The sequence below is a fragment of the Paenibacillus sp. Root444D2 genome (assembly GCF_001426375.1).
Classification (GTDB): domain Bacteria; phylum Bacillota; class Bacilli; order Paenibacillales; family NBRC-103111; genus Paenibacillus_E.
Map to the genome: position 1 here is coordinate 1 of NZ_LMEO01000017.1, position 57,671 is coordinate 57,671.

The 57,671-nt window shown below is 47.1% G+C and carries 53 protein-coding genes (1 of these 53 running past the window's edge); 45 read left to right on the forward strand and 8 right to left on the reverse strand.

Annotated features, from left to right (window positions below; all coding sequences use genetic code 11):
• Window positions 1-131: 131 nt before the first annotated feature.
• Entirely contained in the window at window positions 132-1,178 is a 1,047-nt protein-coding gene (gene cax / locus ASD40_RS11990) for a calcium/proton exchanger (protein ID WP_057303519.1), read from the reverse strand.
• A 231-nt stretch (window positions 1,179-1,409) separates the two neighbouring features.
• Between cax and ASD40_RS11995 the strand changes: the two genes are divergently transcribed.
• Window positions 1,410-1,790, forward strand: coding sequence for an Asp23/Gls24 family envelope stress response protein (locus ASD40_RS11995; RefSeq protein WP_029195598.1), 381 nt, complete (start codon window positions 1,410-1,412; stop codon window positions 1,788-1,790).
• Between the two features lie 19 nt (window positions 1,791-1,809).
• On the opposite strand, the gene ftsW is transcribed toward ASD40_RS11995, so the two are convergent.
• Both ftsW and ASD40_RS12005 read right to left on the reverse strand, forming a co-directional pair.
• Window positions 1,810-2,979: a putative lipid II flippase FtsW gene (ftsW, locus tag ASD40_RS12000; RefSeq protein ID WP_057303520.1), complete on the reverse strand. Its 1,170-nt coding sequence runs from the start codon at window positions 2,977-2,979 to the stop codon at window positions 1,810-1,812.
• A 13-nt stretch (window positions 2,980-2,992) separates the two neighbouring features.
• The gene (locus ASD40_RS12005) at window positions 2,993-3,340 is read right to left on the reverse strand and encodes a YugN family protein (protein ID WP_057303521.1); all 348 of its coding nucleotides are present in this window, start codon (window positions 3,338-3,340) and stop codon (window positions 2,993-2,995) included.
• Between the two features lie 204 nt (window positions 3,341-3,544).
• On the opposite strand from ASD40_RS12005, the gene ASD40_RS12010 reads away from it, so the two are divergent.
• The 5 genes from ASD40_RS12010 to ASD40_RS12030 all read left to right on the forward strand — a co-directional run bounded on the left by ASD40_RS12010 (window position 3,545) and on the right by ASD40_RS12030 (window position 9,925).
• Window positions 3,545-4,714, forward strand: a complete 1,170-nt coding sequence (locus tag ASD40_RS12010; RefSeq protein WP_057303522.1) for a M20 family metallopeptidase — start codon at window positions 3,545-3,547, stop codon at window positions 4,712-4,714.
• Window positions 4,715-4,777: 63 nt separating this feature from the next.
• Window positions 4,778-5,218 carry a CBS domain-containing protein gene (locus ASD40_RS12015; RefSeq protein WP_057303523.1) on the forward strand — a complete coding sequence of 147 codons (441 nt, stop codon included), beginning with the start codon at window positions 4,778-4,780 and terminating at the stop codon, window positions 5,216-5,218.
• 148 nt (window positions 5,219-5,366) lie between these two features.
• Window positions 5,367-7,472, forward strand: coding sequence for a PAS domain-containing sensor histidine kinase (locus tag ASD40_RS12020; protein ID WP_057303524.1), 2,106 nt, complete (start codon window positions 5,367-5,369; stop codon window positions 7,470-7,472).
• 172 nt (window positions 7,473-7,644) lie between these two features.
• Entirely contained in the window at window positions 7,645-8,793 is a 1,149-nt protein-coding gene (locus ASD40_RS12025; protein ID WP_057303525.1) for a Gfo/Idh/MocA family protein, read from the forward strand.
• A gap of 58 nt (window positions 8,794-8,851) precedes the next feature.
• Window positions 8,852-9,925 carry a Gfo/Idh/MocA family protein gene (locus ASD40_RS12030; RefSeq protein ID WP_057303526.1) on the forward strand — a complete coding sequence of 358 codons (1,074 nt, stop codon included), beginning with the start codon at window positions 8,852-8,854 and terminating at the stop codon, window positions 9,923-9,925.
• Here the strand turns inward: ASD40_RS12030 and ASD40_RS12035 are convergent.
• Together ASD40_RS12035 and ASD40_RS12040 are read right to left on the reverse strand one after the other, a co-directional pair.
• The gene (locus ASD40_RS12035; protein ID WP_057303527.1) at window positions 9,870-10,796 is read right to left on the reverse strand and encodes a LysR family transcriptional regulator; all 927 of its coding nucleotides are present in this window, start codon (window positions 10,794-10,796) and stop codon (window positions 9,870-9,872) included. The two genes, ASD40_RS12030 and ASD40_RS12035, sit on opposite strands and share 56 nt — an antisense overlap.
• 280 nt (window positions 10,797-11,076) lie before the next feature.
• The gene (locus ASD40_RS12040) at window positions 11,077-11,589 is read right to left on the reverse strand and encodes a thermonuclease family protein (RefSeq protein ID WP_057303528.1); all 513 of its coding nucleotides are present in this window, start codon (window positions 11,587-11,589) and stop codon (window positions 11,077-11,079) included.
• 124 nt (window positions 11,590-11,713) lie between these two features.
• On the opposite strand from ASD40_RS12040, the gene ASD40_RS12045 reads away from it, so the two are divergent.
• The 3 genes from ASD40_RS12045 to ASD40_RS12055 all read left to right on the forward strand — a co-directional run bounded on the left by ASD40_RS12045 (window position 11,714) and on the right by ASD40_RS12055 (window position 16,027).
• Window positions 11,714-13,396: a DNA repair helicase XPB gene (locus ASD40_RS12045; protein ID WP_057303529.1), complete on the forward strand. Its 1,683-nt coding sequence runs from the start codon at window positions 11,714-11,716 to the stop codon at window positions 13,394-13,396.
• A gap of 16 nt (window positions 13,397-13,412) precedes the next feature.
• Window positions 13,413-15,449 (forward strand): helicase-associated domain-containing protein, encoded by a 2,037-nt coding sequence (locus ASD40_RS12050; protein WP_057303530.1) that lies wholly within the window; start codon window positions 13,413-13,415, stop codon window positions 15,447-15,449.
• Window positions 15,450-15,577: 128 nt separating this feature from the next.
• The gene (locus tag ASD40_RS12055; RefSeq protein WP_057303531.1) at window positions 15,578-16,027 is read left to right on the forward strand and encodes a YlbF family regulator; all 450 of its coding nucleotides are present in this window, start codon (window positions 15,578-15,580) and stop codon (window positions 16,025-16,027) included.
• A gap of 3 nt (window positions 16,028-16,030) precedes the next feature.
• On the opposite strand, the gene ASD40_RS12060 is transcribed toward ASD40_RS12055, so the two are convergent.
• Window positions 16,031-17,035 carry an asparaginase gene (locus ASD40_RS12060; protein WP_057303532.1) on the reverse strand — a complete coding sequence of 335 codons (1,005 nt, stop codon included), beginning with the start codon at window positions 17,033-17,035 and terminating at the stop codon, window positions 16,031-16,033.
• 47 nt (window positions 17,036-17,082) lie between these two features.
• On the opposite strand from ASD40_RS12060, the gene ASD40_RS12065 reads away from it, so the two are divergent.
• The 5 genes from ASD40_RS12065 to galU all read left to right on the forward strand — a co-directional run bounded on the left by ASD40_RS12065 (window position 17,083) and on the right by galU (window position 20,829).
• The gene (locus tag ASD40_RS12065) at window positions 17,083-17,346 is read left to right on the forward strand and encodes a YlbG family protein (RefSeq protein WP_057303533.1); all 264 of its coding nucleotides are present in this window, start codon (window positions 17,083-17,085) and stop codon (window positions 17,344-17,346) included.
• 211 nt (window positions 17,347-17,557) lie between these two features.
• Window positions 17,558-17,995, forward strand: a complete 438-nt coding sequence (locus tag ASD40_RS12070) for a hypothetical protein (protein WP_029195611.1) — start codon at window positions 17,558-17,560, stop codon at window positions 17,993-17,995.
• A gap of 112 nt (window positions 17,996-18,107) precedes the next feature.
• The gene (locus ASD40_RS12075; RefSeq protein WP_057303534.1) at window positions 18,108-19,019 is read left to right on the forward strand and encodes a selenium metabolism-associated LysR family transcriptional regulator; all 912 of its coding nucleotides are present in this window, start codon (window positions 18,108-18,110) and stop codon (window positions 19,017-19,019) included.
• A 74-nt stretch (window positions 19,020-19,093) separates the two neighbouring features.
• The gene (locus tag ASD40_RS12080) at window positions 19,094-19,951 is read left to right on the forward strand and encodes a PHP domain-containing protein (RefSeq protein WP_057303535.1); all 858 of its coding nucleotides are present in this window, start codon (window positions 19,094-19,096) and stop codon (window positions 19,949-19,951) included.
• The gene (gene galU / locus ASD40_RS12085) at window positions 19,948-20,829 is read left to right on the forward strand and encodes a UTP--glucose-1-phosphate uridylyltransferase GalU (protein WP_057303536.1); all 882 of its coding nucleotides are present in this window, start codon (window positions 19,948-19,950) and stop codon (window positions 20,827-20,829) included. The genes ASD40_RS12080 and galU overlap by 4 nt, the downstream gene beginning before the upstream one ends.
• Before the next feature lie 112 nt (window positions 20,830-20,941).
• Here galU and ASD40_RS12090 read toward each other — a convergent pair whose 3' ends face one another.
• Entirely contained in the window at window positions 20,942-22,702 is a 1,761-nt protein-coding gene (locus tag ASD40_RS12090; RefSeq protein WP_057303537.1) for an Rqc2 family fibronectin-binding protein, read from the reverse strand.
• A gap of 225 nt (window positions 22,703-22,927) precedes the next feature.
• On the opposite strand from ASD40_RS12090, the gene ASD40_RS12095 reads away from it, so the two are divergent.
• The 22 genes from ASD40_RS12095 (at window position 22,928) to spoVM (ending at window position 48,407) form a co-directional block, all read left to right on the forward strand.
• Window positions 22,928-25,720: a calcium-translocating P-type ATPase, SERCA-type gene (locus ASD40_RS12095; RefSeq protein ID WP_057303538.1), complete on the forward strand. Its 2,793-nt coding sequence runs from the start codon at window positions 22,928-22,930 to the stop codon at window positions 25,718-25,720.
• A gap of 210 nt (window positions 25,721-25,930) precedes the next feature.
• On the forward strand, window positions 25,931-27,535 hold the full coding sequence (locus tag ASD40_RS12100; RefSeq protein WP_057303539.1) for a spore germination protein: 1,605 nt from the start codon (window positions 25,931-25,933) through the stop codon (window positions 27,533-27,535).
• Window positions 27,531-28,742, forward strand: coding sequence for a Ger(x)C family spore germination protein (locus tag ASD40_RS12105; RefSeq protein WP_063870771.1), 1,212 nt, complete (start codon window positions 27,531-27,533; stop codon window positions 28,740-28,742). The genes ASD40_RS12100 and ASD40_RS12105 overlap by 5 nt, the downstream gene beginning before the upstream one ends.
• Window positions 28,743-28,996: 254 nt before the next feature.
• Window positions 28,997-30,094, forward strand: a complete 1,098-nt coding sequence (locus ASD40_RS12115) for a GerAB/ArcD/ProY family transporter (protein WP_057303542.1) — start codon at window positions 28,997-28,999, stop codon at window positions 30,092-30,094.
• A gap of 107 nt (window positions 30,095-30,201) precedes the next feature.
• On the forward strand, window positions 30,202-31,032 hold the full coding sequence (dapF, locus tag ASD40_RS12120; protein ID WP_057303543.1) for a diaminopimelate epimerase: 831 nt from the start codon (window positions 30,202-30,204) through the stop codon (window positions 31,030-31,032).
• 34 nt (window positions 31,033-31,066) lie between these two features.
• On the forward strand, window positions 31,067-32,941 hold the full coding sequence (locus ASD40_RS12125) for a bifunctional homocysteine S-methyltransferase/methylenetetrahydrofolate reductase (RefSeq protein ID WP_057303544.1): 1,875 nt from the start codon (window positions 31,067-31,069) through the stop codon (window positions 32,939-32,941).
• Between the two features lie 14 nt (window positions 32,942-32,955).
• Entirely contained in the window at window positions 32,956-33,855 is a 900-nt protein-coding gene (locus ASD40_RS12130; protein ID WP_321166549.1) for a YicC/YloC family endoribonuclease, read from the forward strand.
• Window positions 33,856-33,888: 33 nt separating this feature from the next.
• Window positions 33,889-34,149, forward strand: a complete 261-nt coding sequence (remA, locus tag ASD40_RS12135) for an extracellular matrix/biofilm regulator RemA (protein ID WP_009672664.1) — start codon at window positions 33,889-33,891, stop codon at window positions 34,147-34,149.
• The gene (gmk, locus tag ASD40_RS12140; protein WP_057303546.1) at window positions 34,139-34,777 is read left to right on the forward strand and encodes a guanylate kinase; all 639 of its coding nucleotides are present in this window, start codon (window positions 34,139-34,141) and stop codon (window positions 34,775-34,777) included. Before remA ends, gmk begins: the two co-directional genes overlap by 11 nt.
• The gene (gene rpoZ, locus ASD40_RS12145; RefSeq protein ID WP_056833077.1) at window positions 34,778-35,005 is read left to right on the forward strand and encodes a DNA-directed RNA polymerase subunit omega; all 228 of its coding nucleotides are present in this window, start codon (window positions 34,778-34,780) and stop codon (window positions 35,003-35,005) included. It begins immediately after the preceding gene.
• A 68-nt stretch (window positions 35,006-35,073) separates the two neighbouring features.
• Entirely contained in the window at window positions 35,074-36,294 is a 1,221-nt protein-coding gene (coaBC, locus tag ASD40_RS12150) for a bifunctional phosphopantothenoylcysteine decarboxylase/phosphopantothenate--cysteine ligase CoaBC (RefSeq protein ID WP_057303547.1), read from the forward strand.
• Entirely contained in the window at window positions 36,294-38,807 is a 2,514-nt protein-coding gene (gene priA / locus ASD40_RS12155; RefSeq protein ID WP_057303548.1) for a primosomal protein N', read from the forward strand. The genes coaBC and priA overlap by 1 nt, the downstream gene beginning before the upstream one ends.
• 41 nt (window positions 38,808-38,848) lie before the next feature.
• Window positions 38,849-39,331: a peptide deformylase gene (gene def / locus ASD40_RS12160; RefSeq protein WP_057303549.1), complete on the forward strand. Its 483-nt coding sequence runs from the start codon at window positions 38,849-38,851 to the stop codon at window positions 39,329-39,331.
• Window positions 39,328-40,305 (forward strand): methionyl-tRNA formyltransferase, encoded by a 978-nt coding sequence (gene fmt, locus ASD40_RS12165; protein WP_057303550.1) that lies wholly within the window; start codon window positions 39,328-39,330, stop codon window positions 40,303-40,305. Before def ends, fmt begins: the two co-directional genes overlap by 4 nt.
• Before the next feature lie 119 nt (window positions 40,306-40,424).
• Window positions 40,425-41,882: a 16S rRNA (cytosine(967)-C(5))-methyltransferase RsmB gene (gene rsmB / locus ASD40_RS12170; protein ID WP_082562194.1), complete on the forward strand. Its 1,458-nt coding sequence runs from the start codon at window positions 40,425-40,427 to the stop codon at window positions 41,880-41,882.
• Between the two features lie 297 nt (window positions 41,883-42,179).
• Entirely contained in the window at window positions 42,180-43,247 is a 1,068-nt protein-coding gene (gene rlmN, locus ASD40_RS12175) for a 23S rRNA (adenine(2503)-C(2))-methyltransferase RlmN (RefSeq protein WP_029197747.1), read from the forward strand.
• A 15-nt stretch (window positions 43,248-43,262) separates the two neighbouring features.
• The gene (locus ASD40_RS12180) at window positions 43,263-44,027 is read left to right on the forward strand and encodes a Stp1/IreP family PP2C-type Ser/Thr phosphatase (protein ID WP_057303551.1); all 765 of its coding nucleotides are present in this window, start codon (window positions 43,263-43,265) and stop codon (window positions 44,025-44,027) included.
• A complete protein-coding gene (gene pknB / locus ASD40_RS12185) occupies window positions 44,024-46,132 on the forward strand; it encodes a Stk1 family PASTA domain-containing Ser/Thr kinase (RefSeq protein WP_057303552.1) in 2,109 nt (702 codons plus the stop codon). Before ASD40_RS12180 ends, pknB begins: the two co-directional genes overlap by 4 nt.
• Window positions 46,132-47,061, forward strand: a complete 930-nt coding sequence (gene rsgA, locus ASD40_RS12190) for a ribosome small subunit-dependent GTPase A (RefSeq protein ID WP_057303553.1) — start codon at window positions 46,132-46,134, stop codon at window positions 47,059-47,061. Before pknB ends, rsgA begins: the two co-directional genes overlap by 1 nt.
• A gap of 5 nt (window positions 47,062-47,066) precedes the next feature.
• Complete coding sequence (gene rpe / locus ASD40_RS12195) at window positions 47,067-47,717, forward strand: ribulose-phosphate 3-epimerase (protein WP_057303554.1); 651 nt, start codon at window positions 47,067-47,069, stop codon at window positions 47,715-47,717.
• Between the two features lie 17 nt (window positions 47,718-47,734).
• Window positions 47,735-47,980 (forward strand): hypothetical protein, encoded by a 246-nt coding sequence (locus ASD40_RS12200; protein WP_057303555.1) that lies wholly within the window; start codon window positions 47,735-47,737, stop codon window positions 47,978-47,980.
• A 346-nt stretch (window positions 47,981-48,326) separates the two neighbouring features.
• Window positions 48,327-48,407, forward strand: coding sequence for a stage V sporulation protein SpoVM (gene spoVM / locus ASD40_RS12205; protein ID WP_036634233.1), 81 nt, complete (start codon window positions 48,327-48,329; stop codon window positions 48,405-48,407).
• A gap of 94 nt (window positions 48,408-48,501) precedes the next feature.
• On the opposite strand, the gene rpmB is transcribed toward spoVM, so the two are convergent.
• Window positions 48,502-48,690, reverse strand: a complete 189-nt coding sequence (gene rpmB / locus ASD40_RS12210; protein ID WP_029197753.1) for a 50S ribosomal protein L28 — start codon at window positions 48,688-48,690, stop codon at window positions 48,502-48,504.
• A gap of 344 nt (window positions 48,691-49,034) precedes the next feature.
• Between rpmB and ASD40_RS12215 the strand changes: the two genes are divergently transcribed.
• From ASD40_RS12215 to ASD40_RS12255, 9 genes are all read left to right on the forward strand, one after another.
• Complete coding sequence (locus ASD40_RS12215) at window positions 49,035-49,394, forward strand: Asp23/Gls24 family envelope stress response protein (RefSeq protein ID WP_057303556.1); 360 nt, start codon at window positions 49,035-49,037, stop codon at window positions 49,392-49,394.
• A 29-nt stretch (window positions 49,395-49,423) separates the two neighbouring features.
• Window positions 49,424-51,157: a DAK2 domain-containing protein gene (locus tag ASD40_RS12220; RefSeq protein ID WP_057303557.1), complete on the forward strand. Its 1,734-nt coding sequence runs from the start codon at window positions 49,424-49,426 to the stop codon at window positions 51,155-51,157.
• Window positions 51,158-51,192: 35 nt separating this feature from the next.
• Entirely contained in the window at window positions 51,193-52,050 is an 858-nt protein-coding gene (locus ASD40_RS12225; protein ID WP_057303558.1) for a DegV family protein, read from the forward strand.
• Window positions 52,051-52,053: 3 nt separating this feature from the next.
• Window positions 52,054-54,099 (forward strand): ATP-dependent DNA helicase RecG, encoded by a 2,046-nt coding sequence (recG, locus tag ASD40_RS12230; protein WP_057303559.1) that lies wholly within the window; start codon window positions 52,054-52,056, stop codon window positions 54,097-54,099.
• A gap of 384 nt (window positions 54,100-54,483) precedes the next feature.
• Window positions 54,484-55,803, forward strand: a complete 1,320-nt coding sequence (locus ASD40_RS12235; protein WP_156389983.1) for an alpha-L-fucosidase — start codon at window positions 54,484-54,486, stop codon at window positions 55,801-55,803.
• A 71-nt stretch (window positions 55,804-55,874) separates the two neighbouring features.
• Window positions 55,875-56,165, forward strand: a complete 291-nt coding sequence (locus ASD40_RS12240; RefSeq protein ID WP_327205285.1) for a DUF1294 domain-containing protein — start codon at window positions 55,875-55,877, stop codon at window positions 56,163-56,165.
• 128 nt (window positions 56,166-56,293) lie between these two features.
• The gene (locus ASD40_RS12245) at window positions 56,294-56,581 is read left to right on the forward strand and encodes a stage VI sporulation protein F (RefSeq protein WP_057303561.1); all 288 of its coding nucleotides are present in this window, start codon (window positions 56,294-56,296) and stop codon (window positions 56,579-56,581) included.
• A gap of 209 nt (window positions 56,582-56,790) precedes the next feature.
• Window positions 56,791-57,168 (forward strand): hypothetical protein, encoded by a 378-nt coding sequence (locus ASD40_RS12250; RefSeq protein WP_057303562.1) that lies wholly within the window; start codon window positions 56,791-56,793, stop codon window positions 57,166-57,168.
• A 30-nt stretch (window positions 57,169-57,198) separates the two neighbouring features.
• On the forward strand, window positions 57,199-57,671 hold the start of the coding sequence (locus ASD40_RS12255; RefSeq protein WP_057303563.1) for a DNA polymerase IV. The gene runs 784 nt beyond the window's last position; 473 of the gene's 1,257 nt are visible here — the first part of the coding sequence; the start codon lies at window positions 57,199-57,201; its stop codon lies beyond the right edge, outside the window.

Sequence of the window (57,671 nt, forward strand, 5' to 3'; positions counted from 1 at the left end):
CTCTGATGAGGAACGAACTGCTTTTTTTCTTTATCTCATGCTTTTTCCATTTGGCAGATCCACTTCGTTCAAAAGTAAGGCTTTTGCAGTGCTCTCCACAATGGGTTACTTTTTTTGTCTTTATAAAGTATTTAGACGAGGAAGAATACGACGCCTAGAATGATGTAGACCACGAGCAGCAGGAGACCTTCATACCAGTTGGTCGAGCCATCTTGGGTTATCGACTTCGTAATAAAGACGGCGACTCCGATTGCAGCAATTTCATATGTGGAAAAGACAATGTTCATAGGTGTTCCACTTACGAAGAAACTGACAAGTATAAGCACAGGAGCTACGAATAGGGCAATCTGCAATGAGCTGCCGATTGCTATTTCAACGGCTGCGCCCATTTTATTCTTCATAGCCATCATCACGGCTGCGCTATGCTCCGCGGCATTTCCAATGATGGCAATGAGGAATGCCCCTACAAACAGCTCTGATAATCCAAATCTATGGGTAACTTCCTCTAATGTACCAACTAACCATTCACTCGTGAAAGCCACCATGACTGTAGCTAGGATTAGAAATAAAATGGAAGTTCCTTTGGACCACGCTGCCTCACCATGTTCAATGGCTTCATCAGAAAGTACACTTTTGTGTGTAACCATGGAGAATAGTAGCCAGAGCAAGTAGGCAACGATCAGTAATATGGCTACGATCATGCTCATTGTTGACGTTTCTTTGGTTGTCAATCCACCTGCGAAGATGGCTGGTATGAATAACGCAACAACCCCAAGAATCATTAAGGAAGAATTGTGTGAAGCAAGTTTCACGTTAAATGACTGTTCCTTAAACTTTAATCCACCTGAAAATATACTCAGTCCCAGTACAAGCAGCAAATTGCCGATTATAGCTCCGGTGAGACTGGCTTTGACGACATCGAACAATCCATCTCTAACTAAGAAGAACGCAATAATTAACTCAGCTGCATTACCGAACGTTGCATTGAGGAATCCGCCTACGCGCTCACCTGCATAGTGGGCAACACTCTCTGTCGCTTTACCTAGAAATCCAGCTACAAAAATGATCGCTATACAAGCAATAACGAATTGAAGCGTTGAATTCAGATGCATGTAATGAGCGATGCCTGTTGTAACGAAAGAAATGATTAACCCGATGTAGAACAATTTTCCCTTCAAAGTAAACCCTCCGACTCATTCTTTATTGGTACTTTTTGACTTCTTTTAATATACCTACTTTGGAACCCAATGTAAATTCGATTTGTCCGTTGTTGCTGGTTCTTGCTTTCATCTAGCGAACTTATTACAATAGATTTATACCTGTGTGGGGGGGACTTTGAGCTTCACTCAACAATGAGAGACTTTAAGTAAGCTTAAAGGTCATATATTATATATGAGGAGATGATCTGTATGTCCGAAGACAATCAAACCGGATTAATTCGTATTTCTGATGATGTAGTATCAACAATTGCAGGACTTGCAGCTCTGGAGACAGCAGGCATAGCGGGCATGTCAGGTGGTATCTCGGAAGGCTTAGCTAAACGACTCAGTGGTAAGAATGTTCAGCGTGGTGTTTCTGTGGAGGTTGGGCAAGTAGAAGCAGCCATCGATCTACGTGTTATCGTCAATTACGGTTCTCGTATTCAGGATGTATGCAGGGATCTCCAAGAAAACGTGAGAGAAGCTGTTGAAAATATGACAGGACTAACCGTGGTTGAGGTCAATGTCAAGGTGGAAGGTGTCGCGTTCAAGGAAGAAGAGACAGCAGACGATCCACATCGTGTAAAATAGAAAAAAGACTCAATCGATTTCATTGAAATCGATTGGGTCTTTTTTTGGGTTTTGCATCTTCTTTGTGTGTTTGTTCCCGAGATATACTGAGCAGGATCCCCATACTGATGAGAGAGACCATCATGGAGGAACCTCCTGCTGAAATAAAGGGCAAGGTTACACCGGTCAGTGGAATGGATCCTGTAACGCCACCGATATTGATGACGGCCTGGAAGGCAAAAATGCTCATAATGCCAACTCCGGCTACCATACCGAATAAATCGGGACTGCGAACAGCGACGAGGATGCCACGCCATATAAAGAGCAGGAAAATAAGGATGAATATCGAACTCCCAATAAAACCAAACTCTTCTCCAATGATTGCAAAAATGAAGTCATTATGAGCTTCAGGTAAATAATGCAGCTTTTGAATACCTTGACCGAATCCTGCACCCGTCAGTCCGCCATGTCCGAATGCGAATAAGGATTGGACGACCTGGTACCCAGTATCCGAAGTATCGGCCCATGGATCAAGAAAAGAGGTTAGGCGGTTCAGACGGTAACTGCTTGACGTATCTGCTGTGTTATTTTTTAGTAAGTAAATGGTAACAACCATAGTGCCGATTGCAGCAAGGCCTGTCCCTAAAAGGAAAATATGCTTAAGGTTGGAGCCACCCACAATGATGACAATGGCAGAGCAGACTAGCAGGATCATACAGGAGCCCAAATCAGGCTGCAGCATGATGAGCATGCTGACAAATCCAACGATCACCAAGGCAGGGAGCAGGCCTTTCTTGAAATTACGGAACTTCTCTTCTTTATTACTAATGAGAGATGCCAAGTAAAGAATAACAATTAGTTTGGCAAATTCCGTTGGCTGAATGCCAAATTTACCTACATTAAACCAGCTGGCTGCACCATTTGCTTTTGAAGTGAAAATAACAAGAACGAGCAGCATAACAACAACAAAGAAAGCAGGAATAACTAACTTCTTTAGCTTGGTGTAGTGGAGGTTCATGCAGAAAAGCATGCCAACGCTTCCTAAGCCAACAGCTATCAATTGCTTCTTCGTAAAATACCAAGGGTCGCCCCATCGATAAGCACTCGTCATTGAGCTTGCACTGAAAACCATAGCAAGTCCGAAGCAAACGAGTACAAAGGTTAAAAATAGCAGCAGAAAATCCGGCGTTCCTCTTCGAGGGGGATTCATGCTGTTTCCCCGCCTAGTCTGCTAATAATTGCTGCAGTTGAGCTAATTTTTGGTTGGAAATTTTGAGAACCGACTCAGGGATAGGAGAATTGTAATCCAAGCCATGCGGGAACGTTTCTTTACCTATGTACGCATCTTCTAAGAATAGGATTGCATAAGGAGATTCTAGTTTGCCGGATTCTACACGAGCATTTACACGTAAGAAATACACGGATTTGCTTGCTTTATCTTCCATTTTAAAATCATAAGTAGCACGCGTGTATTCCCACTGCCAACGCACAAAACCAAGTTTTGTCGTTACTTCATCCAGGTGAGCCAAATCACTTTTTAAGCCTTTTAGGCCAGTTGCTTCAATAATCAATTTTAACGCCTCCATATTGTACGTATGCATTCTTTATTCATGATAGTATGTTTCCAAAGGTTCTGCAAGTCGATAGCAACGTCAATTTTCTAATATTTGATGGCACTTTACAGATGAAACATGTTCATTTATTTGGTAGAATAGGTTCAATGACACGGCAAGCGTGAAAAGTTAAGAAACAAGGATGGGCGGAGGATTTTCCATATGAACGATTTTCAAGCAAGCTTACAAGCCAATTATGAAGAAATGGTTGCCTGGAGACGCTACTTACATCAAAACCCAGAACTCTCTTTTCATGAATATCGCACAGCTGAATTTGTGGCGAGCCATCTACAGAGTTGGGATATTGAAGTTCGCAAAAATGTAGGAGGCAATGGTATTGTCGGACTGCTCCGCGGCAGCAGCGAAGGTCCTACGGTTGCGCTTCGAGCAGACATGGATGCATTGCCTATACAAGATGAGAAGAACTGTACGTATTCTTCGCTCACAAAAGGCGTTATGCACGCTTGTGGACACGACGCACACACTTCAACACTGCTTGGCATTGCCAAGGTGGCTAGTCAGCATCGCGCTCAACTGAAAGGGAATCTGGTTTTCCTGTTCCAGCATGCTGAAGAAATTACGCCTGGTGGCGCTGATTCCATGATCCAAGACGGAGCTCTTGAAGGTGTTGATGCCGTGTTCGGCGTTCATCTCTGGACGCCATTTCCTATAGGCCATTTTTATTCCAAAGCGGGTCCCTTAATGGCGGCACCCGACGAATTTACTATCCATATTCAAGGAAAAGGTGGACATGGGGGGTTGCCTCATCAAACCATTGACAGTATTTATGTAGCTTCTCAATTAGTTGTTAATCTCCAATCGATCGTGAGTCGACAAATAGATCCGATTGAACCATGTGTGGTTAGCGTTGGATCCTTCCACGGAGGCTCAAGCTTCAATGTTATAGCTGAAACGAGTGTGCTGAATGGCACTGTGCGCACTTTCAATGCGGAACTTAGACAAGATGTGAAGCAGCGCCTTGAACGGATCGTACATACCACTTGTGAGATGAATCAGGCTTCCTATAAGATAAACTATAAATTAGGTTATCCAACAGTTGTTAATGACGGGAAAGAAGCAGAGCGTTTCTTCAAAGTTGGCACCGAATTGTTTGGGGCAGAAGCCGTACACGAGTCCCCACTTATTATGGCCGGAGAGGACTTTTCCTATTATTTGAATCACCGACCAGGTTGTTTTATGTTCGTTGGTGCAGGTAATGTTGAGGCTGGTATCATACATCCGCACCATCATCCGAAGTTCGATATTGACGAGAAATCCATGCTAAATGCAGCAAATTTGTTATTAGGAATGGCTTTGGATTATATGGCATGAATGCCGTCCTTCCTTTGGAGAATGCTATAGAGGTAAGTTAACTCTGAGGAGGGATTATGGGACATGGCAGGTAAAACAGTGAGGGACATCATGAGTAAAGATTGCGTGACGGTTACTCTGCAGGATAATATTTACGAGATCGCTTTAAAAATGAAGAATCACGATATCGGATTCGTTGCCGTTGTAGAGGGCAAGAAGCTCATTGGTGTTGTAACAGACCGTGACCTTGTTGTTCGCGGGTACGCGGAAAAGCATTCTGGTTCTACAGCTGTCGAGAATGTAATTACGAAGGATATAGAGACAATAAGCCCAGATACTACTGTTGAAGAGGCCGCCAAAATGATGGCTAAAGATCAAATTCGACGGTTACCAGTAGTGGAGAACGGTGAGCTTGTCGGAATAGTAGCCATCGGTGACCTAGCGGTGCGCGGCACCTTTGAGGATGAAGCTGGAGAAGCGCTTAGCAAGATTTCATCAGACAAAACACTCGTCGGCAGTAAATAATTAGGATCCACGTATAACAGCAAGCAACCTGTTTTCCATTCTATGGAGAAGGGTTGCTTTTTTTGTCAGGAAAAAATGTTATCTTTACTACCGATAAGTGATGAGAGATAATGATAGCGAAAAGGGTAGGGGAGGTCACCATCTTAGAATGAATAAGGTCAAAGACAGCGCATTTATTGGTGTAATTATTCTAGACGCAGGTTGGCATTATACATATATCAACGAATATGCAGCAAAAATTTTAAATCGTACGCCTAATGAATTATTGGGTAAAGTCGCTTGGGCCGAATTTCCTGCTGCGATACGGTACGCTTGTTACGATCAATTCCATAAAGCCCTTAAAAATAAGGAAGAAGTTCATTTTGAAGAGTACATAAAATCGTCCAATCAGTGGATAAAGGTAAGTGCATATCCATTTGGCGGGAATTTGCATATTGCATTCCGCAAACCGGATTTTGCTGAAATTAGTTCATTGCTAGAAAGTGAGTATTATCTAAAATATACAGAGAATTTTCAAGATTTAATCACATTGACTTCCGTAGATGGTAAATTTCGATATCTATCCCCTGCTACTCATCCATTGCTCGGTTATGAAGTTGATGAAATGGTCGGTACTCGTATATTGACGTATTGTCATTCAGAAGACATAGAGATTTTGAAGAACATTTTTACGGACGAAAACTACTCGACTGTTGCGGACCAAGGGATGATCACCTGTCGTTTCTTGCATAAAAAAGGTTGGTACGTGTGGTTTGAGAAAAATTTCAAATGGATGTTAGATGAAGATGGTAAGAGAAGTCAGCTATTGGGTATTTGGCGCGATATTACAGAGCGTAAGCTGGTCGAGGAGCGTTTTGTGCAAGCGCAAAAACTGGGACAGTTTGGCAGCTTTGAGCGATATCTGACAGATGAGTATTGCATGTGGTCCGAGGAGATGTACCGAATACATGGTCTTGATCCCGTAGATTCTATGGATTTAAGCGAAGCTATTATGCTAATTGTGTCGGATGATCGCGATAAAGTAGCCCTTGCTTTTGAGACAGCGATTCAGGTTGGAATATCTGAAGTCGAGTACAGGGTTGTTCGCAAAGATGGAGAGGTGCGACATCTCAAATCACAAATCGAGCGCGTCCTCCGCGATAACGGTCGTACGGCTGTACGGGGGCTCATTCACGATATTACAACACATAAACAAATTGAAGCAGAGCTTAAAAGAAGCAAAGCCAATTTGGAAATTGCACAAGAAATCGCGGGATTGGGTCACTATGACTGGGATGTGATCAGGAATGATTTGTATTGGTCAGACGAGCTGTTTGTGCTGTTTCATTTGCGCCGTGAAGGTTTTGGGAATACAATAGAAGCCTTTTTTAATGCGGTTCATCCGGATGATACAGTTAAAGTGAAAGAGGCAATTCGTGATGCTCTGCATGGCGGTCTTCTAGATTTGGTGTATCGAATTATTGTGAATGAGAATGAGGTCCGCGTGATTCATACCATGGCCAAAACGACCTATGACGAATGGGGAAGGCCGCTGCGTCTATTTGGTACGGTGCAGGATATCACCATACAGAAACAGACAGAAGAGCTTCTTCGCAAAACGGAAAAATTGAATGTCGCTGGACAATTGGCAGCAGGTATCGCACATGAGATCCGTAATCCGCTTACGGCGCTCAAAGGATTTGCTAAACTGATGTGTCAAGCAAACGAAGAAAGCAAGCTTAGGTATTTTCAGATCATGCAGGAAGAATTTAATCGTATCGAATTGATCTTAGGAGAGCTTCTGATTCTTGCTAAGCCACAGGCTGTTGCCTTTCATCCTCATGATACCACAGCTATTCTTAGCGAAGTCATTGAACTGTTGAATACAGAAGCAATCATGAGCAATGTGATCATCGAACTAGATTGTGAACCGAATCTTCCTCTGGTTAAATGTGAGCAAAATCAATTAAAGCAGGTTTTCGTGAATATGATTAAAAATGCAATTGAGGCAATGCCAATCGGAGGCGGCCTGCATATATCTGTGAAAAAGGTTGCGGGCGGTGTAGTTCTTTATTTCGCAGATCAGGGAATGGGTATATCGGAGGAGCGGCTGCCGCGCATAGGGGAACCCTTTTATACGACCAAAGAGAAGGGAACTGGGCTCGGCGTAATGGTTAGCTTCGCGATTATTGATGAACACCAAGGACATATTGAATATCAAAGTAAGCTTGGCGTTGGCACCACTGTCCTTATCCAACTGCCAGCTTTTTCGTGAAAAAGGGAGGGACCGGACCAGGAAACTGGTCTTTTCTCATTTTGTCTATATCTTGTAACTGTCAAAGTTCGCAATAAGGTGGTCAATCTGCGACAAGATGCGGTCTTCTAAATATGCTACATTGATAACGTGTTCAATAATTGTGAAACTAACAAGAAAAGGTGATAACCATATGGAGAAAGTAAGGATTGGTATTATTGGTCTGGGCAATATGGGAACCGGACATGCCAAATACTTGGTGAATAATGAAGTGAAGGGTGCTCAGCTAACCGCTATTTGTGAGTTCAGAGCGGACCGCTTGGAATGGGCGAAAGAAAACCTAGGTGAAGGCGTCCAATTATTCGACAATCTCGATACATTCCTTACTTCGGGGACAATTGACGGTGTATTGATTGCGACTCCGCACTATGATCACCCAGATGTGGCTGCCCGTGCATTTAAAGCCGGACTCCATGTGTTGTGTGAGAAACCAGCAGGTGTTTATACCAAACAAGTTAGACAAATGAACGAAGCTGCGCGAGCTTCAGGCAAAGTGTTCAGTATGATGTACAATCAACGTACAAATCCATTATATAAAAAGTTGAAGGATCTGGTTTCTTCCGGAGAGCTTGGCGAAATTCGCAGAACGAACTGGATTATTACGAATTGGTACAGATCCCAAAGCTATTACGATTCAGGCGGCTGGCGTGCAACGTGGGCAGGCGAAGGCGGCGGTGTACTCATTAACCAGGACCCGCATCAGCTTGACTTGTGGCAGTGGACGATCGATATGATGCCTAAACGAGTTCGTGCATTTTGTTATTTCGGAAAGCATCGCAATATCGAAGTTGAGGACGATGTAACCGCATTCGTAGAGTATGAGAATGGGGCTACGGGCTTATTCGTTACAACAACGGGCGAAGCACCGGGTACGAACCGTTTCGAGTTGTCCGGTGACCGCGGTAAAATTGTGATCGAAGATGGGAAGCTAACTTTCTGGCGTTTACGCGTATCCGAGAGAGAATTTAATGAAACCTACAAGGGTGGATTCGGCCAACCGGAGTGCTGGAAGTGCGAGATTCCAATTGAAGGGCAAGAAACAGGCCACAAAGGCATCACGCAAAACTGGGTGGATGCCATTCTACATGGCACGCCATTGGTCGCTCCAGGAGAAGAAGGAATCAAAGGTCTGATGCTATCCAACGCCATGTTGTTGTCGACGTGGACAGACAATTGGGTAGACCTGCCGATTGACGAAGAATTATTCGAGCAGCATTTGCAAGATAAAATAAAAAATTCCACTGTCAATAAAGAGGCCGGTTTTAAAACACTTGTAGTATAAAAATATGAACACCCCGCGCTAATGCGTAACATGGGTAGGATAGTGGAGGAATTCGGACATGCAGAAAAGCGATGGAATGAATTACGCACCAAAAGGGAAGCCGAACATTGTCGTTCAAAAAGGGGAGTTCGTTTTCGCAGCGATTGCCTTGGATCACGGTCATATCTATGGGATGTGCAATGGCTTGCAAGAAGCAGGAGCAGAGCTCAAATGGGTTTATGACCAGGACGCTGCTAAGGTAAAGGCTTTCGTGGAGAAGTATCCTCATGTGAAGGTAGCTGCGTCTGAGCAAGAAATATTTGACGATGCCGAAGTCAAGCTAGTCGCTTCAGCTGCTGTACCTTCGGAACGCGGAGCCTTAGGTGTCCGTGCGATGGAGAATGGCAAAGATTATTTCACAGATAAAGCTCCTTTCACAACGTTAGATCAATTGGCTGCAGCCAAGGCAACTGTTGAAGCAACGGGTCGCAAATTTGCTGTATATTACAGTGAGCGTCTCCATGTGGAAAGTGCCGTTTTCGCGGGTCAGCTCATTGAAGAAGGTGCAATTGGCCGAATCGTGCAGGTCATTGGTTTAGGGCCGCACAGATTGGGTCATTCGAATCGCCCTGATTGGTTTTTCAAGAAACAAAATTATGGCGGCATTCTCTGTGATATCGGCAGTCATCAAATTGAACAGTTTCTGTACTATGCAGGGTGCAAGGATGCTACTGTTGTAAGCAGTAAAGTGGCGAATTACCATGCGAAGGATTATCCAGAGCTGGAGGATTTCGGTGACGCAACACTGATCGGGGACAACGGGGCGACAAATTATTTCCGTGTAGATTGGCTTACACCGAGTGGTTTGGGTACTTGGGGAGATGGACGGACGGTTATTCTAGGAACAGAAGGATATATTGAACTGCGTAAATATATTGACATCGCTCGCGATCCGCAGGGAGATCAGTTATACCTGGTCAACCAGCAAGGAGAAAAGCACTACAGCCTCCATGGACAAGTAGGCTTTCCTTTCTTCGGCCAGTTGATCTTGGACTGTCTGAATCGTACAGAGCATGCCATGACACAGGCGCATACGTTCAAAGCAGCAGAGCTGTGCTTGATTGCTCAGGCGAATGCAATCCGTGTGGAGTAGGCCTACACATTAACTGGACAAAAGCCTTCATGGGCATCGATAATTGCCTTTTGGCATGATAACACAGCTGTACGTTTAGCTTGAAATTCGGGTAGTCTAGCGGTAATATCGCTAGCTGCCCGTTTTGCGTTTCAGCGGTAACGGTCGTTTTGGGAAGCAAGGAAAGACCTAGTCCATGCATCGCGCATTTTTTGACTGTTTCATAATTATTGATTTCATAAGCTAGCGTATATTGGATTTGGTGTTTGCGCAGCATCTTTTCGAATAGATTGCGACAGCGGCTTCCTATTGTCGACATCAGAATTTCGCTGCCGTTTAAATCTTGTGGAACAATGGATGATTTGGCTGCTAACGGGTGATCCGGCGAGGCAATAATGACGAATTCCTCTTCTTGAATATTTTCAAATACCAAATCAGGGTCAGTTATGTCACGTTCAACAATGAACCCCATATCGCATTCGCCTGCTTTAAGAGCCCGATAAATATCATTCTCGACGACTTCGTTGATGGTGATCGTAATTTGCGGGTAGCGCCTCTTGAAAGCTCCTAAATACGGTGGCAGCATATAAGAGCACATGGTTGTCTCATGTGTGCCAATGATAAAGCTCCCCGTTGTTTGACCCGCAACCGTAATCTTCGATTCCTCTACTAATTTGACAAGCTTGGAGGCATATCGGAGTAAAATGTCGCCGGCTGGTGTCGGTCGCATCTTTTTGCGGATACGTTCAAATATTTCGATCCCATATTCCATTTCCAGCTTTTGAATTTGGGATGTCACACTAGACTGAGCATAGCCGAGACTTTCACCCGCCTTCGTATAGTTTTGCCATTTGGCGACTTCAAGCAGTGTTTTATACAAGGTGAGATCCATTCTAGTCGCCCTCCAATCATCACTTTTTCCGATGGTTACGATCATTTATTATAGATAACTCTGGGAGTTCCTGCCATGGTAAAATCGTTCTCAACCAAAGGATAGGGGGAGTTACCATGTGGAATCTATACGAAATAGAGAAAAGATTTGAGCAGCATATAAGAGAAATAGAAAAGCGTTCAAGAAGGGCCCATTGGTACGAAAAGAAGGAGAGAAGGGGGGGTCCTTTCCTACCGATTGCTGGCGTGCTATCTGTACTACTTGCTTTGGTAGTTATCGGTTATTTCTTGGTATCAAATGCTTTATCGTAATCCTTCCATAAGCCTTTCTTCTGATTACGGGCTGTTTCTTGATCCTTCTTAAAGGCATCCACGTACTTGATGTTCGGAGGATATGTAGCCATCCGCGCATACCCCTCTTGAACAAGGGTACGGTTAAACAGTTCTTCCCCGATCCATACGTAAACGAGCCAGCGATCATATTGATCCTTTTTATCTACATCAAATTCAAGCTCGACGGTTTCCTTCTCCAATCGTTTCTTCGTATAAGCACTTGCTTCTTTTCCATAAAACATAACCGGTGTATTAGGTTTCTTCGTCTCCGGTGTGTCCACACCAATTAATCGAACCTTCTCTTTCTTCCCTTTCATTGTGACCTCAAGCGTGTCACCGTCCACGATACGTTCCACTTTTACACGCTCTCTGCCAGCTATAGCTGCGGGTTTACTCCCACAAGCAGTCATCAAGATAACTAAATTAAGCAGCAAAGCAAGAGAGATTTTCCATTTGCGCATGAAGGACCTCCTAAGTAATTCGTAACTTCGTAAGCATTTCTTTGAGTATGTTTTAGACGTTAGCATGGTGGGGATGTTTAAATCAAGTGCTTTCCTTTCATACTAGAAAAAAAGGAGGCAGCACATGATTGCCATGGATCCTACCCGTCCTCTGATTGTACAGAGCGATTTATCGATATTAGTGGAAACGAATCACCCAGAATTTGAAGCTGTAAGGGGGACGATATCCCGTTTTGCGGATTTGATCAAAAGCCCAGAGCATCTCCATACGTATCGGATTACGCCATTATCGCTATGGAATGCGTCAGCTGCTGGGATGCCAATAGAAGAAATGTCGGACTTTTTGCAGCGGAATGCCAAATTTGGTGTCCCTACCGCGGTACTGAGCAGCATTCGGAAATATGTGAAACGGTATGGCATATTGCGTATGAAGAATGTCGGAAATGAGCTCTATTTAGTTAGCGATGATACGGTTGTGTTGAAAGAAATTTGCGCGTACGATTCGTTGAAGAGGTATTTAGAGGATACCCGCGGAGAGCGCGCTATTGCTATTTCTCCGATTTCACGAGGTATCTTGAAGCAAGAACTTATCAAGTTGGGTTATCCTGTAGAAGATTTGGCCGCTTATCGCAGCGGTGAATTTCTTCCGATTCAGCTTCGGAATGAAGATACGATGGAAGTGCCGTTCCAGCTGCGGGATTACCAAAAACATGCTGTAGATGCTTTTAACCGTGTCGGAGAAGGCGGTAGCGGTGTGTTGGTACTTCCCTGTGGAGCAGGGAAGACGGTGGTCGGCATTGCCGCGATGGCCAGGTGTAACTGTGCTACGTTGATTCTGACAACCAATGTTACTTCGGTGAAGCAGTGGAAACGTGAAATTTTGAGCAAAACAGGCTTGGCGGAAGACCAGGTAGGGGAATATAACGGCGCTACGAAGGAAGTAAGGCCTATTACGATTGCGACATATCAGATTTTGACGCATCGTGGGAAGAAAGAAGACGAATTCTCGCATATGCGGCTGTTCAGTCAGAGAGACTGGGGGTTGATTATTTATGATGAGGTTCATCTTTTGCCAGCCCCCGTTTTTCGGGCTACAGCCGAGATACAAGCAACTCGCAGACTCGGATTAACGGCTACGTTAATTAGGGAAGACGGTCGAGAAGAAGACGTTTTCTCGCTTGTGGGACCGAAGAAATATGATATGGCTTGGAAAGAGCTTGAGTCAAAGGGTTGGATAGCCAAGGTAGCCTGCAAGGAAGTACGAGTGCCTCTATCGGCTCATGATCGGGATCGTTATGGAGCCTCGGGAGCTAGGCAGCAGTTCAGGATCGCTGGAGAAAACGCCGCTAAGCTAGACGTTATTGACCACTTATTGGGGCTTCATGCTAATGAACAGACGTTAATCATCGGCCAATATATTAGTCAATTAGAGCTCATCGCTGCCCATACCGGCGCGCCCATGATCAGCGGCGGAGTAGCGCATGATATCCGAGAAGACCTATATGAACAATTCAAGAAGGGTCGGCTGCCTCTCCTTATTGTATCCAAGGTTGCCAATTTTGCTGTGGATCTGCCCGACGCCGTCGTAGCCATTCAGGTGTCGGGTAGCTATGGTTCGAGGCAAGAAGAGGCGCAGCGGCTAGGTCGCATCCTTCGCCCTAAGAGCAGCGGTACTAACGCTGCTGTCTTCTATTCTCTGATTAGCGAGGATACGAAGGAGCAGGATTTTGCTATGAAAAGGCAGTTGTTTCTAGTTGAACAAGGCTATCAATATAGCATAACGAGTTGGAATCAAGAGGCGAAATGACGAGAAGGAGCACAGAATGAAATTTGAACATATGGATAGCAAAATGCCCTGTGAACTGAGACAGCTCATTATGGAACAAAAATGGTGCTCATCTTTCCTCAAACAAGGCGTGGCATTACCTGATTTGATGACGGATCGGAAGTACCTTGCAGAGTTGAACCGGCATTTGTCATTGGATGAAAAGCATACTCTGCGTCTCATCGTATCCGCATTCGGCTGTGAACCGTTTACAAGAGACGCGTTGGAAAAGCAAGGAGCTCTTCGTATGGCGGGCGCGCAAGTCGCGCTAGGCCTTGTAGGGCTTAGAAGAGCTGGCATTATTGGTGCCTTTCGCAAAGCATGGGGGGAGCAGCTTTTTATCCTGCCTGAGGATGCTTTTGCAGCGTGGCAAATGTTATTATTTCCGTCAGATCAGCTTCAAACAACTAAGGAGGATATGGGAATTGAGCAGTTGGAAGCCGGGGACTTAGAGCAATTAAACGCATCAGTTACAGCAGTACCGTTTAACCCTAGAGGCTTGGCTCAGCAGCTGTTTCATTTTCAGGTGGCTTGTAATCAACAATCATCTCTGCCTCTCACGAACAAAGGGACTTTACATAAAAAACTGCTGCAGAAGCTAACGGAACATCTCGCCTTGCCTAATGATATTTTACGCTCTGCTGGGCTTAATTACGCATTTAGAGACGTTTATGACGAACCTGCCGCGCTAATGATTGAAATGGCTATTCGCATGGGTTTCCTTTCTATTCATAGCCAAGGTGACCGTTACCTCTTCAATCAGACGGCCTTTCTAGGATGGCTTCAGGACTCTTACGACAGCCAGCAAGGGCAATTATACCAGATATGGCGTCAATTGTTGGTTCCTGCACCTGTCTGGCTTGAACATGGCATATCATTGATGGAGAGAGGAGAGTTCGGGCAATGGTATGATGTGGACGTTATCGTAAAAGGAATCCGTTCTTGCTGTTCCCTTGGGGGGCAGGTGACGGATGAATCATCACTTCGAAAGGCTATCATGACCACTTGGATAGCTCCTTTGTCTGTTTTCCGTTTCATAGAGTTGGGTACCGACAAGGAAAATCATATATGGTTTCGATGGTTAATAACGCCGATACAAGAGGTCTTACACTATAAGGATAAGGACTTCAGATCGTTAGAAACGTATGTGGAGGTGAGTCCTTCGCTTTATGTGCAGCCGGATTTCGAAATATTGCTCCCCCCTGATGTATTTCTTCGCACAGAATGGGATATTGCGGCTTTCGCTGATCTCCAAACGACAGATCTTGTTCGTACCTATCGGGTTACCAAAGAAAGCTTCTACCGTGCTTGGGAAAAGGGGATGAGCAGTGAAGAAATGATTCGCATCCTGCACGAGAATGCTCTTTACGAAGTACCTGCACATATAACGATTACTTTACAGCAATGGGGAGAGCAGGCCGGTAAGCTGTATATCGAAGAAGTAACGCTGCTTCGCTGCCGTTCCGAAGATATAGCCGAGGCCTTGCTTCGAAACGAGAAATGCTTGCCACTTCTTGGGGAGCGCGTTGGCAGCTCAGACTTTATTATATTGCGTGAACATCTTACAAAGCTCACGAAGTGTCTTGAGAATATGGGGTTCCATCCAAAAAGCAGCCGAAAAGACGAGATGCCAGCGAGTTCCAATGCCTTGATTTCGTCCGAAAATCAGACAGGCGGCCTTTGTTATTCAAGAGATACCATACAGCTCTATGAAATGGATACCCACTTGCCGGAGCAGGACGAATTGTATCCGGATATGCAGGATATTCCTGTAAGCTGGATTAAGGAATTTCGTGAATATCACGGCTCTACTCGCAAAGAGATGATCCGCAAAGCTATCGAATGGAAAAGCGTTTTGCAGCTTCGAAAAGAAGGACGAAATCGCTTCATCATCCCCCGAATTCTGCGCGAAGAACGATCGGGCTGGATATTGGAAGGACTGGAGGAATATCAGGAGATTTCTTTGGTTAGCGAGGATTGGGAGGAGATGAAGCTTATTTTGCCTGGTATTAATGATGAAGGTGTTTATACGTAGGTTAGCATTAGCCATTGAGCAAATGGACGAGAATTTTGCTGCAAAGAGAAAAGGAAGAAACTCTTGGGGAACTGTGGTATAGTAGAGATGTTATATATTTTTTGAGAGGAAGGATGTTGATCTTAGTTATGTTACAAACATTGGAAGCAGAAACAATAGATATGTCGGCCGTTCTTATGCAGGCCTATGACATGGGTGATATGATTAATTCCTCTGCTGAAGTGGCAGATTATTTATATTGGAAGAACGCTGTGGAGAACAGCGCGGAAGTGCGGGATCTTAAAGCGGTTTTCGCCAGAAAAAAAGATGCTTTCGAGGAATGTGAACGCTTCGGGCATTACCACCCAAGCTATCACGAAGCATTAGCCGCGGTGAATGAGATTCAGGAGAAACTGCATGCTGTTGAAGCGGTGCGTAGGTTCAAAGAAGCTGAGGACCGCTTGGACGATTTGCTGTTTACAGTTTCCACAACGATCGCGCATGCGGTCTCCGATACGATTAAAGTTCCAAGCAATAATCCGCTTCCAACTGGCAAAGGCTGCAGTTCCGGTGGAAGCTGCAGCGGGAATTGCGGGTAATTACTAAAGCTGGAAATCGGGGCGGATGATTCCGACCTCGGTTCCCTGCCAGTTATGAATGGTAGGGGTATGATAGGATGCAAGTTCGCTTATTTCGGATTCCGAAAGCAAACTTAGCTGCTTCAAAGCTTCGACGACAGCTGGATACAAGGCCCGAACATTACCGTCTTCGATCTTTAAGACGAAGCCTAGTCCCTGTTCTGGAATCGTGATGGCGAAGATGCCTTCGGCTCCCATCTTGCCGATGATACGGCCCTTGGTTACCTCGATTAATCGCGTATCGAAGCGGTCGCTTCCCGCGAGGAATTGAGGATATTTTCGCACCGCGGCGACAATTCTTTGGCAAGCGTTTGCACGTGCTTGCGGCAATTCGTCAGGTCGGCCTAATCTGGCGAAGGCAAGTGCCAGTTGGTCGATTCTCATGCCGAATACGGGCACACCACAACCGTCAATTCCGAGCTGCATTAACGGCTTCGGCACGCCGGTCATGGCGCATACTGCCTCGAGCATAAGCTGTTGAACAGGATGCTGGATGCTCATGTAGGTATCCGGCGATGCACCAAGGTGTGCGCTAAGCGCTAGCATACCCGAATGTTTACCCGAGCAATTGTTGTGCAAGGTGCTCGGGGATTCTCCTCGCTCGCGCATCGCCTGTGCGGTCGGCGCGTGGTAAGGTTCATGAGCACCGCACTGCAGGTGCTCATGATGGTAACCGAGCTTGCCCAGGATACCCTGGGCAGTGCTCACGTGCTCAGCTTCCCCGTTGTGGGAAGCGCAGCATAGGGCGATTTCGGCATCGGTGAGGCCGAAATGATCAGCCGCGCCGGATTCAATCACCGGCAAGGCTTGAATGAGCTTCGCCGTCGAACGGGCGAAGGTGATCAGCTGCGGGTCGCCTGCTTGATACAGCAGCGTCCCCCCAGCGTTAACGACCGCGAGGTGGACGCGGTGAATACTTTCTGTTATGCTTCCACGGAATATGCGGACAATGGTGTCAGAAGGCTTCATGTAGTGGGTTCACTCCATACTAGGATTATTGAAAAGAGGTTGCAATCATGATGATCGAGCGTAGCGGATTAATCATTTGGGTAAACGATATCAAAGCCGCGAGAAACTTGGAACGGTTCGGTTCCCTTCATTACATATCCAAGAAAATGAATTATGCCGTTCTTTATATACATGCCAGCAAAGTAGAAGAGACAACACGGAACCTTTTGAAGCTCCCGTACGTCAAGAAGGTAGAGAAGTCTTACCGTAACGAAATTAAAACCGAATACAGTAGTGATGTGCCGGACAAAACTAGATTTTACACCCTTTGAGGCTGCAGTGCAAAACGAAAGCTTCGCAAGAAGCTTTTTTTATTTTTTGAATTTTTAGAAAATAAGCATTTTTTCATGATTTCACAAATATTTATTAATAATTTTATATATTCTTTCATGGGAAAAAAAGTTATAATCAAGTAAAATATAACTTACAGTCAGATAGGGAATAGGTACACGGTCTCATTTTAGTAGGATAGGGGTTGTGATCATGAAAGACAAGGTGATGGGGAGATGGAGTACTTATGAACCATTCTTCGTACAGCTGGGTGACAAGAAAGTGGCGGACGTCGTGATCACGAATCATGCGAAGCTGAGATGGAGTGATCGTGTTTCTAGCGAAAACAATTCACTCGAGGAAATTTGCGCTTTTCTGTGGGAAAAGCTTAAAAATGATAGCATCGTCCCTTATTATCGCAATGAAGAAGACGTTTATCTCATTGATGATGACCTTGTTGTTGTTGCCGAATTTTCCCATCTGGAGCATGAAACCGATCTTGTAGGTAATCCGCTTCACAAAATGATTATTGTTACGTTCCTTGGGAAAATGTCGGAAACGATGGAGCTTCGTGATTTGAAGTCTTATTATTCTTGGCTTAGACACTCACGTCGTATGACATTGATCAAGAACAGTCGTAAGCGTCGATAACCGAATAGGTTCCTTAACTGGAGTGTGTCGATGACGGCATGCTCTTTTTTGTGTCTTAATGGACTGTGTGCGTGCGATTTCATATAATGGAAACAAAGAGAGGCGGGTTTACATGGCACTTAATTTTCATCAACTGCATATTTTCTTTACCGTGGCGGAGAAAGGCAGCTTCTCTCATGCGGCGGGAGCCCTACATATGACACAGCCTGCGGTGACCATGCAGGTTCAATCACTGGAAGATTATTTCGGTGTCAAGTTATTTCACCGCAGCACCAAAAAGATCGAGCTGTCGGAAGCGGGACGAGCTCTGCTGCCTTTTGCTAAAAACAGCATTGAACTTATCCGTGAGACTGATGTTGCTATGTCCAAATTTACCAAAATGATTGAAGGGCGGCTGCAGTTGGGCGCCAGCTTGACGATGGGGGAATACATTTTACCTCGCCTGCTTGGACCCTTTAGCAAAGACTATCCTAACATCTCCGTATCGATGAAAGTGATGAATACGACTCAGATTTTGGACGAGGTTCTTGGCCATCAGCTCAATTTCGGACTTGTCGAAGCGCCCATTCATCATCCGGATGTCCATACTGAAGCGATTCTAAGTGATGAGCTTAAGCTCATCGTACCTGCGGACCATCCGCTAGCCGATATGGAGGTTGTAACCCTGGAGGAGCTGCTGAAATATCCGTTTGTTCTTCGAGAGCAAGGTTCCGGGACGAGAAGAGTGATGGAAGAGGAGTTCGCGCGCTGCAACATGGATTGCTCTTCCATGAGGATTGTGATGGAGTTAGGCAGCACAGGCGCTATTAAATCTGCTGTTGAAGCGGGCTTGGGTATCTCTATTCTTTCCCAGTCGTCCGTCAAGCATGAAGTGACGCTAGGCCTCTTTAAAGTGAAGCAGATCGAGAACATTGCCTTCGAACGCAGCTTCTATGCCATTTATTTGAACTCTACATTGCTGCCTATATCAGCAGTAAGCTTCATGACCTTCTTGCGGCAAGAGGATTTAAGCCGCTTTCTTTAAAATTTTACATAATCTACAGTTCGATTAATGATGAGCTCATAAATGTCATTTACGATGAAGGAAGGGAATAGAAAATGTCTGCAAGAATAGAAGCGGATTTACATACACATACGACAGCTTCAGATGGAACCCAGCGCCCTGCGGCTAACGTTCAAATGGCTTTCGATGCAGGATTAGGCGCCATAGCTATCACTGACCATGATACGGTCTCAGGTGTCGCGGAGGCGCTCTTAGCGGGGCGTGAGCTCGGCATAGAGGTCGTGCCAGGAGTAGAAATCTCCACGGTTGCGGGTGGGCAGGATATCCACGTGCTAGGTTATTATATTGACATTCATAATGAGCAATTTCTTCAGAGACTGGCGTCTTTGCGAGAAACGAGAGATACCCGCAATAACATGATTATTGAACGACTACAGCAGCTCGGACTAGACATTACAATGGCGGAAGTGCTGCGTGAAGTTGAGAATATTAAGAGTAAAGGCGACACCGTTGGAAGACCTCATATCGCTGCAGTACTGCTGAATAAAGGCTATGTGAGCTCAATTAGCGAGGCTTTTGACCGGTATTTAGGGACTGGTGCTGCCGCCTATGCCAATCCGCCAAGGATCGAGCCGGCAACGGCGATTAGGTGGATCCAAGAAGCGGGAGGAAAGGCCGTCCTCGCACACCCAGGTATTTACCATGATGATGCCCTTGTAGAAGCTATTATTCATCAAGGCTTGGATGGTATTGAAGTTTATCACTCAGATCATACCCCGGAAGAAGAGGCGAAATATCTCACCCTTGCACAGCGCTCCGGGCTTCTTATTACCGCTGGTTCCGATTTCCATGGTGAACGAGGCGGTGTCGTATTCCACGCACCTATTGGTTCGAGGCGAATAGGAATCGATGTTTTGCAAAGCCTTAAGCCAGAGAAGGAGCAGCATACATGAAGAAAATTCGCAAAGCTATTATCCCTGCAGCAGGTCTGGGAACTCGGTTCCTGCCAGCTACAAAGGCGCAGCCCAAAGAGATGCTGCCTATCGTTGATAAACCTGCCATTCAATATATCGTCGAAGAAGCGATTGAATCTGGCATTGAAGATATTATTATTGTCACTGGACGTAATAAACGCGCAATTGAAGATCATTTCGACAAATCGGTTGAACTTGAGATGATGCTGGAGGAAAAAGGCAGTACGCAGCTTCTCGAAATCGTGCAATCCGTTTCGAATTTGGCCGATGTGCACTACATTCGCCAAAAACAGCCTCTTGGACTTGGTCACGCGATTCTGTGCGCCCGCAAATTTATTGGGGATGAGCCATTCGCGGTTCTGCTTGGGGATGATATTCTCCAATCCTCGCCGCCAGGACTTAAGCAAATGATGGACATATATGAACAAGCCGAAACGTCCGTCATTGCTGTGCAAGAAGTGCCTTGGGAAGATGTAAGTAAGTATGGTATCGTCTCCCCCTCAAGCAGCCTGGACAAGTACCAGTTGATCGAGGATCTGGTTGAGAAGCCGGACCGTGATCAGGCACCTTCGAATTTAGCCGTTATTGGGCGGTATATCATCATGCCGGAAATTTTCGGCATCTTGGAGAGACAAGAGCCTGGCCGCGGCGGTGAAATTCAATTGACCGACGCTTTGCGTGTACTCAACAGGCAGCAGCAAATGGCTGCCTATCTGATGCAGGCTAAGCGCTATGACGTTGGGGATAAGATGGGATATATTGAAGCGACCATCGAGCTTGCCTTGCAGCGTCCGGATTTACAGGACCAAGTAAAAGCCTATCTATTATCTCTGATTCATCAGTTGGAATTGAAATAGAGAAATGCGATGAAACTTGGGAAGTTGGATGGACATGGTTATTTCATAAAAAAATAACACAAAAGAACCTAGCGGGTTTCTCGCTAGGTTTTTTTATTCGCCAAATGAAATTTTATTTTATCGTGACGTTCATCTGCTTAATCATGTTCTCATCCGGTGTCACGAATAGCGTTTTCTGATTCACATAGATGACAAATCCGGGCTTTGATCCATTTGGCTTGTGGACATGTTTAATTGCTGTATAGTCAACAGGGACTTGGCTGGAATGTTTGGCTTGGCTGAAATAAGCGGCCAATTGAGCTGCCTCCAACAGGGTAGTCTCTGAAAAGCTATCGCTGCGAATCACAACATGGGAGCCGGGTATATCCTTCGTATGCAGCCATGTATCCATCGAAGAGGACAGTCGGTTCGTTAAATATTCGTTCTGCGTATTATTTTTACCAACATAGATAGAGACACCTTCACTGGAAAGGTAGCAGGCCAAAGCCGGCTTATCTTTCTTTTTCTTTTTACGCTGTTTTTTATTGCGGTCACGTACATAACCTTGCTCCATAAGCTCATCACGGATCTCTTCGATATCGGTTAAAGAAGCGACACTAAGCTGCTGGAGTAAGGAGTTTAAGTACGTAATCTCTTGATGAGTTTGTGCAATTTGTTCTTCGACAATCGCCGTGCTGTTTTTCATTTTTGTGTACTTTTTAAAATACCGCTGTGCATTTTCAGAGGGGTTCAATAGAGGATCCAGCTTTATTTTTATCAAAGCCTGGTCCTCATCATAGTAGTTGATGGTCTCGACCTCGCGATCCCCTCTTTTTATAAGGTGAAGTGAGGCTGTCAACAGCTCGCCGAGAATCCGATATTTGTCGGCATCTTTGGAGTCATCAACGGTTTCTTGAAGTTTTTCCAACTTTTTAACATTTTTATTCGCTTCATTATGCAAAAAACGGAGCAAATCAGCCACACGTTGTTTGACTGTATCTCTTTCCGCTTTGTCGCCGTAAAAGTGCTCCAAACAATCACTCGGTGTCGCATAGGACGTGGAAATGCCGGTAATGTGTGTTAAAGGTGTCATAGCGAAGAACAATTTACCGGTACCTTCTTGCTCTACAATAACGGGGACGTAGCGATGCTGACGTACAGCCGTCATGACACCGTCGAAAGCTGTCCACAAGGCCGCTGGGTCATCTTCTTGTTCGTTGTTCCCGCCTTGACGGCTGCGGAATACGATTTCTTTGGCGATCAAAGGACTTAGCCCGCTGAATGCAGCGACTAATTTTTGTTCTGGTTTATCCTTGGACTCTTCTTCACCGGAATCTTGCTGAATAGCATGCAAGAACGAAGAGGCATCGGCCTCTAGTGGATTTTGCTTATCCTGCTCAGGCGGCGTGACATACTTGCTTCCCGGCATGACAATCCGATAAGAACTGATGGCAGGCGTTACATGATGGATGCCGTCTAGAATCGTTTCTGTTGCCGGGTCTAGAAGAATAATATTGCTGTGTCGGCCCATGATTTCCACAATAATCTGTTTGGTACTCATATCTCCTAATTCATCGCGATGACGAATTTGCAAACGGATGACACGCTCCATACCTATTTGTTCCACGGCTTCAATTACGCCGCTCTCACAGTGCTTGCGAAGCAGCATACAGAACATTGGAGCATCCATTGGGTTTAACGAGGATTGCTCGGTGATTTGAACCCTTGGATAAGTAGGGTTTGCTGAAAGAAGAAGTTTCACATTTTGCCCTTGTGCTCGGATGTGCATAATAATGTCATTTTCGGTGGGCTGATGAATTTTATTGATTCGGCCTCCTACACACATTTGCAGTTCGTGAATAATTGCATGAAGGACTAGTCCGTCTAAAGCCATGATGCATACAACTCCATTCTAGGGAGCTAATTGCAATGTGCGTTGAAATCGCAATTAGCTCCTCGGTTAAAAACTTTACTAACCTCTATGATGCCATACTTTTCACAAAAACTTAAGCGTTAGTCGGCAAGAAAGATGATTTCAGGGATATTTTCCTGCTTGTCTGAATACATTTACGTATGAGTGAGAGGCAAGTACATGGGAAAGTGGGAGGGAGAAGGGCGGATGAGTCAGAATAAGTGGTACCAGTTGACGTCGGAGGAAGTCCTGCAGTCACAGCAGGTGAGCATGCAGCAAGGATTGCCCTGGGAGGAAGCTTGGAAGCGACAGGCGGAAGTTGGTCGAAACGAGCTTTCTGAAGGGAAGCGTGTTTCTCCGATTACACTGCTTTTGAATCAATTCAAAGATTTCATGGTGCTGGTCTTATTGGGGGCGACCTTGATTTCCGGCTTGTTGGGTGAATATTTAGATGCCATTACCATTATCGTTATTATTGTGATGAATGGCATTCTTGGTTTTACACAGGAATTTCGGGCAGAACGTTCATTACGTGCTCTTAAAGAATTGTCAGCCCCTAACGCTAATGTTTGGAGAGAGGGCGCAGTTCATCAAATACCAGCTCGTGATTTGGTTCCAGGCGATATTATTTTGCTCGAAAGCGGCGACCGGGTGCCGGCAGATGTGCGTTTTCTGGAAACGAATGGCCTATATATCGAGGAGTCAGCCCTAACAGGGGAGTCGGTAGCCGTCAGTAAAATAACATCGGCTATATCTAATGATGAGGTGCCTCTTGGGGATCAGCGTAATCTGGGGTTCATGGGGACGATGGTAGCGCGTGGAACAGCCAAAGCCATTGTGGTTCGTGTCGGGATGAGCACGGAGATGGGGAAAATCGCTGATCTGATTCAAAATACAGAATCTATGGAGACGCCGCTTCAGCATCGCTTGGAACAGCTTGGGAAGATTCTGATCATCGTCGCGCTTGCATTAACTGTTCTCGTTGTTATCGCAGGTATTATGCATGGACAACCACCTTATGCGATGTTCTTAGCCGGTGTCAGCTTAGCTGTTGCCGCTATTCCCGAAGGACTCCCTGCTATAGTTACCATTGCGCTTGCACTCGGCGTACAGCGAATGATTAAGCGTAAAGCCATTGTCAGGAAGTTGCCTTCTGTAGAGACGCTAGGTTGTGCCTCGGTCATCTGTTCCGATAAAACGGGAACACTGACTCAGAATAAAATGACGGTTACCCACTTATGGGTCGGCGGAGACGTGCTGGAAGTGACGGGTGACGGTTATACGCCGGTTGGGGATATCCAAATAAGTGGACAAAACACCGATGCGCTTAGGAACCCATCACTCAGTAAGCTGCTTCATGTTTCCGTGCTTTGTAATAATGCATCTTTGTTTGAGGAAAAGCAGGAGTTGAAACGGAAGAAGGGCAAGGATGGTAAAGACGGCGTTATCTCTGTTTGGAACATTAAAGGGGATCCAACCGAAGGTGCATTAGTGGTCCTTAGTGCGAAGAGCGGCATTACCCAGGAGTCGCTAAGCGAGAAATATAAGCGTATCGCCGAATTTCCTTTTGACTCGGAGCGTAAACGGATGTCAGTGCTTGTGACTTCTGAGCATGGCCGGATGGCTTGCACGAAGGGAGCTCCTGATGTTCTAATCGGGCACTGCAGCTACATTCTTTGGGATGGGAAGGTAATTCCGTTCACGTCCACACTTAAACAGAAAGTGATTTCTGCCAATGAAGGCATGGCCAAATCCGCTCTTCGGGTATTGGGGATTGCTTACAAAGAACTTAAGAGCAGTGACCGCTATGAGGATCACGAAGATGTGGAAAACAACTTGATTTTTGTCGGATTAACCGGCATGATCGATCCACCGCGCAAAGAAGTGCGTGAATCGATCTCGAAGTGCCGTAAAGCAGGCATCAAAACGGTCATGATCACAGGGGACCATCAGACAACCGCTGAGGCAATAGCTAAGCAGCTTGGTATGCTTCCTACGAATGGGGTCAGTATGAGTGGCCAGCAGATTGCGGGTCTCTCGGACGATGAACTGGATGCAAAAGTGAATGATACCTACGTGTATGCGAGGGTTTCCCCTGAGCATAAACTGCGTATCGTCAAAGCTTTGCAGCGCAAAGGACATGTCGTCGCCATGACGGGGGATGGCGTGAACGATGCGCCAGCGATCAAAGCTGCAGATATCGGCATCGCGATGGGGATTACAGGGACGGATGTATCCAAGGAAGCTTCTTCTTTAATTCTTAGCGATGATAACTTCTCCACAATCGTTGCGGCGATTGAAGAAGGACGCGGTATTTATGAAAATATTCGTAAATTCATCCGGTATCTGCTTGCCTCAAACGTGGGCGAAATTATGACGATGTTCATTGCGATGATGGCCGGTCTACCTTTGCCGCTTGTACCGATTCAAATTCTATGGGTGAATCTTGTCACCGATGGCCTTCCTGCTATGGCGCTGGGAGTGGATCAAGCGGAGAAGGATTTGATGCAGCACAAGCCGCGCTCGTCGAAAGAAAATATTTTCGCTAGACGATTGGGTTGGAAAATTATTTCCAGAGGAATTCTTATCGGCGTTTGCACCTTGGGTGCTTTCTGGCTCGTATTACGAGTCAATCCATCCGATCCCGGAACCTTACTGAAAGCGCAAAGCGTCGCATTTGCCACTTTGGTAATGGCTCAACTCATCCATGTGTTCGATTGCCGCAGTTCACGCTCTATTTTCCATCGTAATCCTTTTCAAAATCGTTACCTTGTTCTTGCTGTGCTCTCCTCGCTTATCTTGATGCTGGCCGTTATGTATGTAGAAGCTCTTCAACCTATCTTCAAAACTGTTCCACTTGGCTGGAAGGATTGGATTCTGGTTCTGATCGCCGCTGGCATTCCGACCTTCTTAATGGGGCTGGGCAGTGTGCTGTCGCCAAAACGCAACAAGAATTCACGTTCTGTTTCGTATAATTCTTCCAAGCCGAGCTTCAGATGAATAGATGTATATAATTATAAACCGCCCTTGGGCGGTTTTTTTCGTTGATAAGAAAGTATAAGGTTTATGCGATTGCTTCGCATAAACCTTGACAAACCCTATCGTACTTGTAGGACGTTTGCAGGGCGGGATGTGAAGTGCTCTGTAAGTGCATGAAATAATTACCTATTGGTGAAATTATGTACAAGCATGGAGGGAGTGTATCACATCATGGGAATTATTAAATTTTTATCTACAAAGTTCAGAATAAGTGTGCCAACCCATCACAAACAAAAACAAAGTGATGATGATTCACTGCGTTTAAAAAAGAATCTTAAGGAAAACATTCAAAGGATCAAACAAACTTTCGGAAACAGCGAGGATATCGTGGTTAGAGAATGGCGTACCGAAGGTTCTAATGCTATCGAAGTAGCCGTCATCTATGCCGATGGACTAGCCGATGTTAAATTAATTAATCAATTTATTATTGAACCCCTGATGTCCTTAGATCGGTACCCACATTTCTCGGGTTTACAATCACCAGCAGGTAATTATTTAGATGAATTTAAACAGCTGCTGCTGCCCGTCGGCAGTATTCAAGAAGGGTTAAACCTAGATATGCTGCTGTCAGGCATTTTGAGTGGTGAAACCGTTCTCCTATGCCAGGGCTTTGATCAGGGTTTACTAATTGCTTCAAAAGGCTGGGAAGACCGCCCTATCCAGGAGCCGACCTCCCAAACGGTGATACGCGGTCCCAAGGATGGATTCACTGAAAATATAATAACCAATATCGCTTTAGTTCGGCGAAAGATTAAGGATCCTAACCTTTGGATACAGGGATTTAATGTCGGTCGTATCACCAAAACAAGCGTTTCTATCGTCTATGTGAATGGCATTGCAAAGGACCACGTCGTGCAGGAGGTTCGTGACAGAATTGGACGTATTCAAATTGATGGTATCTTGGAAAGCGGCTATATCGAAGAGCTGATTCAGGATAGGAGATTTACACTTTTCCCCACGATCTATAACACTGAAAGACCGGATGTGATTGCGGCCGGACTTTTGGAGGGGCGTATTGCCATTCTTGTGGACGGCACACCGTTTGTTCTCTTGGTTCCAGCTATATTTCCACAATTTTTTCAGTCGGCGGAAGATTATTATCAGCGTTCCGATATTTCTACTCTATTACGTCTTTTGCGGTATTCAGCATTACTGATTGCCTTGCTGGGACCACCCTTATACATTGCGATTACAACGTTTCATCATGACATGCTGCCTCCTCGATTATTGATTAGTCTTTCAGCTCAGCGGGAAGGAATTCCATTTCCTGCTTTTTTTGAAGCTTTAATTATGGAATTAACCTTCGAACTTTTGCGTGAGGCTGGAGTCCGGTTACCTAGAGCAGTTGGACAGTCGATCTCCATTGTTGGCGCGCTGGTCATTGGTCAAGCAGCCGTACAAGCCGGAATCGTATCGGCGGCCATGGTGATCGTTGTCTCCATCACGGCGATTGCGAGTTTTACAATTCCTGCCTACAACATGGCTATTGCCATTCGAATTTTACGATTCGGGATCATGGGTCTGGCGGCTTCCTTCGGTTTGTTCGGAATCATTGCAGGGATCATTGCGATCGTCCAACATCTCTGTCATTTAAATTCCTTTGGAGTTCCCTACATGTCTCCATACGCTCCTGTTGTTACTGAAGATTTAAAAGATGGGGGATTGCGTGTTCCTTGGTGGAAAATGAACTCTCGCCCTTCGACTGCGAGTAAATTAAACCAAATTCGTCAGAGTCACTCATCTACAACGGACCCTGACCCCGAAGGGAGAGATTAATACGAAAAGAAGGTTTTATGGAACGTTTGTTACTCTCATTTGCTTGGTACTTATATCCGGGTGTTGGAATCGTCGCGAGCTGAATGATCTCGCAGTTTCCGTTGCAATTGGCGTGGATAAGAGTGGGAAGCAAATTATGCTTTCCAACCAGATTCTGAACACGGGAGCCATTTCGGGTAAAGAAGGAGGATCTTCTTCCCTCGCTCCGGTCACTTTGTTTCGAGAAAAGGGTGACGGATTTCAGGAGGCGGCAAGAAGAATGACAACACGAAGCACAAGGAAAATATATGTTGGACAGTTGCAGATCCTTATTTTCGGAGAAAAATTTGCAAAGGAGGGCGTGGGTAGAGCGCTGGATCACATCTCAAGAGATCATGAATATCGCAAAGACTTTTATGTCGTCATTGCTCGGGGAGTTGAGGCGCAAGATATTCTTAAAGTGTTGACCCCGTTGGAAAAAACGCCGGCTACGAAAATGAATGCTTCTCTTGAAGTCTCATCGAAAGCATGGGGAGCTACGGCAGATGTAAAAATTGATGAATTTACTTCCAATATCATCAGTAAAGGAAAGGAAGCCGTGTTGAGCGGAATTACGTTAATGGGTGATCCTCAAACAGGCAATGATAGAGGAAATGTAGAAAAAATTTTTTCGCCTGCCCGACTCAAATACATGGGGATAGCTGTTTTCAAAAAAGATAAACTCTTAGGTTGGTTAAACGAGGAGGAAAGCATGGGATATAATTATACCCAGGGGAAGGTGAAAAGTACTGCGGTACTTTTGACTTGTCCTAATGAAGAGAGCCACATGTCGGTGGAGGTACTACGTACCAAGAATGATACGAAAGTTATCATGAAAAACGGTAAGCCCTCCATAAAGTTGAAAATAAAAGCGGAAGGCGTTGTAACCGACGTTCAATGTCCTATAGACTTAACGAAGCCGTCATCCATTTTACAAATTGAACAGTTAACCCAAAATAAAATTAAGGCTTCTATTTTATCTGTGATAAAAACGGTACAAACCCAATATAAGTCTGATATCTTCGGCTTTGGAGAAGAAGTTGAACGCAGCTACCCCAAATATTGGGAAGGGGCGAAGAATAATTGGGAAGATATCATGTCTACGATGAAAGTAGATGTTCAAATCGAAATGAAAATCAAGCAAATGTTTAAAACATCGAAATCGTTTTACGAAAGAATGGGGGAGTAATATCCATTGTGGCGTGTAGCTGCGTTTTTGGCGATTAGTATCATGATGATAGTCATTGAAGTGCCTTCACTTATAAAAAGAAAAAAACGGAAGGAGCTATGGACTTTTTCTATCTTGCTTTTTGTTGGGATTGTACTAGGTATAACAGTGAGTTTGGGCGTAGAAGTCCGGTCGCCTTTAGAGTTGATTAAGATCATTTACGGACCCATCAGCAAAGGCGAATAGGATACGATGAAAGCGAGATTGTGAACCCAATGTTGGAAAACGAAACCATTCAAGCGAATCAATTTAAAAAAATGGTGTCCATTTTCATAATCGGTACCTCTATCATATTACTTCCGACGATTCTTGCTTCAGAAGCTAAACAAGATGCATGGATTTCCGCTCTTGTCGGAATGATAGCCGGACTTTTACTGGTATGGATCTACAACGCGTTAGGCCGACTTTATCCCGGCAGGAGCTTGGTGGAAATGAGTCGAGAAATTCTTGGGTCTTGGCTAGGTACAAGTGTTTCTTTGTTGATGTTTTTTTTCGCTTTCATTTTAACGTCTCTCGCCTTGCGAAATCTCGGTGATTTTCTAACCTCTTCCATGATGCCTGAAACACCGATTCAAGCGATACATATCGTGTACCTGTGTATTGTAGTTACCGGTGTTCGTTATGGCGTTTCCAACATCGCCCGTACCGCGGACCTCTTTTATCCATGGATTCTTATTCTTTTTGTTATCTTCGTCATTTTGCTCATCCCAGATTTTGAATTCAAACATCTACAACCCGTTTTGGGAAAAGGCATACAGCCTGTCTTTAAGGCTGCTTATCCATACATCGCTTTTCCTTTTTTGGAACTTGTTCTATTTCTGATGCTTTTTCCGCTTGTGAAGCAACCCAAGGAAGCAGGAAGAGCATTTTTAAAGGGAACGATCATCGGGGGTATCATTTTGTTTGTGATTACTTTGCTCTGTATGTTAGTTTTGGGAGCGGAGAACACAGCCAGCAATCTTTATGCAAGCTTTGAATTAGCTAAAAAAATAAAAATAACTGAAATCATTCAAAGAGTTGAGGTTATCATTGCCGCAATTTGGTTTATAACTATCTTTCTAAAGCTAATTATTTGTTTTTATGTCTTAGTTTCCAGTCTTTCACAGACTTTGAAACTCTCGGAGTATCGATCGCTGGCACTGCCTATGGGAATGATACTCTATTCCGTATCCATCATCATTTCACCCAATATTAGTTACCTTATCTCATTCGATTCAAAGTTCTGGCCGTTGTTTGCCTTTACATTTGGACTTGTCTTACCGTTATTACTTCTAAGTATTGCAGTAATCAAAAGGAGAATGCAGGTATCATGAGTGCTGCAAACCCGATTCTATTGAGCTTTTGTGTCAAAAAGACTATGCATCTTTGAGCTTTTACGCTATGATAATGGCTAAACCGCATACTGGGAGTGCTATTAACAATGAATTTTACAAAAATGCATGGTCTAGGCAACGATTTTATCGTAATAGCTGGTGAGAAAGAACTTCCTGCTGATGCAGATCAGCGTGCGATCCAGCTGTGCAATCGTTTCTTTAGTATTGGAGCCGATGGCATCGTCTATATTCTTCCTTCTGACAATGCTGATTTCAAAATGCGCATTATGAACTCCGACGGATCTGAAGCCGAGCAATGCGGGAATGCCATCCGCTGCGTTTCTAAATATGTTTACGATCATAAGCTAATTGATAAAACGGAGATTACCGTTGAAACACTTGGCGCAGGCGTACAAAAGGTGCAATTAAATGTACAAGATGGCAAAGTTCGGACTGTTCGCGTAGATATGGGTCAACCAATCCTGAACGGCCTTCAAGTCCCAACAACGGTCGATGAAGCTAAAGTTATCAATTACCCGATTGAAGTTGACGGGAAAGAGTTTCGTTTTACAGCTGTTTCAATGGGGAACCCCCACTGTGTCATTTATGTGGAGGATGCTGTGAATTTCGATCTTGCTACATGGGGGCCGAAGCTAGAAGTGCATCCGATGTTCCCTCGTAAAATAAATGTCGAATTCGCTACAGTGATAAATCGTGCTTACACGGATATGCGCGTTTGGGAACGAGGAGCAGGTCCTACACTTGCTTGCGGAACTGGCGCTTGTGCAACGCTTGTATCCTCCGTGTTAAACGGTTTAACGGACCGCGAAGCGACTGTTTCTCTCAAAGGCGGAGAGTTGTTTATCGAATGGAATGAAGCGGACAACCACGTTTATATGACCGGACCTGCGGAAGAAGTGTTTACGGGCACGGTTTAAGTTAATTACATTTTTAGTAGGTGGGGAATTTATCATGAAATTGGATCTTCGTACGGCGCTGCAGCGAGACATTTTGGTCGGTGACGGCGCTATGGGGACTTATTTATATCAGATGGGATTTCCTGTCGGCATTTCTTATGAAGAATTGAATTTGCTTAGGCCGGAAACGGTTGCTGACGTGCACCGCCGTTATTTTGAGGCAGGTGCGCGTCTTATTGAAACGAATACATTCTCGGCTAATCGCGAAAAATTATCCAAGTACGGACTAGAAGGCGATGTTGAAGCCATTAACCGCGCAGGTGTTGAGTTAGCCAGAAAAGCGGTTGGTGACGAAGCGTATGTCGTTGGAGCTATTGGATCTATTCGTGCAGGCAAGCGCAAAAACGTTCGTACGACAGATGTTGAGGAATCACTCCGCGAGCAGATTGGCATTTTACTGGATTCGCCAGTGGACGGGCTATTGCTTGAGACCTTCTATGACTTGGAAGAACTGCAGCTCGCGCTGCGTATCATTCGCAGCATGAGTGATCTGCCTGTCATTTGTCAGTTCGCTAACGAAGGCACTGGCAGCACACAGGACGGCATTCCGCTGCAAGAAGCGTTCCAGCGGTTGCGCGACGACGGGGCTGACGTCATCGGCTTCAACTGCCGCGTCGGCCCGAATGGGATTCTCCGTTCGATGGAGAAGCTAACTCCCATCGCCGGCATCCCGTTCTCCGCGTTCCCGAACGCGGGGCTGCCTGACTACGTCGACGGTCACTACACCTATGCGGCGACGCCTCAGTACTTCGCCGAGAGCGCGCTGCGCTTCGCTGACCTCGGCGCTCGCATCATTGGCGGCTGCTGCGGCACCACGCCGGAGCATATCGCCGCCGTCGCAAAGGCGCTGCATGGCTACGTCCCGGCAGCGCCTGGTACGATGCCCTCCGCGCGAGCTGTGCGCGTGAGCGAGCCCGCCCCGGCGAAGCCTGCGCCGCCGGCAGGCAAACCATCGCTGCTCGAAATCGTGAAGCAGCGCAAAACCGTCATCGTCGAGTTAGATCCCCCTCGGGATCTCGACATCGAGAAATTTATGCAGGGGTCCAAAGCCCTGCAGGATGCGCATGTCGACGCCATTACGATGGCCGACAATTCACTGGCCGTGACGCGCATGAGCAATCTGGCTCTCGGTTACCTCGTGCAGGAACGCTTAAGCGCGCGTCCGCTGATCCACATCGCGTGCCGCGACCGCAACATGATTGGGACGCAGTCCCATCTGATGGGTCTTCACGCGCTGGGCATTGACCACGTGCTGGCCGTGACCGGCGATCCCGCCAAATTCGGCGACCTCCCTGGGTCCAGCTCCGTTTACGATCTGACCTCATTCGAGATCATTCGGATGATTAAGCAGCTTAACGAAGGTATTGCCTTCTCAGGGAAACCGCTAAAGCAGAAGGCCAACTTCGTTGTAGGGGCTGCTTTTAATCCGAATGTGAAGCATCTGGATAAAGCGGTTCAGCGCTTGGAACGCAAAATTGAGGCAGGCGCCGACTACATCATGACGCAGCCCGTCTACGACGCCAAGCTGATTGAACAAATTTATGAAGCGACTAAGCATTTAAATATACCGATTTTTATAGGTATTGCTCCGCTAGCTAGCGGAGGGAACGCTGAATATCTGCACAATGAAGTTCCAGGTATTCGGTTGTCTGATGAAGTGAGGGAACGCATGAGTGGACTCAAGGGTCCAGAAGGGCGCGCAATGGGTGTTGAGATTGCCAAAGAGCTGCTGGATGCAGCAATGCCTTTCTTTAATGGCATCTATCTGATGACCCCTTTTCTAGCCTATGAGATGTGCGTAGACCTTACGAAGTATGTATGGGAAAAGTCGAATCGGCATGATTTCCACTTGTACCCACTTTCAAAATGAATTAAAATAGGGTAATGGATGTGATTAGAATGATTTGCAGTATGACCGGATTCGGACAAGCGAATCGTTCTTTTGCGGGATACAACGTGTTTATCGATGTGAAATCGGTCAATCATAGGTATAGTGAAGTGTCGATTCGATTGCCGAAGGAATGGGCGGCTTTTGAAGACGCTTTGAAGAAAACGGTGCTGCAAGCGGTGAAGAGAGGACGGGTAGACGTCTTCATCACGGCGGAACGTGAAACGGCTTCCCCGAAGAGCGTAACGGTTAACTTTGCTTTGGCAGATGCTTATTTGCAGGCTGCTGAGCTGTTGAAGGAGCGCTATGGGTATACCGAGCAGGTCGAGCTCAAAGATTTATTGAAACTTCCGGATCTCATTCAGATGAAGGAGTCGCGTAAGGAACCTGATGAAGAGATTGAACAGGAACTATGCGCCTGCTTGCAGGAGGCCGTTGCCAGATTATCCGACATGCGGCTGCGGGAAGGAGCGTTTCTGGAGCAAGATATTCGCGAGCGCTTGGCGGAACTGAAGCGAATCCATGTCGAATTGGTAGCTTTAGCACCTCAGGTGGTTCAAGACTATGCGGCTAAGATGACGAATAGAATTCAGTCACTTCTTCAGGAACAAACGCCTGTGGATGAGCAGCGCCTAGCGACAGAAATTGCGATATTCGCAGACCGTTCGAATGTGGATGAGGAATTAACTCGACTGAAAAGTCATTTTGAGCAATGTGATCAATTGCTTACAGAGAAAGAGCCTGTTGGACGAAAGTTGGATTTCTTGATTCAAGAAATGAATCGAGAAGTGAACACGATCGGATCCAAGTCCAATCACTCGGAGCCTACGGCTAGAGTGATCACGATGAAAGCAGAGCTTGAGAAGATGCGCGAACAAATACAGAATATCGAGTGAAGCGGCATGGAGCTTCGCGAGGAGGAAGTCGTAATGGCTATCAAATTAATTAATATCGGGTTCGGCAACATCGTATCGGCGAACCGCATTATCTCGATCGTAAGTCCGGAATCGGCTCCGATCAAGAGGATCATTCAAGAAGCGCGTGATCGTCACATGCTGATTGACGCTACATATGGTAGAAGAACCCGTGCCGTTATTATCACTGACAGCGACCATGTGATTTTATCGGCAGTACAACCAGAGACGGTAGCGCATAGACTTTCCAACAAGGACGATGATCATGACGAGTAATACGAATACCCTTGAGCGTGAGAGAGGCATTCTGATTGTTTTATCCGGTCCTTCCGGTGTCGGCAAGGGAACCGTTTGCGCCGCGCTGCGCAAGTGTTCACCGGATATCGTGTACTCGGTATCGGCCACAACCCGTTCTCCTAGACAAGGGGAAGTGGATGGTGTGAACTATTTCTTCAAAACTCGGGAGCAATTTCAACAGATGATCGAAACGGATGAAGTGTTGGAATGGGCCGAATACGTAGGTAATTTCTACGGCACCCCGAGACGTTTTGTTGAGGAAACGCTGCGCTCCGGTCAAGATGTCATCTTGGAAATCGAAGTGCAGGGTGCTCTGCAAGTTAAACAAAAGTTTTCCGAAGGTGTTTTCATTTTCTTGCTGCCGCCTTCCCTAGATGAGCTTGAGAATCGCATTGTAACGCGTGGTACGGAAACGGATGAAGTTATTCGCAGCCGCATGTCAGTGGCTATGGACGAAATTCGCTTGATGGAGCACTATGACTATGCGATTGTGAATGACCATGTAGAAACGGCTTGTTCCAAAATACAAGCGATTCTCTTAGCAGAACATTGCAAAAAAGATCGGATGTATCCAAAAATCGTACAATGGATGGATGAGGTGAATTGAATGCTATACCCTTCAATTGATAAACTGCTTGATATCGTGGATAGCAAGTATTCACTAGTTGTAGCTGCTTCCAAAAGAGCAAGATCTTTGCGTGATGGCGCTAAATCAAATTTGAAAGGCCAAAAGGCCCACAAACATGTTGGTGTTGCGTTAGAAGAACTTTACGGCAACTATATCGGTTATGAGAAACTTGAGACGACAGAGACAGAGAAATATCAGAAGAAATAAATTGGTTTACCCAACAACCCTAGTGGTTGTTATTTTTTTCTCAAATTGTGCGTAGAAAGGGGATACCTATGAGTGTACTTCATGGCAAAACGATTGTGCTCGGCGTATGCGGAGGCATTGCCGCTTATAAGGCTGCTGCGTTAACGAGTAAACTGACACAAGCTGGTGCAATTGTGCGTGTTATCATGACCAAATCAGCTGTTCAATTTGTAGCGCCGTTAACGTTTCAAACGTTGTCTCGTCATCATGTTTTTGTGGATACCTTTGATGAGAAAGACCCTTCGGTTGTATCGCATATCAACTTAGCGGATAGTGCTGATCTCGTGCTTGTTGCGCCTGCAACGGCGAATATGATTGGCAAGATAGCGCTCGGACTTGGCGATGATATGCTCAGTACGACACTGCTTGCAACCATGGCACCGATATGGGTAGCGCCTGCGATGAACGTGCATATGTATGCGAATCCAGCAGTACAGCATAATATGCAGACACTATTGAGCCGTGGCGTGCGTTTTATCGAGCCGGGAGAAGGGCAATTGGCTTGCGGTTACGTTGGAAAAGGAAGGCTTGCTGAACCTGAGGAGATTCTTGCTGCGATTAAGCAGCATTTTAAGGGGGAGCCTAGGCGCTTAGAAGGACAACGTGTCCTTGTGACTGCCGGAGGCACCGTTGAACGCATTGATCCGGTACGGTACATTACGAATGACTCTTCCGGCAAAATGGGCTACGCTATCGCTGAAGAAGCGGTGCGTATGGGAGCCAAGGTGACGTTGATATCAGGGCCATCCGCTTTATGCGCGCCTGATGGCGTTCAGCTAATCAATGTTCAGTCTGCTTTGGATATGAGAGAGGCAGTGCTAGCTCAGTTGGATGAAAGTAACCTTATTATCAAGGCCGCTGCGGTGGCTGATTACCGTCCAGCCGTTGTTTCCGAGCAAAAGATCAAAAAGAAATCGGACTCACTAACGCTGGAATTGATTAAAAATCCGGATATTTTACAGGAAATAGGTACGCTCAAAAAGCATCAGTTCGTCATCGGGTTTGCTGCGGAGACGGAGCGTTTGGACGAGCATGCGATGGACAAGCTAAACCGTAAAAACTGTGATCTCATCGTTGGCAATGATGTGTCACAGGAAGGTGCGGGCTTTAGCGGAGATACGAATGTGGTGCGGTTTTATGATCGTAATGGGCTCGTAGAGGCCCTGCCAATACAGAGTAAGAAAGATGTGGCACGTAGACTGCTAGAGCTTGCGGCGGATCGTATGCATACCGCAGCGGGGGAATCCTGATGTACGCCAAAGTCATTGTCGATGTCCCAGCGAAACAAACGAACCGGGCATTCGATTATGAAGTACCCGCATCCCTGAGCAAATGGGTTGAAGTGGGCAGTCGCGTTGGCGTGCCTTTCGGCCCTCGGGTGCTGCAAGGCTTTGTCGTCGAACTGCATGAGGAAACGCAGGTGGATGTGACTCGCATTAAGCCGATTCAGAACGTCCTGGACTTGGTTCCTCCGCTCACGGAGGAACTTGTGAGTCTGGGGCGGTGGGTCAGCCGCATGTACTTATGCCATGAAGTTACGGCTCTCCAGGCGATGCTGCCTGCTGCGCTTAAAGCGAAATATGAACGTGCGATTGGGGTCGGAGAGGAGTCTGGCGAGCAATCGCTGCTGGACATGTCGGATCTCCAAGAGATAGTTAGTTTCGTAAAGTCCAAAGGCTCAGTCTCGATGGATGCTTTGATGGAGCGTTTTGCAAGTGACGGTGCCCTCATTAAACAACTGCTGAGCGCAGGTATCCTAACAGAAGTACAAGTGGTCAAAGACCGAATGAATACCAAAAAGGCATTGACCGTTTTCCCTCCAGCTGGAGGCAGTGGATTGGAAGAGGCTTTGGCCGAGCTACCCGCCAGAGCTAACAAACAGCAGGATGTGCTGCGTTACTTGATGGAGCATCCACACGCGATTCGACTTACGGAGCTGATGGAAACAGTGGAGGTCGGCGCTAGCACGGTCAAAAGCTTGGCGGATCGCGGGTGGATTGAACTGCGCGAGGTCGAAGTGATGCGCGACCCCTATGCGGGTCGGGCTTTCACGCGGACGAAGCCGCTTCCCTTAACGGAAGAACAGAGCAGTGTCTTCGCGGAAATACGGGATGCTGTAGCGGAAGAACGGAATGAGGTATTTCTGCTGCATGGGGTTACGGGTAGCGGTAAAACCGAAGTGTATTTACAATCCATTCAGCAGTGCTTGGACATGGATAAAGAAGCGATTGTACTTGTTCCTGAAATATCTCTGACGCCACAAATGGTAGAACGATTTAAAGGGCGGTTTGGCGATTTGGTCGCCGTCCTGCACAGTCGGTTATCGAATGGCGAACGGTACGACGAATGGCGTAAAATTATGCGCAAGCAAGTGAAGGTTGTAATCGGCGCTCGTTCGGCGATTTTTGCTCCTTTTACGAGAATTGGCCTTATTATCATTGATGAAGAGCACGAATCTTCTTATAAGCAGGAGGAAAGCCCAAAATATCACACCCGCGATGTGGCGGTTCAAAGAGCGAAGCAACAAAACGCCGTCGTTGTGCTCGGTTCCGCAACTCCTTCTCTTGAAAGTATCGAGAAGACAAGGCGACGCCGCGACAGGGATAAACCTCCCTTTCGGTTGTTGACGATGCGGGAGCGCGTGGCCAGCCGACCGATGCCCCCAGTAGCTATTGTCGATATGCGTGAGGAGCTAAAAAACGGAAATCGCTCTATGTTCAGCCGCTCCTTGTATAAAGCGATCGAAGATCGGTTACAAAAGAAAGAACAGATTGTTTTACTGCTGAATCGGCGCGGGTATGCGACGTTCGTTATGTGCCGTACATGCGGCTTCGTCTCGCAATGTCCGCATTGTGATATTTCACTTACCTATCATCAAAGCTCGCGCATGCTGCGCTGTCATTATTGCGGCTATGCGGAGCGAGAGGTTACGCAGTGTCCTAGCTGCCAGTCGGAGCATATTCGTCATTTTGGTACAGGAACACAGCGTGTTGAAGAGGAGCTTAGTAAGATTTTCCCCGGGATTCGGGTCATTCGCATGGATGTCGATACCACGACGGAGAAAGGGTCACATGAAAAATGGCTGACGATGTTTCGCGAGAAGCAGGCGGATGTGCTGCTTGGCACGCAGATGGTAGCAAAAGGGCTGGATTTTCCCGACGTGACCTTAGTGGGGGTTATCGCAGCGGATACGGTGCTTAATCTGCCGGATTTCCGTTCAGCGGAGCGGACTTTCCAGTTGTTAACACAGGTTGCAGGCCGGGCGGGTCGTCATGAAAAGCAAGGGGAAGTGTTCGTCCAGACATACACGCCCGAACATTATAGTGTGCAATATGCAAGCAAGCACGATTATATTGCTTTTGCGAACCATGAGCTTGATATACGAGCAAATTTAGGCTATCCGCCTTATCAACGATTGATTCTGGTTACTTTCTCGCATGAGCAGGTTCCGCTCTTGGTACGTTCTGCGGAGGCTTTTGTAACGAGATTGAAAGAGATTGCCCATACGTATCGGGCCCAGCAGGTTGATTTGTTTACGAACACGTTGCCCGCAGATCAATCGTTTCAAATGGACGTGTTAGGACCTGTTGCGTCGCCGATTTCACGAATCAAAGATAGATATCGATTCCAATGCGTGGTAAAATATCGGGGGGAAGATCAGGCTGCAGAGATCGTTGCTAAAGCAGTGGCTTGGTTTGAAGAGCGCTCAGCGAAAGAAAAGCTGCTGATTAGCGTGGATGTTGACCCGCAATATTTGATGTAATGAACCCCAAATAGAGAAGACTTCAAAGGTAGGTGCACATTATGGCTATTCGTATTATTGTTAAAGATCCAGATCCAGTGCTGCGTGAGAAAGCCGTCACGGTTACAAAATTTAATTCCAATCTGCATAAACTTCTGAATGATATGGCAGACACGATGTATGAAGCGGAGGGCGTGGGTCTTGCTGCTCCGCAAATCGGTATTCTTAAACGCGTAATCGTCATGGATTGCGGAGAAGAACATGGCGGATTGATTGAAATGGTAAATCCTGAGGTAGTCACTTCCAGCGGCGAACAATTGGGGCCGGAAGGCTGCTTAAGTATTCCCGGACTTCGCGGCGATGTACTTCGCCCACTCCATGTTACAGCCAAAGGTCAAGATCGTGATGGAAATCCGATTGAAGTGACGGGCACGGATTTGCTGGCTCGCTGTATTTTCCATGAAATTGATCACTTAAACGGTGTTCTGTTTACGGATCTTGCAACCAAAACGTATACGGCTGAAGAAGAGGAAGATTCCGAGTGAACATTATTTTCATGGGCACGCCGGATTTCGCAGTACCCTCCTTGCGCCTGCTCTTGGAGGAAGGCTATAACGTAACGTCGGTTGTCACACAGCCGGATCGGCCGAAAGGACGCAAGCGCGTTCTGACACCGCCTCCGGTTAAGGTGGAAGCAGAAAAGCATGGGATTCCGGTGCTTCAGCCGGAGAAATTGCGTCAAGCGGATTCGGTTGAGCTTTTGAGACAATTAAAACCGGATTTGATTGTGACAGCCGCTTACGGACAGATCTTGCCCAAAGCGGTTTTGGACTTGCCGGAGTACGGGTGTATAAACATCCATGCTTCGCTGCTGCCCAAATATCGAGGCGGAGCGCCGATTCATCACGCTGTAATTCGGGGTGAATCCGTAACTGGCGTTACGATTATGTACATGGCCGTAGGTCTTGATACTGGCGATATGATTTCAAAGGTGGAGCTTCCGATCGAAGATACGGATACGACGGGTTCATTATTTGAAAAGCTAAGTATTGCCGGTGCTGATCTACTTAAGCGTACATTGCCGGATTTACTGGCAGGACGTATCCAGGCTATTGCTCAAAATGAGGCAGATGCCATTTATTCTCCGAATATCCGCAGGGAGGATGAGTTGATCGATTGGTCGCGTTCTGCCGCCCAGCTTTGGAATCAAGTACGCGGCTTAAACCCATTCCCCGGCGCTTACACCCTCTGGAATGGGGAAGTTATGAAAATATGGGCTAGCGCGAATCCGAAAAGTTCTTCGGAGCCAAGAAGCCGAAGCTTCTCCGAAATCAGCGGAGACGCACCTGTTCCTGGAACTGTACTTGGCAGTAGTGAGCAGGGCATTGAAGTGATGACGGGTGAAGGTACGCTGTGGTTGACCGAGATCCAACCTTCAGGCAAAAAGGCGATGCCCGTGTCAGAGTTCGTACGAGGTGTGCAAATCCCTGCTGGTACGGTATTCGGACAGAGTAACTAAAGCAACCAAGGATAAACGACTCCTTCGTCCCTTTGGGGCGAACGCGTTTGTCAAGGTTGATGCGAAGCTAAAGTATACAACTTATACTTTCTATTCAACTTAAAAATGAGGTATTCGATTTGTCAACGCAAAAACCAAATCGTCCGCAAAACGGACTAATAAAGCCGCAGGGGGCCGGCAAGCCCTCTGCTCCAAAATCATCCTCAGGCGCTGCGAAGAGCAGCGCTGTTAAGCATTCTGCCCGTGATGCGGCGCTGGATGTGTTGATTCGGGTTGAAGAAAATCAATCGTACAGCAATTTGCTGCTGAATCAGGTATTGCAAAAGCATGCTCTTGAACGGGCAGATGCGGGACTGGCGACGGAGCTTGTTTATGGGACCATCGGACGGAAAAATACGATCGATTTCTTTTTGGAGCGTTTCGTCAGCAAAGGGCTCGCGAAGCTCGAGCCCTGGGTGAGATGCTTGCTGCGGCTGAGCTTCTATCAGCTGCATTATTTGGACCGCATTCCCGACCATGCGGTCGTGAGCGAAGCGGTCAATATCGCGAAGCGCCGAGGCCACCAAGGCATCTCGGGCATGGTCAACGGCGTGCTGCGCGCAGTCATCCGCAGCAAAGCCGAGCTCACTTTGCCGGCTGCGCTCGGCGACGTGAAGCGCATCGCGCTGAGCCATTCCCATCCGGAATGGCTCGTGCGCCGATGGATTCGTCAGCTGGGTGCCGAGCTGACGGAACAGATCTGTGCGGCGAACAATGAGCCGCCGCACGTCAGCATTCGCGCGAATGCGAGGCGCCGCAGCCGCTTGGAGCTGCTGGAGCAGCTCCAAGGCAGCGGCCTCAGCGCGGAAGCGTCAGAGCTGGCCCCGGCCGGCATCCTTGTGCAGGGGGCCGGGAACATGGCCTTAGTCCCCGGCTTCCAGCATGGGGACTTCTCGATTCAAGACGAGAGCTCGATGCTCGTCGCCGAAGCTCTGGATCCGCGTCCAGGCATGACAGTGCTGGACTGCTGCGCCGCCCCTGGCGGCAAGACCGCGCACATCGCCGAGAAAATGGACGATGTGGGCAAGATCTGGGCTTGTGATCTGCACGAGCACAAGCAGAAGCTGATCGCAGATCAAGCGGAGCGGCTGGGACTGTCGTCGATCCAGACGCTGGTGATGGATGCTGCGAAGCTGGACGAACATTTTGCGGCGGAGTCATTTGACCGCATCCTGCTCGATGCGCCCTGCTCGGGCCTAGGGGTCATTCGCCGCAAGCCCGACCTTAAGTGGGCGAAGCAGGAGGCGGAGATTGACGCGATTAGCGAGCTGCAGCATGCTATTCTGAGCAAAGTGCATAGGCTGCTCAAGCCAGGCGGCGTGCTGGTCTACAGTACGTGCACGATTGAGCAGGCGGAGAACGCGGGCATGGTTGAGCGCTTCCTCGCTGAGCATAGCGAGTTTGAGCTGGCGCCGCTGCCGGCGGATGTTTTCGCAAGCATTGACCCTGCGGCTGCCGCAGCCGGTATGGTGCAAATCCTGCCGCAGCAGTTCCATTCCGACGGGTTCTTCATCGCACGGCTGCGCAAACGTGTATAGCTTGTCGGCTGTAGGCTGACAACGGTTCTTTTCGTTTAACTATAAGTCTGATTTCATTAAATCAACTGTACTTTTTACAGTTCATTGCCTCAAAAAGGGCTAAGTATTCGATTTAGCTGCGCTTTTTGCAGGTAATGCTCTGGGTGGTCTGGGTTGGTTTTGACGGTTACTCAGCCACGTAAATGCCTATCGTCCGCAGCTGCTTGCTCACGGGGATGTGTGTTCGTTCCCGCTTTGTGATAAAATAACATACGATTAGCAAAAAATCAGGACAAATAACAACAGGTTGTGATAAATGTGGGAAATAAGCCTTATGAGAAAGATAAACCGTTTGTATATGATTTGAATTGGGATGAATGGCAAAGCTGGGTGAAAGAGAACGGCGAGTCCTCTTTTCGTGCCGGGCAAATTTTCGATTGGCTTTATATTAAGCGGGTATTCAGCTTCGATGAGATGTCGAACTTGCCGAAGTCGCTGCGTGACAAACTGAAGGATCAGTTTGAGTTCGTTACGCTTTCCGAAATTGCCAAGTATCAGTCGCAGGACGGTACGGTCAAGTTTTTATTTGAATTGGAAGACAAGAATGCCATTGAAACAGTTGTCATGAAGCACAACTACGGCAACAGTATTTGCGTAACAACGCAAGTAGGGTGCCGGGTAGGGTGTACATTTTGTGCATCTACGTTGGGCGGTTTGAAGCGGGATTTGAGACCGGGTGAGATTGTGGCCCAAGTTGTTAAAGCCCAGAAATTGCTGGATGAGACAGAGGAACGAATCTCTTCCATCGTCATTATGGGTATTGGCGAGCCTTTTGAAAATTATGAAGCGACAATGAATTTCCTTCGTGTCATGATTCACCCGAAAGGCCTGAACATTGGACAACGTCATATCACGGTATCGACGAGTGGGATTGTGCCGAACATTTACAAATTCGCTGATGAGAATTTGCAAGTCAATCTGGCGATATCTATTCATGCGCCGAATGATACGCTCAGATCCAAGCTGATGCCTGTCAATCGTAGATTCCCATTCGTAGATTTAATTGAAGCGTGTAAGTATTACATTGCCAAAACCGGCAGACGAATTACGTTTGAATATGCCCTTATGGGGGAAGTGAATGACCAGCCTGAACATGCTGAGGAACTAGCGCAAGTGCTGAAGGATATGCCGCTTAGCCACGTGAACCTGATTCCAGTGAATTTCGTGGCCGAACGGGATTTCAAGCGTACACCTAGGGATGATATCTTCACCTTCCAGCGTATTCTTGAGAAGGGCAAAATTAATGCCACCATACGTCGTGAACAAGGCAGTGACATTGCTGCTGCCTGCGGACAACTGCGTGCGAAGCATATGGAGAACAAGTAATGAGGTGAAATCCGGATGAAGATGGTAAGCCGTACCGATATTGGCAAAGTCCGTTTAGTAAATGAGGACCGAGCCGCCATCCATCATGATCTCAATGGCCTATCTTTGGCTATTGTGGCTGATGGCATGGGGGGACATCAAGCTGGCGATATCGCCAGCCAAATGGCCATCGAAATGATTGCAGATCAACTGCAATCGATCCATTGGGGAATGTCTGTGGAAGCTTGTAAGCAAGTGCTGAAGGAAGCCATTGAAAAGGCGAATGAGAAAATTTATGAATTCGCCTCAGGGCAAGAAAGTTATCATGGTATGGGCACGACGGTTGTTGCCATTATTGCTTCGCAAGAGCTTCTTATTATTGGACATATCGGTGACAGTCGCGCTTACAAGATCACCGGTGAATCGATCACACAACTAACGGAAGATCATTCTTTGGTGTATGAGCTTGTGAAGAACGGGCAGATTACCCTCGAAGAGGCCGATCATCACCCTAGACGTAACTGGATCACTCGCGCACTCGGCACAGAGCCGGGCGTAGAGGTAGATCTCTATGAGTACGCGTGGCGCCCGGGGGATATTGTTCTGATCTGTACGGATGGTTTAAGCGGATTGGTGGATTCCGGCGACATTTTACGAATTGTCAAATCGTATGAACGTATCGAAGATGCAGCGGAACAGTTGATTCAAAGCGCGCTTGATGAAGGCGGAGACGATAATGTAACGGTCGTTTTACTTGCGCACGATCATGATTCGGACGAAAAAAGGGGTGATGGGAATTGATCGGTAGAAAGCTTGGAGGCCGCTATGAAATCTTAGATCGCATTGGCGGAGGCGGCATGGCTTTAGTCTACAAAGGGCATGATCTATTATTAAATCGTAAAGTGGCTGTGAAAGTACTGCGCCAGCAGTATGTGCACGATGAAGAATTCATTCGTCGTTTCCGTAGAGAAGCTCAAGCAGCCGCTTCACTTTCTCATCCTAATGTCGTCAGTATTTATGACGTCGGACAAGAAGAAGACGTGCATTATATTGTGATGGAATACATAGAAGGCACGACCTTGAATGATGTCATCAAAGAGAGAGCGCCGCTGCAGGTCGAAGATGCGGTTCACTACGCGAGTCAGATTGCAGATGCGCTCGATCACGCCCACCACAATGAAATCATTCATCGGGATATCAAACCGCACAATATTTTGATCGGCAAAAACGGCCGTGTTAAAGTGACGGATTTCGGTATCGCACGGGCTGCCACGTCTTCGACCATAACGCAAACCGGATCTGTCGTCGGTTCTGTGCACTATTTCTCACCGGAACATGCCAAAGGGACGAATACAGGGGAGAAATCCGATTTGTATTCTTTGGGTATTGTGATGTATCAAATGCTGACAGCTCGCCTGCCTTTTCTCGGTGAGAGCCCGATTTCTGTAGCTTTGAAGCATTTGCAGGAAGATGTGGAAGAACCGCGTAAGGTGAATCCTCTCATTCCGCAAAGCGTGGAAAACATTATTTTGAGAGCCATGCGCAAAAAGCCTGAAGAACGCTATCAATCAGCGAAGCTAATGATGGCAGATCTCGATACCTGTTTGAATCCGGATCGCCGGAATGAAGCGAAGGTAGCTTTCTGGGATGCGGATGGGATGGACGAAGAGCGTACCTTAGTGATGCCTGCGATTCGCGCCGACCAACTCGGACAGTTCGAGGATGATGATGAGCCCGAGAAACCTGCCTGGCGGGAAGAGCCTGCTCCTCCCAAAGGGAAAGGGTGGATTAAGCCGCTCATTTGGATCGTCGTTTTGTTAATGGTGCTCGGTGCTATGTGGTATATGGTCGGGTACGTGAAAGGGATGTTTGCCATTGAAACCGTCGAGGTTCCCAATGTGGCAGGTAAACCGTTGATTCAAGCTCAAGCTGAATTGACGGCAGTTAAATTAGGCTCCACGGTTGAATATGATATAGACAGCAAGCTGGCTAAAGACATTGTCATTCGTCAAGATCCTACGGGGATGAGAATGAATGTGGGCACCAAAGTGACGCTGTATGTTAGTAAGGGTACGCCCAAAATCAAGATGGATAATTATGCAGGGCAACCATTTAAGGATGTTAAGCTGAAGCTGCAAGCCCTCGGCATCAAGGATGAGCAGATTACGATTACACAAGAGACGAATGATGGTGCTCCAGATTTGATTTTGAAACAATCCCCTTTGGCTGGCGAAGAGTTTGAGCTTGACAAAGCGGTCATTGCTTTTACCGTAAGCAAAGCCAAGGAAACGTTCAAAATGCCGGATCTCGTCGGAATGACGGAAGCAGAAGCTAAAGCCCAACTCACAAAGCTGAATCTTAAGCTCCCTGTGAATGGCGTTACCCGTGAGAAAAGCTACAAAGTCGCGAAAGGGAAGGTTGTTAAACAGTTTCCTTTTGAAAAAAACCAGGATGTATCCGTTGGCTCTGAGATTTCTTTGATCATTAGCGACGGATTGCCGGAGGATGCTGGACAGCTTACGGTAAGTATTGCTGTTAAGCCGACGACGGAGGGCAAAGATTCCGAGTTCAAAATTGTCGTAAGCGATGCCCAGTACGAGAACTTCGAGTACAAAACAGAAAAAGTATCGAAGCCTCAGAATATGGATGTCAAAGTCATTGTTTCTCCAGATAAGAAAGCTGTCATCTTGATTAAAGAAGGAGATAACTTGGTCAACTCCATTACTCGCACCTATCAAGACTACTTGGATCAAAAAAATGGGAAGACCGTATCACCTAGTCCCTCCACGTCACCATCGCCAACGCCTAAACAGCAAAGCAATGGACCGGCTATTCCGGTTGGCGGCACTGGAAATGGGCAAACAGGCGGCACTGTCGCTAAACCACCTGCTGGAGGCACACCGTAATGCCGCAAGGATATATCGTAAAAGCGCTGAGCGGCTATTATTACGTGTTGCCTGAGGAGGCCGATCTCCGGGAAGCCAAGACGGTTACTTGCCGCGGAAGAGGCGTTTTCAAAAACAGAAACATAACCCCCCTTGTAGGAGATCGCGTTATGTACGCGGAAACGGAGAATGGGGAAGGGACCGTTACGGAAATCCTTCCCCGTACTTCGGAGCTCATACGACCTCCAATCGCCAATGTAAACGTGGTTGTGCTCGTTTTTTCGGTGACAGAGCCTGTTCTCAATTTGCAGTTGTTAGATAAATTTCTCGTTCATATTGAAAATACGGGCATTGATGTTTTGTTATGTTTCACGAAAAGTGATTTATTAACAGAAGATGATGAATCTTCCGTTCCCAAAGAAATGACCGTTGCTGAGTTGGAGCGGATTACGAAGCTCTATGAGGGAATCGGTTATACGGTAGTGAAGACGAGTTCTAAGCTGCAGGAAGGCGTGGAAGCGATTCTGCATCATTTGGACGGAGCCGTCAGTGTTTTTGCTGGACAATCTGGTGTGGGTAAGTCTTCCTTGCTTAATGCGATGATTAGTGGTCTTAATCTGGAAACGAATGCCATTTCTCAGAGGTTAGGCAGAGGAAAGCATACAACACGTCATGTTGAGCTGATGCCACTCACGAATGGCGGCCTTGTAGCCGATACGCCGGGATTCAGCCAGTTAGACTTTATGGAAGTCGAAGCGGAGGGTCTTAGCAGCTGCTTTAAGGAATTTGCCGCGATAGCGGAGGGCTGTAGGTTTAGAGGCTGTTTGCACCTGCATGAGCCGGATTGCAAGGTTCGTGATGCGGTAGCCGAGGGGACGATTGCAGCTTCTCGTTATGATCATTACTTATTGTTTTTAACTGAAATCAAGGATCGGAAGAGGAGGTATTAGGACGGATGGTATACGTAGCACCTTCTATTTTATCAGCCAACTTCGCTAAACTTGGGGACGAGATTAAGGATGCGGAGCTTGGCGGAGCCGACTGGATCCATGTGGATGTCATGGACGGCCATTTCGTGCCCAATATCACAATTGGTCCACTTGTTGTTGAAGCGATACGCCCAGTGACCAAGCTGCCGCTTGATGTTCATTTGATGATTGAGCAGCCGGATCGCTATATACCTGATTTTGTAAAAGCGGGTGCCGATTTGATATCCGTCCATGTAGAGGCTTGTACGCATCTGCATCGGACACTTCATCTTATTAAGCAAAGCGGGGTCAAAGCGGGGGTTGTGCTGAATCCTGCAACCCCGATTTCACTAATTGAGCATGTACTCGATGAACAGTTGGATCTTGTGCTTATAATGACGGTCAATCCTGGATTCGGCGGACAGGCTTTCATTCCTGGCATGTTGAGCAAAATTCGCGCACTGCGTGAGCAAGCGAATGCTAAGGGATTGAACGGGCTTCATATTGAGGTGGACGGCGGTATTAACGAGGTGACGGCTCGCCAGGTGGTGGAAGCTGGAGCCAATGTGTTGGTTGCCGGTAATGCTGTGTTCGGGCAGTCCGATCGTGCCGAGGCTATCAGGCGAATACGCGGGTAGAGGGGGAACGAAGGACGATGAGATTTCTCTGGTTATTGATGTACAGTCTGCTTTGTGCAATCCTCTTGGCGTGTTTCTCAAATATACATGATGTCTCGAAGTATATATTCTCGCTTGGCGCCTTGTATGTAGGGATGCGATTTTTCCGTCGGTTTGAGCAGATTGGGTTTCGCATTTGGTTCATCGTTATTGCTGTTCTCTTCTATTTTATTTTCAGTTTAATTTATGCGCTTTACACGCAACTGGGCATAACTGCACCATAGCCGCATACATATAGTTACAAGAGTGAAGCGCTCTTGTAGCTTTTTTTGTTTTCTGGAAGCGAGCGAATTGTGGGAGAAAGTAAAAATAGAAGGCACTTTTTCACGGTCCGGGCATATACTGTTGTAACGATGCTAAGGAGCAGTCATGCAACTTGTGAAGCATATGCTTACGACGTAAGTTTCTTCTGAAAACTTGAAGTCTGTGCTCATGAAGTCAGTTTTCTGCCTTCCTCTAAGCGCGGTCGCTCATCTTCGTAAGACCTCGGTAGAGGTTTATCTCACGAAAACTCTAAGCGAATGCTCATGAAGTCTGTTTTCTGACGAAAACTCTAAGGAGGGGTAGAGAATGAAGTTCTACACAATCAAACTACCAAGATTTTTGGGTGGATTCGTGAAAGCCGTACTGAATACGTTTAGTAAAAACTAGGCTAACACATACTTACTCCATTTCCCCAGAAATGCAAAAAAAGCACCGATAAGGTGCTTTTTGTCTTTCACATAAGAATATGCGCAGCTACAAATTAAACGCGAGCCACTTTTCCGGATTTCAACGCACGAGTACTTACGTAAACCCGTTTTGGTTTGCCATCAACGAGGATGCGAACCTTTTGAACGTTAACTCCCCAAGTACGCTTGTTTTTATTGTTAGCGTGGGACACGTGATTTCCTGAAGAAGGACTTTTACCTGTAATGAAACATTTGCGGGACATGTTTGACACCTCCTTGGGCAGTATACAAAGCAGCCTGGGTGGCAAGCCTAAGCTTGACATGACAGCTTTCCATAATTTTAGACATTGTTAGGTTTGTTGCGATTCATAATATAACCAGCAAAAACACACTTAAATATAATAGCATAGCAAAAGGAGCCTAGTCAACGAATTACCTGCACTTTTGCCGTTTATTTATTCAGTATGTTATAGTACAATGAAGATTAGCCCACATTCCAAGTACATAGAAATTGACTTATAAAGTCGAATTTGCTAAAGCAAAACAGGAAAGGGAATGCTTACAAAGTTAGTCTTGCTAAAGCGAAACTTGAAGGAGTTGTTAGATAATGCCAATTGAACTCACAACCGAGTACGGAAAAGTGTATATTACCAATGAAGTGATTTCAACACTGGCGGGATCCGCTGCGTTAGATTGTTATGGACTTGTTGGCATGGCAACGAGAAAGCAACTGAAAGACGGAATAGCTGAATTGCTAGGCCGGGACAATTTAAGCCGCGGCGTCGAAGTCCGCCATGAAAACGGGCGACTCGAAATTGATCTTTATATTATTGTCAGCTATGGAACGAAAATATCCGTAGTCGCAGGTAATGTCCAAACGAAAGTCAAATATATTTTGAATGACGTCGTAGGGCTTCATGTGGACGATGTGAACATTTTTGTTCAAGGCGTTCGTGTAGCCAAGTAAAAGCCCGATAACCAGGAAGGGGAATCACTTTGAGTAAGCGCTTTATTTCAATAAATGGAAATGACTTCACTGCCATGGTCTTGGCGGGTGCGGATAACCTTCGCAGAAATGTAGATAAGGTTAATGGATTGAACGTTTTTCCTGTACCCGACGGAGATACCGGCACCAACATGAATTTGACACTCACTGCGGGTTGTGAGGAACTTAAAAAGAAGCCATCCTCCCATATTGGGAAAGCAGCTGATGCATTGTCCAAAGGGTTACTGATGGGCGCAAGAGGCAACTCAGGGGTTATTTTGTCACAGCTGTTTCGCGGTTTCGCGAAGCATGTGCATGATCTTGAGCATGTAAATGTACAGCAATTCGCGGGCGCTCTGCAGCAAGGCGTAGAGACAGCTTACAAAGCTGTTGTGAAGCCGGTGGAAGGAACAATTTTGACGGTATCGAAAGAAGCAGCTAAGCACGCCACACAGTATCGACGTGGAAACGACCTGCTTGATCTCATGCAGGAGGTTCTGGGCAAAGCGAAGGAAGCCCTCGCTAGAACGCCTGAGCAGCTTGCTGTGCTCAAACAGGTCGGTGTGGTAGATGCAGGCGGACAAGGGCTTGTATGTGTCTATGAAGGCTTTGTAGCGGCGTTAAGCGGCGGTCTGGTTCAAGTGAACGATGACTACGCTACGATGGATACAACACTTGGTGCGGTTTCACTCGTTCCCGGCATGAACCTAGCGAAGGAAGTGCACGCACATCTTCCCGCACAGGCACATTTGGCCACGGAAGACATCGAATTCGGATACTGCACAGAATTTATGCTGACAATTGCTCCAGGCAAGGTCAAAGGACTAGTTTTCGATGAAGGCGCGTTCCGTGATCAACTGAGCAAGTTGGGGGATTCGCTGCTGGTTGTAGCCGATGACGAGTTAGTGAAGGTTCATATTCACGCCGAATACCCGGGGGAAGTGATGAACCAAGCCATGAATTACGGTGCTCTGAGCCGTATCAAAATTGAAAATATGCGCGATCAGCATTCACATATATTGGAAGATATGACCGAAGGGTACGAAGCTCCTGTTTCTACCACGGCCACAGCTGTAACGCCAAGCAAGCCGTATGGTTTCGTTGCAGTTGCTCTAGGTGATGGCATTACCGATATTTTATCTAGCGTAGGCGTCGATGTCGTACTGTCTGGTGGACAGACGATGAACCCAAGCACCGAGGATATTGTGAATGCGGTTAACAGTATTGATGCAGACACCATTTATGTGCTGCCCAACAATTCCAATATTATTTTGGCTGCGCAGCAAGCCACCCAACTGGTAGACAACAAAACGCTGATTGTAATTCCATCTAAATCGATTCCTCAGGGTCTTGCAGCCATTCTGGCGTTCCAAGAGAAGGCGGATGCCAAAACAAATACGGAAGCCATGAGTGAATCGCTTCGACGTGTAAAATCGGGCCAAGTTACTTACGCTGTGCGCGATACGAACATGGACGGTATTGACATCAAACAGGGCCATTTTATTGGCATTCAAGATGGGCGCATTGTATCTTCACAGCCGAGTCTTCTGGATGCTTGTAAGAAGCTGCTGGAGGAAATGATTGAAGAAAGCAGCGAAATTGTCACTATCCTCACTGGAGAAGATGCCGTCAATGCAGAGACGGAGGAGCTAGAGGCGTTCATTCAAGCGGCTTACCCCGAAATAGAAATTGAGCTTCATCCTGGCGGACAGCCTTTGTATGCGTACCTGTTTTCCGTTGAATAGCAGTGGAGTAAATTCGTGAAATGGAGTGAGCCCTGTTGACAAACATTCGTATCGTAACGGACAGCACGGCCGACATACCTTTGGCACTAAGACAAGAACTTAACATCGAGATGGTGCCTCTCAAGATCCATTTTGGAGATGAAGAATATTTAGATACGGTGACGCTGCAGTCTGAGGAGTTTTATCCGAAGCTGACCTCGTCACCTCACTTTCCCCGAACGTCACAGCCGTCTCCTGCGGAGTTTCTGGACCTGTATCAGAGCCTGCTTGAAGAGCCGGATACGGAGGTTATCTCGATTCATTTGGCATCAGTGCTGAGCGGAACGTACCAGTCAGCGCTGCTGGCTTCCACGATGCTGGAGGACTCGTCAGGAAAGGTTTATGTGTTCGATTCCTGCTCGGCTTCCTATGGGATTGGCGCTCTTGCTGTAGCTGCTGCCAGAGCAGCTAAGGCGGGGCAAAGTGTCAATGAGATTTTAGAGCTTGTACGAACGATGAGAGAGAACTTTTACATATACTTCCTCGTAGATACGCTAGAATTTTTGCAAAAAGGCGGAAGAATCGGCAAGGCATCTGCTCTTTTCGGTTCTTTGCTAAACATAAAGCCCATTCTTTCTCTGGATCGAGCGGGTGAAGTAGCTGCGATTGATAAGGTTCGCGGTCACAAAAAAGCGGTTGCGCGAATACTTGAGCTGTTGGCGGCGGATGTACCTGGTAAGACAATCCGCAGTTTACACATTGCTCATGCAAACAATTTGGAAGGTGCGGAGCAGCTGCGCGCAGCCATCATGCAGCAATTTGTTGTGGAGCATGTGGACTACATTACACTGGGGCCTGTTATTGGCGCACACGCTGGACCAGGCACCATCGCAGCGTTCGCGAGTACGGTGTAAAATATGGATTTGAATCAATTTGAAGTACGCGAAGTCCATGGAGTGGGCGCTCAGAAGGCACTTGAGCTCAACTCCATGGGCATTTTTACGGTTATGGATTTACTGGAATATGTGCCATTCCGGTATGAGGATTACACGGTGCGTGATTTAGCTAGTGTGAAGGACGGCGACCGCGTCACTGTGAAGGGGTATATCATCGGAGAGCCGGTGCTGCAGCGCTACAGCGGCAAATCCCGACTATCCTGCAAGGTGATGGTCGATGAGTTCCTGCTGACGGCGGTGTGGTTTAACCGCCACTTCTTGAAGGACCGCTTGCGGCCGCAGCAGGAGATTATACTCACCGGCAAATGGGACGGCAAGCGCAGGCAAATGAGCGTGTCCGATTCGGAGTTTCCCGGACAAGGTGATTCCAATACCGGCACCATACAGCCGGTGTATTCGGTTGTAGGCTCTGTTACGCAGAAGTGGATGCGTAAGGTCATTCAGCAGGCGCTGACGCAGTACAGCGCCATGATCAGTGAAGTGCTGCCGGCTGGTATTACCGGCAGGTATGGGTTTATGCCGCGCAGCAAGGCGCTAGCGGTCATCCATACGCCGAGCGGCGTGGAGGAAGGCAAGCAGGCGCGCAGGCGCATGGTGTATGAGGAGCTGTTCCTATTCCAGCTCAAGCTGCAGGCTTACCGCGCCGTGACGCGCAGCCGTGCGGACGGGCTGAAGCAGCAGGTGGACTTGCCTGCTGTCCGCGCCTTCGTGCGCGCGCTCCCCTTCCAGCTGACGGAGTCGCAGAAGAAGGTCGTAGGCGAGATCCTGCACGATATGCAGGAGCCGTACGCCATGAACCGACTGCTGCAAGGCGATGTCGGTGCGGGGAAGACGATCGTCGCGGCCATAGGCCTCTACGCGACGGTAAAGGCCGGCTACCAAGGCGCGCTGATGGTGCCGACGGAGATTCTGGCTGAGCAGCATATGCGCTCGCTGAGCGGCTTGTTCGAGCCCTACGGGCTGCAGGTTGCGCTGCTGACAGGCAGCTCAACCGACCGGCAGCGGCGGGATCTGCTGGCCTCCTTGCAGATGGGCATGATCAACGTGCTGGTCGGCACGCATGCCCTTATTCAGGAGGACGTCTACTTCCGCCAGCTGGGGCTTGTCGTGACGGACGAGCAGCACCGCTTCGGGGTGAACCAGCGCAGCATCTTGCGGCGCAAGGGCATGAACCCCGACGTGCTGACGATGACGGCGACGCCGATTCCGCGCACACTGGCGATTACGGCCTTCGGCGACATGGACGTTTCGACGCTGCGTGAGCTGCCGAAAGGGCGTAAGCCGATCAAGACGTACGCGGTTCAGCATGCGATGCTGGAGCGTGTGCTCGGCTTCATTCAACGCGAGGTCGCCGCAGGGCGGCAGGCCTATATCATTTGTCCGCTCATCGAAGAGTCGGACAAGCTGGACGTGCAGAATGCCATCGACGTCCACATTCAGCTGCAGCAGCATTTCCCGCACATGCGGATCGGCCTGCTGCACGGGCGAATGAGCGCGCAAGAGAAGGAAGCGATCATGCGCGCATTCAAGGAAGGCACCGTGGAGGCGCTCGTGTCGACCACGGTGATCGAGGTTGGCGTGGACGTGCCGAACGCCACGCTGATGGTGATCTACGACGCCGACCGCTTCGGCCTGTCGCAGCTGCATCAGCTGCGCGGGCGGGTGGGCCGCGGCGAGCACCAGTCCTTCTGCGTGCTCATCGCCGACCCGAAGACCGAGGTCGGCAAGGAGCGCATGAAGGCGATGACCGAAACGACCGACGGCTTCGAGATTGCCCGACGCGACCTAGAGCTGCGCGGGCCGGGGGACTTCTTCGGTACGAAGCAGAGCGGGCTGCCGGAGTTCCGGATCGCCGATATGATGGCGGACTTTGAAGTCATGGAGCAGGCACGCGATGATGCGGCAGAGCTTGTCGGTGACTCGTCCTTCTGGACGGGCGCCTCATTCATGCCGCTGAGGGCCTACTTGCAGCGCTCTCATATTTTTGACAGCGAAGTATTGGACTAATCAGCCTTATAACTAAAATAAACAAAAACGCTAGGATGGACTGATGACACTGTCAGTCGCTGATCCTAGCGTTTTTTTACTATTTTATCCTTTACCCCGCCTTGAGAATGTTAATTATATCCTGATTAAGGTTAGTTTTGTACCTGTCTATTACAGCACAGGCTTGGTAGACTAAAGTTGTGAAGTTTAAAGAGGTTGTTTAAAAAGCCCACTTTGATAACGAAGTCATTCCTGGAAGCATCTCGGCATCGAAGCTTGAACGAAACCGGGAAGTCCGGTACTCACATCTCGCTCCGTTCCTCCTTCTCCGGACTTCGGGAGGGCCTTCTCGGTTCTGAAAGTGGACTTTTTAAACATGCATTTAATTCGAAAGGTGTGTAGTTGATGACAAGCAATCATCCGATTATTCAAGAACGAACAGAGCGTACGCAGTGGTTTCTGCAGGATCGATTCGGTATGTTTATTCATTGGGGACTGTATGCCATTCCAGCTAGAGGAGAATGGGTGCGCAGCGTCGAGCGTATCTCGATAGAGGACTATCAAACGTATTTTGATGAATTCGATCCTGTCCGTTATGATCCTAAGGCGTGGGCGCGTGCTGCGAAACAAGCGGGTATGAAATACGCGGTATTGACGGCGAAGCATCATGACGGGTTTTGTTTATTTGATAGCGCTCTCACTGAGTATAAGTCAACGAATACACGGGCCGGGCGAGATTTGGTTCGCGAATTTATTGAAGCGTTTCGGGCGGAAGGCTTAAAGGTGGGGCTCTATTATTCGTTAATCGATTGGCATCATGAGGATTATCCGGCTTATGGGGATCGCATTCATCCGATGCGGGATAATGAGAGCTATACAAGAAATCCGGAGACGTTCGATCGGTATCTTCAGTACATGCATGGACAAGTAAGAGAACTGCTGACGAACTATGGTAAGTTGGATGTTATGTGGTTTGACTTCTCTTACGATCGCATGAAGGGGGAGACATGGAAAGCAACCGAGCTGATGGCGATGATTCGATCTCTGCAGCCACATATCATCGTAGACAACCGATTGGACGCAAGCGGTGAAGAAGGCGGAACTATTTTCACTAAAAATCCGCTCAGCTATTCGGGTGACTTTGCTTCACCGGAACAGATCATTCCGCCGCAAGGCGTGACGGATGACGAGGGCAATTCACTTCCATGGGAAGCTTGTATCACGCTGAATAATAACTGGGGGTACGCAGCTCAAGATTTCCAATATAAATCTTCCACTACCCTTATTCGGAAGTTGGTAGAGTGCGTTAGCAAAAATGGGAATCTGCTCTTGAATGTGGGTCCGAATGCGCTCGGCGAGATTCCGAAGGAGTCGCTCGACATTTTGGCAGAGATCGGCGATTGGGTTCAGAAAAATGGGGATAGCATTTACGGCTGCGGGCAAGCCTACTTACCAAAACCGGAGTGGGGCAGGTATACCCAAAAGGGTAATCTGCTGTATGCCCACTTGTTTGAGGAAAGCGTAGGCCCTATTAACTTGAACGGGTTGGCTGGTAAGGTGAAGAAAGCAAGGTTGCTATCTGACGGTTCCGAGCTCTTCCTAAGCCGTCCTTGGAATGCCGCCCAGTATCCGGACGATGCGTTCATTAGTTTCGCTAGACCTGAGCACTCTAGCTATCCGCTGCCGGACCAAAGAGCTACGGTTGTGGAGTTAGAGTTACTTTAAGAAGGAAATAAATTAACATTTGACCGTGTCCGCATTCGCTTTTAAGATGATAGTAGAGGCTTACTATTTTTTTGGAAACGAAGGTGTATGGAACTTTGACTTATTTCCTCTGTTATTTACTGCTGATGAATATCGTTACGTTCATAGAAATGGGACATGACAAGGGACAAGCCAAAAAAGGCGGGCGTAGAGTGCCTGAAAAACGTCTTTTTATACTGGCTGCCCTCGGTGGCGGGATTGGCGGGTGGCTTGGTATGCGGGTTTGGCGCCATAAGACAAAACATACCTCATTCGTCATTGGCATACCGCTGCTTGTTGCGCTAAATTGCATATGCGTTATTCTGATAGCGATTTATATGTAGCATGGCTTAAATAGACAAACAGTCACCGGCAGCGGCGGCTGTTTTCTTTTTTTATACAAACCCATGAGTCAAGTTTGCGCGTTTTCACTCATAAGATAGGAACATGACAGGTATCGGAGGTGCGAACATTGAGTTACCAGCATTATGGCATCGATCCTGCGCTCGTGGAGCGCGTAAAGTTCAAGATGAAAAATCCGGAAATCAAGGAACGCATGAAGATGCTGCTGCAGGGCGTTACGAAGGCTGATTTGCAAGATTATACAAAGGTTACGCGCCTAATAGGGCTTGCTGCCGGCATTCTCGGCGAGAAGCTGAGCGGGAGCCAAACAAACCAAATTCTCGAGTTTATCCTAGCCCAAAAGATTGATCCTAACAATGCCTTTCACTTGATTAAACTATGGTCCATGTTTCGATAAGCGAACAGAAAGCGCCACCAGCAAGGTCGATGCCTGTTAGCCTTTTGCATGGCTGGAATCGATTTCCTAAACAGACTAACGTTTCCCAAGCGGGGTTCCTTGATGAAAGGGGCCCTTTTTTGTTTCCAAAAAAATTCACTTGCATAACGAATACGTGTTCGGTATATAATAAGTAACACGAATATATGTTCGCATATGGTGGTGGAAATATGAAAGTTAGTTCAAGTTCAAGAATTGAGACAGAAGAGGATGTCCAAATTGTTAAGGAATACACGCTGTTGCCCATTTTGCTCGATATGCTAGCAAGGGACATGGAGGAGCTCAAGGTTTATAAGGATAAAATCGTGTACAATCATATTCTTTTCTATCTCAGAGAGGTTGAAATGGCTATTTATCCAGAATTACAAAGTATTAAGAGCCAGATGAAGAAACGAGATATTAAAGTTATCCATACCGAAATGAATGCCTTAGGCATTAACGTAGAGTACAAAGTCCGAGGCTACATTCATCATTTCACGATGCTTCGCAGCTTGGTCAAGGCTGAGCTTATGACCACGCTCATGAATATGCGGGGGGGATTGCGGTGAGCAAAGATCGCCACGGCGGGGTGAAGCGCTATGCATGAAAGGACGATTTTTCTGATCGACGGCCAATCATTCTACGCATCAATCGAAAAGGCCGCTCATCCTGAGCTAAAAGATAAACCGGTAGCCGTAGGCGATCCTTCACGCCGATCAGGCATCATTCTCGCGGCTTGCCCAGTCGCCAAGTTTCATGGAGTGACAACGGCTGAAAGGGTAGGTGAGGCGCTTGCTAAATGCCCGAATTTGAACATCATTCGACCGCGGATGCAAACCTACATTACCATATCCCTATTCATTACTGAGATCTTTGAGTCTTTTACTGATCAGGTTGAGCCGTACAGCATAGATGAACAATTTCTCGATGTTACCGGCTCTACTTCATGTTTTGGTTCTCCGGAAGAAATCGCACTGCAAATTCAATCTCGCGTGCTGCTATCAACTGGGGTCTGGACTCGCTGCGGGATCGGACCAACAAAAATATTAGCCAAGATGGCAACGGACAATTT

What these genes read in the sequence shown, in the direction of transcription:
- coaBC (WP_057303547.1), top strand. Translation starts at nt 35,074, where the DNA reads ATGAGTGTACTTCATGGCAAAACGATTGTGCTCGGCGTATGCGGAGGC.
- ASD40_RS12095 (WP_057303538.1), top strand. Translation starts at nt 22,928, where the DNA reads ATGAGTCAGAATAAGTGGTACCAGTTGACGTCGGAGGAAGTCCTGCAG.
- rsgA (WP_057303553.1), top strand. Translation starts at nt 46,132, where the DNA reads ATGCCGCAAGGATATATCGTAAAAGCGCTGAGCGGCTATTATTACGTG.
- ASD40_RS12235 (WP_156389983.1), top strand. Translation starts at nt 54,484, where the DNA reads ATGACAAGCAATCATCCGATTATTCAAGAACGAACAGAGCGTACGCAG.
- ASD40_RS12115 (WP_057303542.1), top strand. Translation starts at nt 28,997, where the DNA reads ATGTTGGAAAACGAAACCATTCAAGCGAATCAATTTAAAAAAATGGTG.
- ftsW (WP_057303520.1), bottom strand. Translation starts at nt 2,979, where the DNA reads ATGAATCCCCCTCGAAGAGGAACGCCGGATTTTCTGCTGCTATTTTTA.
- ASD40_RS12030 (WP_057303526.1), top strand. Translation starts at nt 8,852, where the DNA reads ATGCAGAAAAGCGATGGAATGAATTACGCACCAAAAGGGAAGCCGAAC.
- ASD40_RS12125 (WP_057303544.1), top strand. Translation starts at nt 31,067, where the DNA reads ATGAAATTGGATCTTCGTACGGCGCTGCAGCGAGACATTTTGGTCGGT.
- ASD40_RS12015 (WP_057303523.1), top strand. Translation starts at nt 4,778, where the DNA reads ATGGCAGGTAAAACAGTGAGGGACATCATGAGTAAAGATTGCGTGACG.
- ASD40_RS12130 (WP_321166549.1), top strand. Translation starts at nt 32,956, where the DNA reads ATGGATGTGATTAGAATGATTTGCAGTATGACCGGATTCGGACAAGCG.
- rpoZ (WP_056833077.1), top strand. Translation starts at nt 34,778, where the DNA reads ATGCTATACCCTTCAATTGATAAACTGCTTGATATCGTGGATAGCAAG.
- ASD40_RS12070 (WP_029195611.1), top strand. Translation starts at nt 17,558, where the DNA reads ATGAAAGACAAGGTGATGGGGAGATGGAGTACTTATGAACCATTCTTC.
- ASD40_RS12050 (WP_057303530.1), top strand. Translation starts at nt 13,413, where the DNA reads ATGAAATTTGAACATATGGATAGCAAAATGCCCTGTGAACTGAGACAG.
- rpmB (WP_029197753.1), bottom strand. Translation starts at nt 48,690, where the DNA reads ATGTCCCGCAAATGTTTCATTACAGGTAAAAGTCCTTCTTCAGGAAAT.
- ASD40_RS12100 (WP_057303539.1), top strand. Translation starts at nt 25,931, where the DNA reads ATGGGAATTATTAAATTTTTATCTACAAAGTTCAGAATAAGTGTGCCA.
- ASD40_RS12090 (WP_057303537.1), bottom strand. Translation starts at nt 22,702, where the DNA reads ATGGCTTTAGACGGACTAGTCCTTCATGCAATTATTCACGAACTGCAA.
- ASD40_RS12215 (WP_057303556.1), top strand. Translation starts at nt 49,035, where the DNA reads ATGCCAATTGAACTCACAACCGAGTACGGAAAAGTGTATATTACCAAT.
- ASD40_RS12035 (WP_057303527.1), bottom strand. Translation starts at nt 10,796, where the DNA reads ATGGATCTCACCTTGTATAAAACACTGCTTGAAGTCGCCAAATGGCAA.
- ASD40_RS12060 (WP_057303532.1), bottom strand. Translation starts at nt 17,035, where the DNA reads ATGAAGCCTTCTGACACCATTGTCCGCATATTCCGTGGAAGCATAACA.
- spoVM (WP_036634233.1), top strand. Translation starts at nt 48,327, where the DNA reads ATGAAGTTCTACACAATCAAACTACCAAGATTTTTGGGTGGATTCGTG.
- priA (WP_057303548.1), top strand. Translation starts at nt 36,294, where the DNA reads ATGTACGCCAAAGTCATTGTCGATGTCCCAGCGAAACAAACGAACCGG.
- ASD40_RS11995 (WP_029195598.1), top strand. Translation starts at nt 1,410, where the DNA reads ATGTCCGAAGACAATCAAACCGGATTAATTCGTATTTCTGATGATGTA.
- rpe (WP_057303554.1), top strand. Translation starts at nt 47,067, where the DNA reads ATGGTATACGTAGCACCTTCTATTTTATCAGCCAACTTCGCTAAACTT.
- gmk (WP_057303546.1), top strand. Translation starts at nt 34,139, where the DNA reads ATGACGAGTAATACGAATACCCTTGAGCGTGAGAGAGGCATTCTGATT.
- ASD40_RS12250 (WP_057303562.1), top strand. Translation starts at nt 56,791, where the DNA reads ATGAAAGTTAGTTCAAGTTCAAGAATTGAGACAGAAGAGGATGTCCAA.
- remA (WP_009672664.1), top strand. Translation starts at nt 33,889, where the DNA reads ATGGCTATCAAATTAATTAATATCGGGTTCGGCAACATCGTATCGGCG.
- ASD40_RS12010 (WP_057303522.1), top strand. Translation starts at nt 3,545, where the DNA reads ATGAACGATTTTCAAGCAAGCTTACAAGCCAATTATGAAGAAATGGTT.
- galU (WP_057303536.1), top strand. Translation starts at nt 19,948, where the DNA reads ATGAAGAAAATTCGCAAAGCTATTATCCCTGCAGCAGGTCTGGGAACT.
- ASD40_RS12180 (WP_057303551.1), top strand. Translation starts at nt 43,263, where the DNA reads ATGAAGATGGTAAGCCGTACCGATATTGGCAAAGTCCGTTTAGTAAAT.
- ASD40_RS12080 (WP_057303535.1), top strand. Translation starts at nt 19,094, where the DNA reads ATGTCTGCAAGAATAGAAGCGGATTTACATACACATACGACAGCTTCA.
- recG (WP_057303559.1), top strand. Translation starts at nt 52,054, where the DNA reads ATGGATTTGAATCAATTTGAAGTACGCGAAGTCCATGGAGTGGGCGCT.
- ASD40_RS12200 (WP_057303555.1), top strand. Translation starts at nt 47,735, where the DNA reads ATGAGATTTCTCTGGTTATTGATGTACAGTCTGCTTTGTGCAATCCTC.
- dapF (WP_057303543.1), top strand. Translation starts at nt 30,202, where the DNA reads ATGAATTTTACAAAAATGCATGGTCTAGGCAACGATTTTATCGTAATA.
- ASD40_RS12055 (WP_057303531.1), top strand. Translation starts at nt 15,578, where the DNA reads ATGTTACAAACATTGGAAGCAGAAACAATAGATATGTCGGCCGTTCTT.
- ASD40_RS12025 (WP_057303525.1), top strand. Translation starts at nt 7,645, where the DNA reads ATGGAGAAAGTAAGGATTGGTATTATTGGTCTGGGCAATATGGGAACC.
- ASD40_RS12045 (WP_057303529.1), top strand. Translation starts at nt 11,714, where the DNA reads ATGATTGCCATGGATCCTACCCGTCCTCTGATTGTACAGAGCGATTTA.
- ASD40_RS12075 (WP_057303534.1), top strand. Translation starts at nt 18,108, where the DNA reads ATGGCACTTAATTTTCATCAACTGCATATTTTCTTTACCGTGGCGGAG.
- ASD40_RS12040 (WP_057303528.1), bottom strand. Translation starts at nt 11,589, where the DNA reads ATGCGCAAATGGAAAATCTCTCTTGCTTTGCTGCTTAATTTAGTTATC.
- ASD40_RS12065 (WP_057303533.1), top strand. Translation starts at nt 17,083, where the DNA reads ATGATGATCGAGCGTAGCGGATTAATCATTTGGGTAAACGATATCAAA.
- ASD40_RS12020 (WP_057303524.1), top strand. Translation starts at nt 5,367, where the DNA reads ATGAATAAGGTCAAAGACAGCGCATTTATTGGTGTAATTATTCTAGAC.
- def (WP_057303549.1), top strand. Translation starts at nt 38,849, where the DNA reads ATGGCTATTCGTATTATTGTTAAAGATCCAGATCCAGTGCTGCGTGAG.